The sequence below is a fragment of the Desulfosarcina ovata subsp. ovata genome (genome assembly GCF_009689005.1).
Lineage (GTDB): Bacteria > Desulfobacterota > Desulfobacteria > Desulfobacterales > Desulfosarcinaceae > Desulfosarcina > Desulfosarcina ovata.
Genome location: NZ_AP021879.1, coordinates 4440122 through 4497792, shown reverse-complemented (window position 1 = coordinate 4497792; position 57671 = coordinate 4440122). Strand labels below are relative to the sequence as shown.

Here is a 57671-nt window from a genome sequence, read left to right as displayed (position 1 = left end):
GAAATTGTGAACCCACTTTTTATACTGAGCAAATACAATCCGATGGCGGCCATCAGGGCGCCCAGCCAAGTGCCCGCGTTGGTCTGCTGCCCCCATAACAGCCCCATGATGGGGACGAGCACCACATAAAGACCGGTGATAAATCCGGCATTGCCAGCAGTGGTGTAAACGAGCCCCACCTGCTGCAGCGAAGCGCCCCCAAATAGGGCCAGGCCGGCAAGACTGCCATAGAACAACAGCTTGGGCTGGCTGCCGGGGAAGTGGCGTGCCGGTTGACGGGCAGACTGTCCGCGGTTGCGCCAGATGAAGGGCACCAACACCAACGCACCCAAAAGAAAACGGATGCCGTTGAAGGTAAACGGCCCCACGTGATCCATTCCCACCCGCTGGGCCACAAAGGCAAAGCCCCAGATGGTGGCCGTCAGCAGGCAAAGCAGGTCCGACTTCAAGTAACGGGGCATCTACTGGTTTCCAAATCCGTTGAGGCCACCGCAATCCGGACATTGCCAGGTGATTCCATTACAAGAAAGGCCCCACACGTTTTCATACATGCATTCCTGGCACATCATAAATCCACACCGGCAGGTCCAGCAAAAAGGAAATTCCTTTCCACAGCAATGACAGATTTTGGGTTGCTTGAGCCGGCGCTGCCGGCGGCTCATTGGAGCGACAGATTCATTCATGGCTGACCGTTAACTGGCTGACATCTTGTTGTTATAAGAACAAAGTGCTACCATGCGCCCATCACATGGAAACGATACTAACTAGTGTCCATCCAGAAATAGGAAAATTTGTTCGAGATCAAGGCGCACGAAAAATTTTACCACAGGCATATGGTTGATATTCCGAGGATAAAATTTTTCGCGCAACAAAGATATCGGGCAAATTGGCCATTTCTGGATAGGCACTAACTAATCCAGGAGTTCAATCGTGTCAACGCCAACCCACGCGACTTCGGCAGGTAAAATGCCGACTCTCTACCTGATCGACGGCAGCGCCTATATTTACCGCGCTTACCATGCGGTTCGGGGGCTGTCCAACAGCAACGGGCTGCCCACCAACGCAACATTCGGCTTTACCCGTATGCTGATCAAGCTGATGGCCGATCGCAACCCCAGCCATGTGGCCATGTTTTTCGATGCCAAAGGTCCGACCTTCCGTCACGAACGTTTTGCCGATTACAAGGCCAACCGGCCGCCCATGCCCGAAGATCTGGTTCAGCAATTGCCCTGGATCCGCAAAGTGACCGAAGCGTTCAACATTCCGGTGTTTGAGATGAGCGGTTACGAAGCCGACGACCTCATCGGTACACTGGCCCGCCATGGGGAAGCCAACGGTTTCCGTGTGATCATAGTCACCGGAGACAAGGACTTCATGCAGCTGGTGACGCCCCACTGCACCATCTGGGACCCCATGAAAGACAAGGTCATCGATACCGCGGCCATCGACCAAGCCTTCGAACTGGAGCCCCGGCAGATGATCGATGTCATGGGATTTTCCGGTGATACGGCGGATAACATCCCGGGCGTCCCGGGAATCGGTCAGAAAACAGCGGTCAAATTGATCCATACCTTCGGCAGCATGGAGGGGGTCTATGACGGCATCGACACGATTCGTGCGAAAAAACAGAAGCAGAACCTGATTCAGTTCAAGGATCAGGCCCTGCTCAGCCGTGAACTGGTCACCATCGATCAGAATGCCCCCATTGAATTCGATCCGCAGCGATTGAAAGCCCAGGATGCCGATGACGATGCCCTGACCCGGCTGTTTGCCGAACTGGAGTTCCGGCAACTCCAACAGGAATATGCCCACCAGGACCAATCCATCCAGCGGCACTATGCGGCCATCATGGACAGCACTGCGCTGGACCGTCTGATCCAGCGTCTGAAAACCTCCGGGCGCTTTGCCCTGGATACCGAAACCACCGCCCTGGACCCCATGCGGGCCCGTCTCGTCGGCCTCTCCTTCGCCGTGAAGCCCGGTGAGGCGTGGTACATCCCTGTGGGGCACAACTACCTGGGAGCCCCCGAGCAGCTCCCCTTGCAAACGGTCCTGGACCGCCTGCAGCCGGTTCTTGCCGATCCCGCCATTGAAAAAATCGGCCAGAACATCAAGTATGACTGGGCGGTGCTGCGACGCCACGGCGTGGAACTCGCCGGCGTGACCTTCGACACCATGGTGGCCTCATACCTGATCGAGCCGGCCAAACGCGCCCACGGATTGGATCAGATCGCCTTGGACTATCTGGGCCACAAAAACATCCGCTACGAAGAGGTCGCCGGAAAAGGCAAAAACGCGGTCACGTTCGACCAGGTGACGATCGACAAAGCGATCCCCTACGCCTGCGAGGATGCCGACATCACTCTCTCGGCCCATGAGATATTCCTTCCGCGACTGGAAGCGGACGGATTGAGCGACCTGATGAAAAATGTGGAGATGCCCCTGCTGCCGGTTCTTCTGGAGATGGAAATGACCGGTATCTGCGTGGACCGGGAGAAGCTTCACGACCTTTCCAAATCCTTTGCCGGCCAGCTTGAATTGTTAGAACGCGAAATTTATCTGCAGGCCGGCGAGACATTCAATATCAACTCCTCCCAGCAACTGGGCCATATTCTCTTCGAAAAGCTCAAACTGCCGGTCCAGAAGAAAACCAAGAAAAAAACCGGCTACTCCACCGACGTGGAGGTCCTCACCACCCTGGCGCGCAGCCATGAACTGCCGGCCCTGGTGCTGCGCCACCGCAGCCTGGCCAAGCTGAAATCAACCTATGCCGACGCCCTTCTGGATCTAATTCATCCGCAGACCGGCCGGATCCACACCTCTTTCAACCAGACCGTGGCCGCCACCGGGCGGCTGAGCAGCAGCGATCCCAATCTGCAGAACATCCCCATCCGCACCGCAGAGGGCCGCGAAATTCGCAAGGCGTTCGTGCCCCGTGAAGGCTGGCGGCTGCTCTCGGCGGACTACTCCCAGATCGAACTGCGCATCCTGGCCCACTGTTCCGGCGATCCGATCCTGATTCAGTCCTTCAAGGAAGACGAGGACATCCATACGCGAACGGCCACCGAAGTGTTCGAGATCTTTCCTCAGATGGTCACCGACGAGCTGCGCCGCCAGGCCAAGGCGATCAACTTCGGGATCATTTACGGGATGAGCGCCTTCGGTCTGGCCCGGGAGCTGGAAATCAGCAACAAAATGGCCCAGACCTATATCGATCACTATTTTTCCCGCTACCAGGGCGTCAAGGCATTCATCGATCAGACCATTCAAAAGGCTCACGAAACCCGCCGGACCAGCACGCTTTTGGGCCGAATCCGGCAACTGCCCGACATCGCCAGCAGCAATCGCAATGTGCGCCAGTTTGCCGAACGCACTGCCATCAACACCCCCATCCAGGGAACGGCCGCCGATTTGATCAAACTGGCCATGATCCGTGTGGACCGGGCCCTGCGGAAAGACCGCATGCAAACCGCCATGCTGCTCTCCGTCCATGACGAAATGATCTTCGAGGTACCGCCCGGGGAACTCGAAGCGGCCAAAGCCCTGGTACGCGAAGCGATGGAAAACGTCTGGGAACTGGCCGTGCCCCTGAAGGTCAACATCGCCGAGGGACGGAACTGGGCCGAAGCCCACTGAAAAAATGGAAGCCATGACCGAATCCGGCGAGTTTACCTTTTCCTACACCGCCTGATATGTCGCCAGAATGACTCGAACCGGGGAGGGATTATGCCTCCCCGCCGCTTTCGTCCGCAACATCCCCATCCACGGACTGCTTGACGGTTTCATCCACCGACCGGTAGATGGATTTAAAGGCTTCGGGGAATCCCGTGGGTGAAATCCGTCCCGTCTCAATGAATTTGACCACAATCTCCTTGGTGGCCCGCAGGATCTGCTCGTCCAGACTCGTCTTTCTCATCAGCACCCGCCTTATTGGTTATATTGGTATATATTCAGACCTGTTAACAGGAAGCATAGCCGAAGTCAACCGTGGCTTGCGGCGGCATTTAACACCGCTTGAAACCTTTTGAGACAACAGAACATTTGACACGCTTTGCCCCATCCATTAATAAGCATGCCAAACCAATCAACGGGAGCACGTAATGAAATCCTATGACCATACCCTTCGTTACACCGTGGACAAGCCAGAGGTGGTGACCACCGATATGCTTGATCCCATCGAATATGCCTACCAGAGCAAACGCGATATTGTGATTACCATTTCACAGCCAGAATTCACCTCGGTCTGCCCGATGACCGGTCTGCCCGATTTCGGCACGATCAACATCCGCTACACACCGGACCAGTTCATCGTTGAACTCAAATCCCTGAAATACTACCTGCTGCAGTTCCGCAATGTGGGCATGTTTTACGAACATGTTTCCAACCGGATTCTCGACGATCTGGTGACGGTGCTGAAACCCAAATTCATGGAGGTCACCGGCGATTTCACCTCCCGCGGGGGCCTGACCACCAACGTCTGCGCCCGTTATGAGGCCACTTCATGATCGGCGCCAGAGTAAAAATCCGGCTATTGGCGCTGCTGGCCATTGCGGCCCTGATTTCCGGTTGCGGTATTGCGGCCTCATACCGTCCGGCGGAAACCAAAAGCATCCGCGATTTTTCGGCACATGACCGCTATCACAAAAAGGTCGGTGTCATGGCCCTGACCAACAATACCTTCTTTACCAGCGGCCAGGCAACAACCCCCTTCATGGAAGCGTTTTTGACAAGCATGTCGGAAAACGCGCCCGATGCGCAGCTGACCATTCCGGGAAAAACCGATATTCCCCCGTTTTTGTTGAACCCACCCCGGATCAACAAGGGTGAGATGGATGCGTTCAAGCTGGCTGCCCTGGCGCGGCAGGAGGGATTCAACATGGTGGTCAGCCCGGTACTCATGGATATCCGGGTGCGCAAAGAGAACACGGGCTTCTGGTTCTTCAGGGATGTCGCCTACCATCTGCAGATCCAGACCGCTGCAGCCGTTTATGACAGCATCACCGGCGCACGCCTGACCTTGAACCTCCTTACCGATGAAGTCGATATCGATGACCAACAGGCCGAAGCGATAAAAAACGGGCAGGAGATGATGGTGGAAGACCTGGTCGAGGTCGTCGGGGAGATGGGGGAAGAACTGGGTGAGCAGATGGGCGAGGCGATCAATGCAACCATCTGGCTATCCGCCATCATTTCAACGGATGATGGGACCTGCCTCATCCCAGCCGGCAGCCAGGTGGGTATCCAACCGGGAGACCGTTTCAGCGTGCTTCAAGGCGGCGAAATCCTGACCGGGCTGGGAGACCAGCGCTATATCGTTCCCGGGCTAAAAATCGGGGAGATCCGCATCAGCCAGGTCGCCCCGCGGCAATCCTCCGCCACGGTCGACACCGATAACCTTCCCCCGGTGGGCAGCATCGTGGTTCCCGGAACCTAAGGATCCGGCAGCGCATCGATGGATCGTGCATACTGCCGGATCCGCTCCAGGGCCTCGGCTTCAGAGGCAACAAAACGAATACTGTTGCGAAACTGCGCAGCATTGCGCATCCCCTTGACAAACCAGCACAACCGGCTGCGCATCATGCGGCAGGCCAACGCCTCCCCCAGATAACGAACCGAATCCTTCAGATAGGTGACCATGATTTCGATACGCTGGCCATCCGTCACCACCGGCGGCACACGCCCCTCGGTAGCCGCCAGGATCTGACTGAAAATCACGGGATGGCCGATGGCGGCCCGGCCGACCATCACACCGTCGCAACCGGTCTCCGCGCGCATGCGCAGGGCATCCGCCGCCGTGTTCACGTCACCGTTGCCAATCACCGGAATGGACAACGCCTGTTTCACCGCGGTGATAATCCGCCAATCCGCCTTTCCGGCAAACCCCTGGGTGGCCGTGCGCGGGTGAACCGCCACCGCGTCGATACCGGCATCCTCGGCCAGCCGGGCGATCGCCAAGGCCTGCATGCCCGAAGCATCCCAGCCCGAGCGGATCTTAATCGTCAGCGGAATGGAAACCGCCTGGCGAACGGCATGGATGATCCGGCAGGCCAGCGCGGGATCCTTCATCAGGGCCGACCCCGAGTTGCTTTTCAGGATTTTCCTGACCGAACAGCCAAAATTGATATCGATAATGGCCGCTCCGGACTGCTCGACAATTTTCGCCGCATCAGCCATCATTTGCGGGTTGGCCCCGAAAATCTGCACCGAGAGGGGTTTTTCATCGGGGGTACTATCCAACATTTGCATGGTCTTTCCGGAGTTGTACACCAGCCCGTTGGAACTGATCATCTCCGAGCAGACCAATCCGCATCCGGCCTTCTTGGCCAACAGCCGCATGGGCAGGTTGGTGATGCCCGCCAAAGGCGCAAAAACGGTAAAATTGGGAATCTCGACGTTGGCGATCCTCATCTCGTCCCTCTCCGATCACACGCCGGATTGGCATAGCAGAACAGGCAGTTGTGGTAGCAGGGATGCAGGCGGTAGGAACCCACATCCACAGACTGGGTGCACCCGCAGCCCATCACCTTGCGCTGACCGGCATCGGACCGCAGGGAAACCCGGCCGCCATACAGGGCCATGATCCGCCGGCCGGAAATGCAGGCGCCGGCACGGACGGTGGACGTCTGGGGAAGACCATCCAGAATGGATTTTTCGCAACACAGGGTCAGTTGAACGTTCAGGGGCGCCAGAATCTTTTCCATTGACAGCAAAATGGTCTTTTTTTCGGCCACAGATGGCAATGAAAACGCCACCTTATTCCTTGCCCGTCGGGCAATCTTCGCATAGTGGTCCATGAAGCTGGTCGTACAGGTTGAAATGCCGCATCGCCCGGCGGCCCCGGCGATAACCGCAAAATCGGCCAGGTTGGTTCGGGCCTCTCCCGCAGGCGTGGAATAATGGCAGATGGGATCGAAACGCCATTGAACGGCCGTTGCACCGAATCGCCGGCACAGCTGATCAAGCTGGTCGATGCGCCGGTCCAGGGGCGGTACCGACGGTTCCAGCAGCGGATCCCGGGAATTGACCGTAAAGTTGAAAAGCAGGTGATACCCCATGGTCTGGAGGCGTTCGCCGTAGCCGCCGTCCAGAAAAGGGCCGAAATTTTTCGACCAGAACACGATGGTGTGCACGCGCTGCGGTGAGACGGCCACCTGCCGGACTTGCCGGTTGAAGGGATTCTCTACGTCGATATGCCCACGGGAGATCCCTTGCATGAACCAGGGCATGTAAAAAGCGGGGATGTCCGTTCGCCTGGAAACGGAGAGAACCTGTTTCAGTTCATTTGCCATAGTGGAACGGTTACCGTTTGAACTTATCCTTAAAAGAAATAACCGTGGCGCTACCATCCTCCTTTTCAACGGATGGTGTTTCCGGTTCCTGCTCGTCATGGCGGTCTTCTTCAGGGGAAATGTCCGGGCAGACCACCAACTCCAGACGCATGCGCTTGCCGTTCATGGTAAATTCGTCGCCCATAATGTAGCGATCCCGCAAAATCCAGGTCACCACCTGAAGCGGGATCTGGAGCATCAGCAGCTTGACATGGTACCAGTCGGGCTTGTTATCGGGCAGGATCGATTCGATCCGGGCAAAACTTAACGGCTGATCCTCAAAGTGGATCAGCACGACATCATTTTCGGTAGCCATACATCCATCCTTTTCCGTTTTCGGGTAAACTGTGGCCCCATGTATAGGAGTGCCGGCCGCCCCCTGTCAACACGGGAAGGCAGCTGCCGGCAAAACCATTGACCTGTAAAAGCATATGCCCTAAAATCGACTCCATTCACAGCCAACCGTCCCGCCAACCAAGGAGGCCTTCCGGTGACCCGATATCGCATCCACCCCATCGTCATGGGAACCAAACAGTTCGATAAAGGCATGATGACCTATCAGCACGATTACGGCAAACCCTACACCATTCCGATTTATTGCTGGTATCTGGAGGGCGGGGACCGGACCATCATTGTGGATACCGGCGAAATGCATCCGGTCCGGTCGGAGGATCGCGAGCAGGCCATCGGCGGACGGATCTATACCTTCGAGGAAGGGCTGGACCGGCACGGTCTGACACCCGAAGGCATCGACTTGGTAATTCATACCCATCTGCACAACGACCACTGCGAAAACGACTATAAGTGCACCAACGCCGAGTTCATTGTGCACGCCAAAGAGCTGGCGCGGATCCACGATCCCCATCCGCTGGACTTCAGGTATGTGGAAGATTATATCGAGGATGTGGAAGAAAACGGACAATTGCGAATCGTCGAGCAGGATACCACCATTGCCGACGGCATCCGCGTCATGCACACGCCGGCCCATACCGAGGGCGGCCTGACCGTCCTGGTGGAAACGGACGGCGGCACGGCGGCGATTACCGGATTTTGCGTCATCAACGAAAATTTCTTCCCGCCCAAATCGATTCTTGCCATGGAGATGGACGTGATTCCACCGGGAACCCATGTCAATGCCTACGCGGCCTATGACATCATGATCAAGGTCAAACAGATGGCCGACATTCTGCTGCCCTTGCACGAACCGGCCTTTGCCGACGGCAAACCGATTCCATGACTGAATTTTCATTCAGCAATGCACCCACACCGGAACCGAAACCATCCTCTGGTGAATCGTGAGAAAATAAATTTACACGGCAGGTGGTTAGCTATTCCTGCGCGAACACTCAAGCATGGTTTGGGCTTGACAACTCATTTTAGCGGGTGATAAATGAATGAGTATTCATTCAGTAAATACGCTTGCAGGAGGAAATATTATGATCAGAAAAATCAGGAAAGCGGCGGTCATCGGCAGCGGCGTGATGGGCGGTGGTATTGCCGCGCTTCTGGCCAGTGCCGGCATCCAGACGTTGCTGCTGGACATTGTCCCCTTTGATCTCAAGGAGGAGGAGAAAAGCGACCCGGTGGCGAGAAACCGGATCGCCAAGGCCGGGCTGGACACGGTGATCATGACCCGACCTGCATTACTCATGCAACCCAAGGATGTCGACCGGATCCGCATCGGCAACCTCGAGGACGACTTCGGTAAGCTGGCCGAGTGCGACTGGATCGTCGAAGTGGTCGTCGAAAACCTGAAGATCAAACAGGACCTGTTCAAACGCATCGAAGCGATCCGCAAACCCGGTGCCATCGTCTCGTCCAACACCTCCGGCATTCCCCTGAAGCGCATGAGCGAGGGTCTGGGAAGCGACTTCAAACAGCATTTTCTGGGCACTCATTTCTTCAACCCGGTTCGTTACATGAAGTTGCTGGAAATCATTCCCGGTGAAGCGACCCTGCCCGACGTACTTGCCTTCATGGCCGATTTCGGCGAACGCATCCTCGGCAAGGGGATCGTCCGGGCCAAGGATACGCCCAACTTTGTCGGCAACCGCATCGGAGTCCAGGGCATGGTCAAAGCCATGCAACTGATGATCGACATGGGGCTCACCATCCCCGAAGTGGATGCCCTGTTCGGACCGGCCATGGGGCGCCCGAAAACCGCCATGTTCAAAACTGCCGATCTGGTCGGTCTGGACACCCTGGCCCATGTGGCCAAAAACACCCATGATCTGATTCCTGATGACGAAGCCCGCGCCGATTTCATCGCCCCTGAATTCATCGCCAAGATGCTCGCTGCCAAAATGCTCGGTAAAAAAACCAAGGTCGGCTTTTACAAAACCGACCTGACCCCCGAGTGGAAAAAAATCCGCAAAGTGATCGATCCGGCAACCCTGGCGCATGCCGAATACGCAAAACCGGATTTCCCCTGTCTGGCCGCGGCCAAACAGGCCAAGGGCCTGGCCGAAAAGATGAAGGCGATCGTTTACGGAGAAGACAAAGGCGCCCGGTTCGCCTGGAAGGCCCTGGCCAGCAACCTGATCTACGCGGCCAACCGCATTCCCGAAATTGCCGACACCATCGTTGAAATCGACAATGCCATGCGCTGGGGCTTCAACTTTGAAATGGGGCCCTTCGAAACCTGGGATGCCATTGGTGTAAAGGCGTCCGTGGCCAAAATGGAAGCCGACGGATTCAGCGTTCCCGAAAAAATCAAGGCCATGCTGACCGCCGGCAATGATCGTTTCTACAAACGGGGAAACGGCACCCCCACCTATTACGACTTTTCCACCGGCGATTACCAACCGGTCAAGGTCAACGCCAACATCATCTCCCTGCCCGGTCTCAAGGCGGACAACCGAACTACCGTCAAAACCTGCCCGTCGGCGTCGCTGGTGGACCTTGGCGACAACATTTTCTGCCTGGAATTCCACACCAAAATGAACGCCATCAATGGCGAGATCGTCGATTTCATGGCCGATGCCATGGAATATGTGGATGCCAATGGGTCGGGGCTGGTGATCGGCAACCAGGCCGGCGGCATGCCCGGCGCATTCTGTGCCGGTGGCGACCTGGCCTACATGGCCGGTCTGGCCAAGACGGGCAAATACGCCGAGATCGAGGCCTTCCTCAAAAAAGCGCAGACGGGCATGCAGACGGTGCGCTACGCCTCCTTTCCCGTGGTGGCGGCCCCCTATGGCCTGACCCTGGGTGGCGGCTGCGAAGTCTGCATCGGCGCGGCCGACAAAATTGTGGCCCACAGTGAACTGTACATGGGCCTGGTGGAAATCGGCGTCGGTCTATTGCCCGGCGGCGGCGGCTGCCTGAACCTGTGGAAAAAGATGACCGCCGACATCCCCGAGGCAGTCACCGACGTGGACCTGACCAAATTCTTCGTTCCCACCTTCATGAATATCGCCATGGCCAAAGTCTCCATGTCCGCTGCCGAGGCCCGGGCCAACGGCTTTCTCGGGCCGTGCGACCGCATTGTTTTCAATCGCGACCACCTGATCGGTGAGGCCAAGAAGGAGGTCCTCAGGATGGTTGACGAAGGCTATGCGCCGCCGGTCAACCGTCCTCTCAAGGTAGTCGGCGCAGCGGCCCAGGGAATGATCGATTCCGAACTGTATAACATGCAATCGGCCAAGTTTATCAGCGAATACGATGCATTCCTGGCCAGGCGGATCGCCTGGGTGATCAGCGGCGGCGACGTGCGCGCCAACAGCCTGGTGGATGAATCGGTCATCCTCACCCTGGAGAGAGAAGCGTTCGTTGATTTCTGGAAGCAGGAAAAGACCGTGGCTCGCGTCGAGCACATGCTGACCACCGGCAAGCCGCTGAGGAACTAACGCACTTTCCCCATCCTTATCTCAAAGGAGGATTTCCCATGAGAGACGCCTATATCGTCACATCCGTCAGGACCCCCGGCTGCCGCCGGGCCAAGGGTGCCTTCAAAGATACCCGGCCGGATGACCTGCTGGCCTTTATCCTTATGGCGGCCATGGAAAAGAACGGCAAGATCGAGACGAAAGAGATCGACGACATCATGATCGGCTGCTCCTTTCCCGAAGCCGAGCAGGGGCTCAACATCGGCCGCATGGCTTCCCAGATTGCCGGATTCCCCGTCACGGTTTCCGGCGCCACGGTCAGCCGCTTCTGCTCATCCGGTCTGGAAGCCATTGCTCAGGCATCCTTGCGCGTGATGGCCGGATGGTCCGAGATCACCATTGGCGGCGGGGTCGAATCGATGACCTTTGTGCCCATACCCGGCTACATGCCCCGCCCGCATCCCGAGTATTCCCGGGAGCACGCCGACCTCTACGCCTCCATGGGCATCACGGCGGAAAACGTAGCCAACCGCTACCAGATCTCCCGCGCCGACCAGGACGCCTTTGCCTATGAATCCCAGATGAAATCCGCCAAAGCCCAAAAAGAAGGGCTGTTCAGCGAAATCGTGCCCACCCCGGCCAGCCGTTATGTACGACAGGACAATGGAACCTACAAGAAGGAAACCTTCATCCAGGCGACCGATGACGGCGTACGGGCCGGCACGACCCTGGAAGGGTTGGCCAAACTGCATCCGGTGTTTGCCCTGGGTGGCTCGGTCACGGCCGGCAACTCCTCCCAGACCACCGATGGCGCTGCGGTATCGATCATTGCCAGTGACACCGCCGTAAAAAAATACGGCCTCACGCCCATCGCAAAACTGAAGATGTACACCACCATCGGCTGCGAACCGGACGAAATGGGGGTCGGTCCGCGCTATGCGATTCCCAAGCTGCTCCACCTGGCCGGCCTGAAAACCAGCGATATCGGCCTGTGGGAGATCAACGAAGCCTTTGCCTCCCAGGCGCTTTACTGCATCCGGGAGCTGGGACTGGCCGACCGCATGGATTCGATCAACATCAACGGCGGCGCCATTGCCCTGGGCCACCCTCTGGGATGCACCGGCGCCAAACTGTGCGCCACCCTGCTGACCAATATGCAGCGCAAAGGCGTTCAATACGGTGTGGAATCCATGTGCATCGGCGGTGGCATGGGCGCTGCGGCGCTTTTCGAGTTGTGCGGATGAAAATGTAGCCCTCCATATAGATCGGCGCCAGGAATCATTTTTCTACAGGTTGCCATCGGATAAAAACAATCGCGGCTGTCCAAAAGGAGAGCCGCGATGGCTTTTTTGGGTTTGCATCTTGGGAATGCCTGTGCTACTGGCAGTCTATACAAGAAAAGAAAGGTCGTTCAGCAATGCTTCAGGCAGCAGCCCCTCGCACTTCTTATTACGGTTTTTATTTTTATTACTGCCGAGGTGCGCCTGTGGACTGCTGACCCCCCAAGACATTATCCGGAAAAAGCAACAGCCGCAGGCGAAACCGCCTGCGGCTGTTTTATTTTTTTAAACAACATCCATCCACAGGAAAGGAACAATATCATGGAAAAGACGTACGACATCCACGTAGAAAAATTCGTTCCGCTGATTTCCCCCTCCCAGTTGAAAGACCGCATTCCGCTCAGCCAGGCATCCCACGAAACCGTGGTGGCCGGCCGCCGGGCGATCGCCGATATCCTGGGGGGCAAGGATCCCCGGTTGCTGGTCGTCACCGGGCCCTGCTCGATCCACGATGAAAAAGCGGCCCTGGACTATGCCGCGCGCCTGAAAGCCCTCGGCGACCGGGTCAATGATACGATGCTCCTGGTCATGCGCACCTACTTTGAAAAACCGCGCACCACGGTGGGCTGGAAAGGGTTGATCAACGATCCGTGGCTCAACGGCAGTTACGATATCGGTACCGGTCTGGAGCGTGCACGCCGCCTGCTGGTCCAAATCACTGAAATGGGTGTTCCGACGGCCACCGAGATGCTGGACAGCATCGTCCCCCAGTACATTGCCGGGCTGGTCTGCTGGGCCGCCATTGGTGCACGAACAACCGAATCCCAAACGCACCGGGAGATGGCCAGTGGGCTCTCCATGCCGGTGGGGTTTAAAAACTGCACCGACGGCAGCCTCGCTACGGCCATCAATGCCATGATTGCCGCCCGATCATCCCAGTCTTTTCTGGGGATCGATCCCGATGGCCAAGCCTGTATCGTCAAGACCACCGGAAATCCCCACGCGCATATCGTGTTGCGCGGCGGCACCCGCCCCAACTACGATACGGTCAGCATCAATGAGGCGGTCTCCATGCTATCGGCCAAGGATCTGACCCGCTCGATCCTGGTCGACTGCTCCCATGACAATTCAAGAAAAAATCACGAATTGCAGGCATCGGTCTGGCAGGATGTGATCAACCAGCGTATCGACGGCAATAAAAGCATTATCGGTCTGATGCTGGAAAGCAATCTGAACGCGGGCAATCAGAAAAACACCGGCGATCTGGCGGCCATGGCGTATGGTGTTTCCATCACCGATGCCTGCATTGATTGGGAAACCACCGAGCAGTTGATCATCTCCGCCCATGAACAGCTCAGCCACGCCAACACAGCCGCCACGGATGGCGGATTCCATCGTTACAAGGTGGGATGAGCGAATCCGACATCGTGAGCGACAACGGGTCACTTACCGGCCGGGGGGGCAAGGGTTGCGAATTTCCGCGCAGCGATAATCGCCCGGCAGGCCGCAATGGTCTGGCGGAAGGATTCCGTTTCCGTCGTTCTGTCATCCGGAGCCAGCCGCATCAGCGTCTGTTCCAATTGATCGAGATAGATGCTGAGTTTGTCACTGTCGGCCTGGAGGCGATCGATGATGGCATTGACCTGATCGGCCTCGGGTTTCAGGAAATCGCGTTTACGCAAATGAACCTTGCGCGAATAATCGCCCCGGGCCATGCGTTCGAAGGTGTAGCCGAAATTTACCAGGGGACCGCAAAACCGGTTGGAAAGAACAAGCTGATGCACGGCGGCGGCCACCAGAATCAGAAACATGGCCATGGAGATGCGTTGCAGCAGGATCAGAAACAAACTACCGGAAACATGCTGCACCCAAAGATCCTCGGAGCGCAGCATGTCATAGTAAAGCGGCGATAAAAGACTCGCAACGAGAACGGTGGCAATAACGGCCATGAGGATCAAGTTGGTCGTAATCAGGGGGGCCAGAATATCCTTGCGGATCGGAAGATTCTTCCAGCTTCGGTTGTCGGTTTTCATTTTTGCTCTGGCCATGTGTCCTTCAACCTTCAAGGGGTGGTTATTTGAAATCTGGAGCGTAGCTCGGTTCAGGGTTGGTATGAAACCAATACAGGCCTTTCTGATGCTTCATCCAGATAATGCCGCCACTTTTTCCAGTGTGGTAGAAGTTGAGATGGTATTCGTTGGTTTCCAGATCAAGGAAGCGAATGTGCACCAATAGGCAGTCATCCGCTGGTCTGGTCTCCATGCCATCGATAGCGTATGAGCCGACGCCCTCCGGTCCCCTTCCAAAGGTGAGCGTCTGGTCGTCGAACTGGATGAAACGGTCTGCATATTTTGGATGGGCCGATGTCCAAATGCCTCTGAGATCGGACAGGCTGAGCTGTTGCGCTGGCGTTTCTTTATTTGGTAAAAAAAACAAATAATAGAAAGCAAGAACGCTGATCAGCAGCACAAGTCCGACCACCGGGGTTGACAAGTTCCTCTTGGTGGGACGCATGGGTGGCGGCATATAGCTTCCTTCTGAAAATGAAACCTCAGTCCGTTTCGATTACGCGGCCAAGCCAGATTTTTGCGACATCAACACCATGAACGCATCAACGACGTCAGGGTCGAACTGGCTCCCCGATTCAGACACGACAATCTCCATCACCTTGGAAATCGGCATCCCTTTGCGGTAGGGCCGATCCGAGGCAATGGCGTCGTAAACATCCGCCACGGCCAGAATGCGGGCCTCCAGAGTGACGGCCGTACCTGCCAGACCGTCCGGATAGCCCTTGCCGTCCCAACGCTCGTGGTGCTGGCGGACCATGGGGAGAATCTTTTTGAAAGCAGCAATGGGCGCGAGGATTTTCTCCCCGGTAACCGGGTGCGAACGAATCGTGGTGAACTCGGCATCGGTCAGTCGCCCCGGTTTGTCCAGAATCGCCGAGGAGACACCAATTTTGCCGATATCGTGCAGCAGCGCCGCCTGCTGTATGCAGTCGATCCGCTCCGCATCCAGCCCCATCTGGCGGGCAATACTCAAGGCGATGCGCATCACGCGTGCCGAATGACCTGCCGTCCACGAGGATTTGGCGTCCACCGCCCGTGCCAGGGCCTGCATGGAACCGAGGGTCAGACGGCGCAGGTCTTTGATCATATTGATATTCGACCAGGCCACGGCCAGATGATCGGCCATTTGCCGCATAAGCGGTAAAGCCGATTCGGATTCAGTATCACCGGACTTTTCCACCACATATAGCAACGCGTAAAGTCGATCTTTGATAAAGATCGGAAACAAACTCATCGGCACCTTCTCCCCAAACCGTTCGGTCGGCAGATATCTGCGCAAAACCATCGGGTCGGTGAAGGTCAACCATGGCAAATCACGATAGAAGTTGTCCAGCCGTCCGGCATCAATGGTAAAAGGATACGTGTTGATGGTGCCAAGCGTGCTTGAATTGCCCACATAGATCAGCGCATCCTCCGAGTCATCCACATTGACCCGACAGATGGCCAGCATGCTGAAATTGAACTCCTTAAGCATGCGTGTAATCGCCATGCCTGCAATCTCACCGAAATCTCGTGCCATCAGTGTGGCCTGGTCGATTTTTTCCTGAATGGACAAGAACCGGAACTGCTGCCCCAGCTGACTTGACATGTTGTTAAAACCATGGGCCAGTTCCTCGAACTCATCGTTGCTGTCGATCTCGACCCGATAGTCAAAGTTCCTGTGTGCAATGTGTCGCGCACCCGCCTTGAGCGCATCAATGGGTACGAGGGATCGACGCAGGTTGAACAGGCTCATTCCCACCACCAATAGCAGTGCAAGAGCCACCACCAGCAAAAAAATAAGCTTGAAGCGGGCAACCGGCGCCATGGCATAATCGGCCGGTTGCAGCACCATCAGGTACCAGTCATCCATACCGAACTGGGCTTGAAGAAAAATTAGGCTGCCGGCCAACCACCACTCCTTACCGTCCAGGGTTACCCGGGCATGTTTTTCATCCATGTGCGGCAGGCAAGCGGCTGCCCAGCCTGATGCATCGATTCCCGAATAGAGCGGCAGCTTGCTCCGGGTAACCACGGCAAACGCGGACACGGCTGGCAGGGTATTACCCTTCACCAACCCCCAGAGGTAATCTCCGCGCATCGTGCCCAGCAACAATCCCTTTCGCATTGAAGCGCTGTCGGCATATCGCACCAGGGTAATCTTGGTGGGATCGTTTTCGGCTATCACCAGAAGGGATTTGCCGCTTTGAAGATAGATGATCGCCTGGTCGTTGAGGTCGATGTCAGAAATGGGATCGCCCAGGATGGCTTCATAGCGGCCATCATGGTAACGCCGTCCGATGGCACTGAATTTTTCCGCCTGTCGGACACGCTCCTGAAGGCTGCGATGGTCGACCAGTTTCAGCTCATCTTCGCAAAGCACCAGGTGCTCGAAAATGGCATGCACATGGTTTCGGGTGGCCCGGTACAGCGCCTCATGCCCACTTTGCTCGAGTTGCCGGATGACTTGAAACATGGAAAGGGCCGCCAAGACGACTACCGGCACCAGTGCGCTGACAATGAACGTCGTAAAGATCCGGCGGGCGATTCTGCTCCTGAAAAGGTTGGTGCCAACATGCATGAAATTTACCTCAGAAGCCAATTCCTCAAAGATCGGCAACCTTGCCATAGTAAGATCCGTTGTAGGCCCGGACGACATCATCTTGACTGGCCTTGGCCGTAAACGCCGTCTGGCTGTTCCCATCCGCGCCGTTGCTGTAAAGATCATAATCCGAATTCACCGGCACGTTGCCGTGGTCCTTGCGCAACTGGCCGTTCCCGCTGAGGTCGGCGCCATCAATGCGCAAATACACATACGGATTGCCCCAGGGATCACGCAAGCCGTCCATCCCGATATCCGCCAAACTATCGGGATAGGCGTTGTTGTCGAGGCGATAAATGTCGATCGCCCTTTCAATATTTTGCATGTCCACGATGGCAACGGCAATCCTGGCGCGTTCCCGATAGCTTAAGAAGGACGGCGTGGCAATGGCCACCAGCACCCCCATGATAGCTACGACCACCATCACCTCGATCAAGGTGAAGCCCTGATGATTCATCCGGCAAACCGGAATCATTTGGCAGCTGCCAATCGCCACGGTCGTGGTCTCGTCCCTTTCTTGCGATCGCTCTTACGTATCCGTGGTAATATTGACGGCGATCGGATTCCAAATTAATCCATAATGCTTCAATGAGTTGTGAAAGTATCGGCCGATCGGAAAAAAAGTTTATGCGAAAGCGAGGCGAAGCGGAAGCATTCAAGGCAATTGATGCGGAAAAAATCGACAGGGATGGAACCACAGCATCCTTTTTTGGTCATCAGGCGATGCGTGCCAGACCAGGCAAAAAACGGGTATGGTCCAGTTCTTTTCCCCGGCGTAGACGTCTGGCGTGTTAACGAACGCCCATCATTCCAGCGGCGGAGAAACCTGTCGGGGGGTAAACAGCTGCTTGATTTTGGCGGCCAGCATTTTGATGCCGCGCCACAACTTGGGCAGCAGCCAGATCATCAGCAGGATGAAGAGGCAAAGGAAAACGATAAAGAGCCAGGGATGGTTGACCGCCGTCCAAATCCCGCCGATGACCATGATGTCTTCGAGGACCGAGGCAGTCCAGTTGCTGAACGGCTCCGGAGAGGTGTTGATGAGCAGCCGGGAGCCGGCTTTCAGGCCGTGGGTGCCGGCAGCCAGGGTCCCGCCCAAAAGCGCGGCAGCCAGGCTCACCGCCGGGTCCACCTCACCGACGGCACCGGCAGCCAGCAAAGCGCCGGCGGGTATCCGGATGAAGGTATGAATCGTGTCCCAGCCGGTGTCCACGCCAGGCGTCTTGTCAGCAACAAACTCAACCACGAACATCAGACAGGCCGCACCGATGACCAGCGGATTGGCCAGTACCTGCAAGTCCGGCGGCAGGGTGATGTTTCCGGTCACGCTTAAAATTCCCAGGGTGGCGATGGCCGCGTAAAGATTGATCCCGGCCGCCCAGGCGGCGCCCATAGTCAGGGCGATGATGTTTGTAATTTCGGTGACTTGTTCCATGGTTGCAGGCCTCCCCAAAAGCACCGGCCAGCCATCATCCCCAATCGCCAACAAAAGACGGATGGCGGGTGACCGTATCGGCGGGTCGCATTACCGCCGCTGTGGTTGCACGGATCGTAACACCTCGCTCAGATATCAACAACCAGCCGGTTGGCATCCGATCGATCCATTGTTTCACGCAACGCCGTCAGGCTCTCTGAAAGGGTCTGAACCGCCGGCAAATGATTCAGCGGCAGGTTGTTGTTTTCGCCCACCGCGTCCAGGGCGTCGAGCACACGGTTGAGCGTCAGGCCGCCAGTATCCCGGGCGGGTTGCAGCGCCGTATCCCCGTTTGTGCCCCTTTCGATCCGCGCCAGGATGTTTCCTTTTACCAAAAGTCCGGCCAGATTGTCCACCAGCGCTGCGGAAAGCCCCAGCGCATCGGCAATCTGTGCGGAAGTCTGGGCCGATTGCCCCTGATGAAACCGAATGGCCACATGACGGCAAATGGAAAGGCAGAGCAGACGGGTCTGCTGAATGCTGAGTTCCCGGCCGCCGGCGCTGTTATCCACGTGATCCGAATTTTGATACGCGTGGGAAATCTCCGCCCCCACAAGGACAATCAGCCAACTGATCTGCAGCCACATCAGAAACAGGGGCAGGGCCGCGAAACTGCCGTAGATGGCATTGTACTTGGCCACAAAAATCTGAAAATGGATGTAGGCCGCCTGGACCGCCTGGTATGCGGTTCCGGCAATCACACCGGCCAGCAGGGCACCGTCGAACCGCACCCGGGTATTGGGCATGATCATGTACACCAGGGTAAACAAAATCCAGATCAGGGTAAAGGGCAGCAGTTTGAGTCCCAGATAAATCACCGGCCCTACCATCTGTAACAGTTCGAAGCGGCCGGATATGGCTGACACCTGGGACGTAATATAGACCGTCACACTGCCGGACATGATGATCAACAATGGGCAGATCAGCATGATGGTCAGGTAATCACTCAGCTTGCGGATCAGATGGCGGGAACGAACCCCCCAGATGTGATTGAAGGAGTTTTCGATATTACTGAGCACCTTGACTACCGCCCAGAAAAGCACCACCACACCGATTCCGGCAATCATGCCGCCTTTGGTGTTGTCCAGCATATTCTGGGCAAAAGCGATCACCTGCTGGACCACCTCATGCTGGGCCGAAAAGTTCTCCAGAAGCTCCTGCTGGAGGCGCCGTTCGAATCCAAATCCCTTGGCAATACCGAACGCCATGGCCGCCACCGGAACTAGCGAGAGCAACGTGAAAAAGGTCAGCGCCGAGGCACGCAGGGTGCCGTGGTGGCGGGCAAAGCCCTGAACTGAAAGAATCAGCGTGCGCAGCAGCCGGATCAATAACCACTGAACCGGGCTGTGCTGGCCTCGGCGCAGGTACCAAAGGGTTTGCGTAAAGAAGGTGATCTGTTTTTTTGCCAGGGTCTTGATTTTATCCATATTCATTAGCGGGTCAGTTGCCGGTATTTGATCCGATGGGGCTGATCGGCGGCCGCACCGAGACGCTTTTTGCGGTCCGCCTCATAATCGGAGTAGTTCCCCTCGAACCAGACCGCCTGGCTGTCACCCTCGAAAGCCAGAATGTGGGTGGCGATGCGATCGAGGAACCAGCGGTCATGGCTGATCACCACGGCGCAGCCGCCGAAATTTTCCAGGGCATCCTCAAGGGCACGCATGGTGTTGACGTCCAGGTCATTGGTCGGCTCGTCCAGCAGCAGCACGTTGGCGCCGGATTTGAGCATGCGCGCCAGGTGCACCCGGTTGCGTTCGCCACCGGAGAGCACCCCCACCTTCTTCTGCTGGTCGGAACCGGAGAAGTTGAAACGGGCCACATACGCCCTGGAATTGACCTGTCGATCACCCAAATCGATGCTGTCCTGACCGTCGGAAATCATCTCCCAAATATTTTTTTCCGGGTCCAATACGTCGCGGCTCTGGTCCACATAGGCCAGCTGGACGGTTTCGCCGACCTTGATCGTCCCCTTGTCGGGCTGGTCCTGGCCGGTGATCATGCGGAACAGGGTGGTTTTGCCCGCGCCGTTGGGACCGATCACACCGACGATACCGCCCGGCGGAAGCGCAAAATCCATATCCTCCAATAGCAGTTTTTCGCCGAACCCCTTGGCCACCCCCTGGGCCTGGATGACCACATTGCCAAGCCGCGATCCGGGTGGGATGTAGATTTCCAGATCCTTGGCCAGCCGGTCACTTTCCTGACCAAGCAGCTGTTCGTAGGCGGTGATCCGCGCCTTGGATTTGGCCCGACGCCCCTTGGGCGCCATGCGGATCCACTCCAGTTCGCGCTGCAGGGTTTTCTGGCGCTCGCTGGCCGATTTCTCCTCACCCGCCAGGCGGTTCTGCTTCTGCTCCAGCCAGGAGCTGTAGTTGCCTTTCCAGGGAATGCCGTGGCCACGGTCCAGTTCCAGAATCCAGCCAGCCACGTTGTCGAGAAAATAGCGGTCGTGGGTGACGGCAATAACGGTACCGGCGTATTGCTGCAGGTGCTGCTCCAACCAGCTCACGGTTTCGGCGTCCAAATGGTTGGTGGGTTCGTCCAACAGCAGGATATCGGGCTTTTTAAGCAGCAGGCGGCACAAGGCCACCCGGCGCCGCTCACCGCCGGAAATCACGTTTACCGAGGTGTCCCCGGGCGGGCAGCGCAGGGCGTCCATGGCCATCTCCAGGCGGGCGTCCAGGTCCCAGGCATCCAGGGCGTCGAGTTTCTCCTGTACTTCCCCCTGACGCTGGATCAGCTTGTCCATCTCGTCATCGGACATGGGCTCGGCGAATTTCTCGTTGATCCGGTTGAACTCGTCCATCAGGTCGACCGTCTCCTGGACGCCTTCCTGAACGATTTCACGCACCGTTTTGGTATCGTCCACCAAGGGTTCCTGTTCCAGGTAGCCCACGGTATACCCCTTGGAAAGAATCGTTTCGCCGTTGAACTCCTTATCGACGCCGGCCATGATCTTCAGCAGGGTACTCTTACCCGAGCCGTTGAGGCCCAAAACGCCGATCTTGGCGCCGTAAAAGTAGCTCAGGGAGATATCCTTGATGATCGGCCGCTTGTTGTAGAACTTGCTCACGCGGATCATCGAATAGATGACTTTATTGGGATCAATACTCATCGATCAATGTTTCCTTTGTGGTTTGGGATGGTTTTTTTATGGGAATAAGGGTCGCGGGAAAATAATAAATGTCCCCAAATTGCCCCGATAGTAGCATGTTTTGGTTAAAGTTGAACGCGCATTTTACTGCCGGGCCCGAATCGAGTCCGGGAATCGGTCAGCTTTCCAGGGCCAGCCAATCCAGAAAGATCTGTCGCGATTGGGGCAATTCTACAGCAAAGAGGTTGAATTCACTGATCCGGGAAAGGTCCATCCGGCGGCCCTGGGGTGCCGTGGCGACAGCCTCGAGGGGGATGCGGATGCGGTTCCATCCGGAATGCATCTCGAAAGTCCGGTTGAAACGATCTGCGTAACGGCAGCCGGAGATATCATGCTGGTGATCGTTGATCTTGCAGACCAGTCGGATCGGCTGGGGGTCCGGGTTGTAGACACTGAAGGCGATCCATTGCCACCCGCGCCAGTCGCCGGGAAAATAGTTCAAGCTTGCACCGCTGTACCGGGCCGTGTTGAGATCGATGCAAAGGGAGGCGCGTCCACTGGCGGCAATGCTGTGATCAATGGAAAGGCGGGCGTTGCCTGACCAGCGTTCCAACTCAAAAGGCGCCTCGAAATCGGCCAGTACCGGAAACGCACGGGTCATGTCCCATTCATCCACCAACGCGCGGGCCACCGGTGCCAGGGCCAGCAGGAGCCAACCGAGAATCGCGACTTGGACCATGCGTCGCCAACCTAGATGCAATTGAAGCCGGCTGGGAAACAGGAAAAAAATCGCCAGAAGGCTGCCCAGGATGTCATGCTCCACATCCGCCCACCCCGGGTAGCGACCGACGGCGCCCTGGGCGATCTCCACGGCACCGCCGACACCTGTTGTCAGCAATACGACCACCACCACCTGCGTCACCACCCCCATGGTTGCCAGTCGCCGCCAGCCACGCAACAGGAGCAGGCTCCAAACGGCAAAAGCGGCGATGTGTCCCAGATCCCAGGCGCGCTTGAAGGAACGCATATGCACCAGGTCCGCTCCGCCGAAAAACATCAGAATCGCGCAGACGATGGCAAAAATAACCAGGAGCGGCTGCCGCAAATTGGCCACTGTGCCCATGGTTACCAGGTGACACTCATCATCGAACAGTTGAGACCGCTGCCGATGCCCATCAGGGCCACATGGTTGCCTGGCCTGACGCGGCCCGTTTCGGCGGCCTGGTTAAGGGTGATCGGCACGGCCGCCGGACCGATATTTCCAAGGGTCGGGAAATTGAGATGGTGTTTTTGAGGGGTAAGGCCCAATTTCTCGTTGAGCACGTCCATGTTGCGCTGGCTGACCTGGTGGGGGATGTAGGCGTCGATCTCGTCATCGCTCCAGTTGGCCAGCACCCGGCCGGCCAGGTCCCAGGTCTGTTTGGCCAGGTCCACGCCGAAAAGCATCACCTTGGAGGCGTCGGCGGTCATGTAGTCGCGTTGTCCCAGGCAGAGGCGGCTGTGCCGGGTGGCGGCCCGGGTGACAGCGCCGTTGATCCGGTGACCACTGGTGGAAAGCTCGCGCCGGCAGACAATCATGGCCACGGCTCCGGAACCCAGGGTCAGGGTGGCAAACTGATCCCGAAACGCTTCGGCGGTAGCGTTCGGCCTGCTCAAACGGTCAATGGTGGCCTCGACCACCTCACGGGAGTTTTCCCCATCCACGATCAGCCCGTAATCAACGAACCCCGAATCGATCATCATGCCCACACTGGCCATGGCGTTGACAAACCCCAGGCAGGCATTGCCGATGTCATAGCTGATACAGTGGTCGGCCAGCCCCAGGTTGCCGTGCACCAGACTGGCCACGGAGGGCTCGATATAATCCTTGGAGACGGATGTACTGATCAGACAGCCGATGGCGTCGCGGGGAATACCGGCTTTGGCCAGCACCTTTTCGGCGGCCTGGGTGGCCACGTCACTGGCCTGCTGACCGGCATCCCAGAAACGGCGTTCATGAATCCCGGTCAGGCCCTGAATCATTCCGGGCTTGATACCGATGCGCGCCATGGTGGCGGAAAGCTGCGATTCGATCTGGGCAGAGGTGACCACCGTCGTGGGGAGCACGCATTCCACGCCTTCGATGGCGACGTTGTTGAAAAACAGCGGTTGCATGACCTTCCTTTCCGAGCAGTGCATATCTGCGATCTCATACCACGGTTGCGGCATCCGGAAAACACCCAAAACCGGAACGAACATCTTTAATTTCGAATCAAAATGGAGTATCGAGGACTCTTCAGATGGCAGGCATCCCATATTAAAGCTGAATCGTTGCGGAAAGCAATTGGCCCCATGAACCGACTTGAAACACTCCCTTTCGTTCACCCGGTGACACCCCATATCTACCTGGCCTGCGGGCCGGGCAAAGGCCGCTTCCCCAATTGTCACGGGTACCTGCTGCTTGGCGACCGGACCATACTCATCGACAGCGGCATCGGCACCGACCGGATCCGGCAGATCGATCAAACCATGCGTATCGACGGCCTGATCATCAGCCACTCCCATCCCGATCATATTCTGGCCTGGCATGGGCTACGCGATCGTCAGTTGTGGCTGCCGGCCGAAACCCCGGAAACAGTGGAGGATCTGATTCTGTTGGGCCGACGCTTCGTGGAAGGGGAAGCGAATGCCCGTTACTGGACCGATGTGGTGCGAGATCGTCTGGGCATCCAGCCCCTGCGCCAACCCAACCACCGCTTTGATGATGGCGAGCGGCTGGATTTTGGTGCCATTCAACTCAGGGCCATTCACGCACCAGGCCACCTGGACGACCATTACTGCTTTCTGGAAACCACCTCCAAAACGCTTTTCACCACCGACGTCGATTTTACCGGCTTCGGCCCCTGGTATGGCAACCCGGAAAGCGACATCCGCCGTTTCCGGGAAAGCGTCATGATGCTGCGGAGCCTCGCCTATGACCGGGTCGGCACCTCCCACAAGCGCCCCATGGATCGCAATGCTGCCGATCGGGCATTTGCCCGCTACCTGGAGGCGTTCGAGCGGCAAAAGATGGCTGTCCGGGCCCTGTGTGCCACAGGCATGGACCTGGAAGCGATGATTCAGGCCTCGCCGTTTTATCACAACCGCATGGCCGATATAAAAATGCAGCGCATCTTCGAATCCCAGATGATCCGCAAAAATCTGGAATTGCTGCTCGATGAGGGAGGAATTGTTGAAAAACAGGGCCGCTTTTTTATTCTGGATGAATAGTTGCGATCGTTCTCAGGGCGCTTGTCATCCGTCGGCAGGCACCGGTTCGTCAAACCGGCAGGAGAGGACCAGCATATCCGCTTCCATTTTGCGGTCAACCCGGTACGGCAGCGCTTCGAAAAGATGGATCATGGCCTCGTTGTCGGGGTCGGTATAGGCGTAAAGACCGGCAATCCCCTTGTCCCGGGCGCCCTCGGCAAGCTTCTCCTGGATCCGCCGGCCCAATCCCTTGCCCTGCCATGTGCGGGAAACCGAATAGGCCACCTCGGCCATATTGACGACCGGGTCGACCAGGTACTCGCCGATGCCCACGACACGGCCGAAGCCGAATTCGCCCACGACGGCCACCACCGTCAGGTTGCTGATGTAATCCACCTGGGAGACGCCGCCCACTTCCTGGGCATCGAACCGGTCCTTGCGATGAAAAAAACGCGCCACCACGTCATCGGGATCCAGGCTGTAAAAATGTTCCTGGATGCGGCGCGCATCCACCGGTTTGGCCGGCCGGATGGTCACTGAGGCACCGTCGATTTCAAGGGTCTCTTCCAGGCGCAGGGGATAGACGCCGGTAATGACCCCTTTCTGAACCTGTTCAGGCCCCAGGATTCCCATGCGCTGGGCCTGGCTGAAAAGCTCGTCGCGATAATCGGGGTGCGCAATACTGATCATGGCCAGGGCACGCTCCTGGAAACTCTTGCCGAAAAGGTTCACCACCCCGTATTCCGTACACACGTAATGCACATCACTGCGCGGAGCCACCACGGCGGTGTCGTCGAGAAGCGGCACAATCCGGCTTTTCTTCCCCTGCATGGCAGTGGCCGGCAGCAAAAGAAGTGATTTCCCGCCCTCGCTCATGGCCGCCCCGCGAATAAAATCGAGCATGCCGGTGACCCCTGAAAAATGGTTGTAGGGCAGCGCATCGGCCGCCACCTGACCGGTGAGGTCAATGGCCATGGCCACGTTGATGGCCACCATCTTGTGGTGGCGAGCGATAATGGAGGGATCGTTCACATAATCCGACGGATGCAGTTCGATCACCGGGTTGTCGTTGATGAATTCGTACAGGTTCTCGGACCCCACGGCGCTGCTGGCCACCATCTTTCCCTCGTTATACCCTTTGCGGCGATTGGTGATCACCCCCCGGGAAAAAAGATGCATGATCGGGTCGGTCAGGTACTGGGTGTGCACCCCCAGATCGTTTTTGTCCTTCATGGCCGCCAGGGTGGCCTGGGGGGTGGTGCCGGGACCGATCTGGATCGTGGAGCCGTCATCGATAAGCCGGGCGATCAGTTTGGCAATGGTATCGGCCTCGCTTGAATCAGGGGTGGTTCCCAGGGCAATCAGGGGTTCCTCGTATTCCACAAACAGGTCCACATCGTTGACATGCAGAAAACTGCGTCCCAGGGCACGCGGCATGCGCGGGTTAACCTGGGCGATCACCAGATCGGCGGACAGGGCGGCGGCAAGGGTGATGTCTACGGAAACCCCCAGACTCAGGCATCCGAAATCGTCGGGCGGCGCGGTCTGAATCAGGGCCACATGGATGGGCAGCCGGCGGCTCTTGAACAGCCGGGGCACCGCCGACAGGTTCATGGGAGTAATAAACCGGGCATGGCGGGCGATGGCTTTGGGTTTGGCGGACCCGGAATAAAACTGCCGGATGTTGAGACTGGCCCCCTTGCTCTTGCTGGCAATCAGCGACAGGGGGGTGGTCTCCAGAGACATGAGACGAATGACTTCCAGATCGGCCAGGCTCGCGGAGGCATTGGACAAAACCCGGACCAGATGCTGCGGCTCGCCACAGGACGAACCGATGAAAACCCGCTGGCCGGGACGGATCCGATCAATGGCGTCCGCCGCTTTGCAGGTTTTTTTAACGTAGTCGTCTGCCCAGTAGGAAGGCATGCGCATGGGCCCCTTTTGGCGTGTGGGTGCGGTTGAAAGCGGCTACCCGCCATATTGGCTTTTCACCGCCTCCCGGTCAATGCTTCCATCTTTTTCCGGCAGCGACGCCACAAACTCCACAACCTGCGGCTTCTTATAACGGGCGATGCGCTGGCCGACAAATTCGATCAGTGCTTCGGCGGTAAGCGTCTGCCCCAGTTCGAGGACGCAGACGGCCTTGATGCCCTCCTTCCACTTGGGATCCGGAACGCCGATCACAACGGTCTGCTTCACCGCCGGATGGGCCAGAATCACCGCCTCCACCTCTGCCGGATAGACATTCTCACCGCCAGGCTTGATCAACTCTTTTTCCGGCTTGCGCCCGCTATACCACAAAAAACCATCCTCATCAAAACGTCCCAGGTCGCCGGTGTGGTGGCGTCCGTTGCGGAAGGTCTGCGCGTTATCGTCGTCCAGATTCCAATACCCCTTGAACACCATGGGGCCGGTAAGGGTAATTTCGCCCACCTGGCCGACGGCCACCGGTTGATCCGCATCGTCCACCAGTTCCACCATCCCCATCAGGATCGGCCGGCCGGCCGCCCCGGGCCGGTCGTCGTATCGCCCCAGGGTGGCCAGACAGGATGTCTCGGTCTGCCCGTACATGCTGTAGAAGGTGCCGCCGGTCACCTGCTGGTAGCGCTCGATGGTGTCGGCCGCATCGAGCCCCATGACCGCCCTAAGGGAGGAGATGTCGGCACCGGTGTTGGCCTGTTCATCCAGGATGGCGCCCAGAATCGGTGAGAAATCGAAAAACACCGAGGCGTGATGGGATTGGATCAGTTGGACGGCCTCGGCCGCATTGAAACGATTCATGTTGACATTCAGGGCGCCGGCATGAAAGGCGGCGACGGCCATGAAAAAACCGGCCACATGAAACAGGGGCAGAAGGTTCAGGTGGACATCGCCGGGCGTCAGGCCAAAACAGGTATTGAAGTGCAGGCTGGCGCACAGCAGATTGACATGACTCAAAAGCGCGCCGCGCGGCCGGCCGGCAACGGCGGCCGTGTGAATGATCACCAGGCCGGCATCGGCATCCACGGGTGCCCCGGAAAAGAGGTCATCACCGATCAGCCCGTCAAAGGGGTCCAATGGCCCGCTTCCCGCCAGATTGACAAAATGTCTGACCGAGGGCAGCTGATCCCGCACGGATGTGACGACCGGGGCAAATTCCTCATCGGCAAAAACCATCACCGGCGTGCCGTCGTTCAGGTTGAAGGCCACCTCACCGGCTGAAAGACGCCAGTTGACCGGCAGCACGATCGCCCCCAGGGCAGCGGTGGCGCCGATCAGCTGAAAAAAGGCCAGGCTGTTTTTGCCCACAACGCCAACCCGATCCCCGGCCCGGACACCGGCCCGTTGAAGCCCTGCGGCCAGTCGATCCACCTGCTGCCGGAACTGCCCGAAATTGACGGTGGTGCCGGTTTCCGCTTCGAACCAGGCCGGCTTGCCGGCATGGCAGACCGCATTGCGCTTGATCAGATCATACAGTGTAAAATCGTATCGCCCCATCGTCTTCTCCAGGGATACCTATCTATCAGTGTTTAAGATAATGTTTTTGGCAAGGCCAGAGGGAGGAAGCTGTATAAGTAATACCGCGACGACCGATAACGCCGCCCAAAAACATTATCTTGAATGCTATATCAGGGAAACGTTGCCTCGAACGTGGCAACCTTGACCATATCGCCGGCCTTGAAAACAGCCGCGCCGCTGCTGACCGTCACCGGGATTTCATAGTTCGGGATGCCGGTCCACCATTTCTCCAGCGCCGCCCAGGCATTGGTCCCTTTCTCCTTGAGCTTGAATCCGCCGGTCACCAAAAGGCTGAGCAGCGACTGCCGGACATCGAAATGCGCATGCACGAGCACCTGGTTGGTCGCTCCCGGCGGAATCCACTGGGTGGCATTGGTACTGACCGTATTGAGCTCGAAGTCTTCAAACAAAACGGAGAATTTCAAATTCTCCAACTGCACCGGAAACGGATTGGGGTTCTCGAGGTTGAAAGTAAAAGCCAGGTCCAGGGGCGCACCGACGTTATCCGGCTTCCCCTTGGTGGGCTCGACTTTATTGGAAAAATACCAGTATCCGAAAGCATGGGCCACTTCCATATTGTCCAGAGTGATCACCGGGGCTTTGAAGTTCTGTTCGGTTGGCTTGGCCGCCATTCCGGCGCACCCCGAGAACAGGGCCGCAACCAAAAAGACGCTCAGCAATATCCTCAGTCCATTCTTCTTATTCATGTTCTCCCCCTTTAATGTGTGAAAGTGAGAGGCTTTTAGAGCCTGTTTGAGAAGTCTGGATCAGGCCCGATAACAAGGCGGAAAGTGGCTCGAAAGCGGAGCATATATGTGATATGTGAGCATTTTGAGACACTTTCCAACGCCGTTAGCGGGCCTTAGACGGATTTATCAAACGGGCTCTTAGGCAAGCCATCTTTTTCTGCGCTTATAATGTTTGACATCGCGGAAACTTTTTCTTCTTCCGAAATCGGTCATGCCGAGATAAAAATCCTTGATATCCGGATTTTGACGCAGCTTTTCGGCCGAATCGTCCATGACGATGCGGCCGGTTTCCATAACGTAGGCATGGGGTGCCACGTTCAGGGCCAGCTTGGCGTTCTGTTCCACCAGCAGGATGGAAATCTTCTCATCACGGTTGAGTTGCTGAATAATATTGAAAATCTCATGAATCAGCAGGGGCGCCAGGCCCATGGACGGCTCATCCAGCAGAATCAACTTGGGGCTGGTCATCAACGCCCGGCCCACAACGGTCATCTGCTGTTCTCCGCCACTGATAAACCCCGCCGTTTCGTTACGTTTTTCCTTCAGGCGCGGAAAATAGTGATACACCATCTCCAGCCCCTCTTTGATGGAGCGGCCGTGCTTCTTCATGTGGGCGCCCACCTTGAGGTTCTGCTCGACGGTCAGGTGCTCGAAGACACGACGGCCTTCGATCACCTGCACGATCCCCATCTTGGCGATCTTTTCCGCACCCAACCGGTCGATGCGCTGGCCCATGAACTCAATGGAACCGTCGGTCACCGCGCCGTCCTCGTGTTTCAACAGCCCGGAGACCGCCTTCAGGGTGGTGCTTTTCCCGGCGCCGTTGGCGCCCAGCAGGGCCACGATACCCCCTTCGGGAACTTCGATGGAGACGCCTTTGATCACGAGGATCACCTCGTGATATTTGACCTCAATATTGTTGATCTTCAGGATCATCTTCTCTTCGGACAAAATGGCCCCCTCCTCAGGGAATGTGATTTACCAGCCCAGCCACTCGTTCTTCCACTTTTCCGGCCAGCGCGCCTTCAAGTCGACCGCATCGATCAGAACGAACTCGCCATTTTTGTATTCATAAATTTTGGCTTCGCTCTGGGAGCGATGATCCGTGGGGGTATAGGTCGCCGGGGCGATGCCCAGGCCGATTTCATACCCCCGCATGGTTTCAAAGCCTTTTTTGAGGATACCTTCGCCGCTCAGATCGCCGGCCTTGTCGGCCCGTTTCAGCGCCTCGGCCAGTCCCAGCGCATTGGCCCAGGCCTGGACCGTATGGATGGTCCGCTTCTCCTGGGGAATCCCCGGATTGTATTTCTTGGCGTACTCCATGACCTTGTCCATCAACGGTACATCCAGCCCGTAAAAGGCCCAGGGGGCACAGCCGATCGCCCCCTCGGCGGCCTTGCCGGCCAGTCTGGGCAGGTTCTCGTCAAACCCCCAGCACTTGATCAGGTTGTCGGCCCCCAGTCCCAGGGCGTAAGCATCGCGCAGGGTCGCGGCAACGGACATCACCGTATTGGTATGCAGGACCACATCCGGTTTGAACTCTTTCAGGGACAGAATCTGGCTCTTGGTATCGATGGCGAACAGGGAAACGTCCTGATCGGGACCGATCTCGAAACCGAGCATCTCCGCCTGGTCCTTGGCCGCCTTGATGGAAGAACTGCTGAACGGGGAAGCAAACATGTAGCACATGGCGATGCGCGGTTTGCGCTTGCCGTAGTCGGGTTTGGTGGGCCATTTCTTGTCAAACCAGGATGTGATCAATCCCCGGGACTGGGTCGAATAGTCGGTGGAAAAGAAGAGATTGTACGGCGTTTTCTCCGGCTTGCACAGGTGGCCGGAATAGGACGCCGACACATACGGGATCTTGTCCTTGGCCACTGTCGGTGCCAACGCCTCGGTGTCACCGGTTCCCCAGCCCAGGATCGCCGCGCATTTCAATCGTTTGAACAGATTGTATTTGGTGAGCGCCTCGGGAATCCGGTAGCCGTAATCAAACTGGTACAGCTTGATCTTTCTTCCGTTGATACCGCCCGTATCGTTGATGTAGTGAATCGCCTCGGCAATTCCCAGGGCATAGTCCTTGCCGACATCGGACGTCGCCCCGGTCATGTCGTTGAGCGCGCCGATCTTGATGTCGGCGGCGCCGGCAAAAGGTGAAAATACCAAACCCAGCACCATCAACGCCACCACGATAGAAACGTTGGCCCATCCTTTTTTAGCGTTCATCGTCTCCCCTTTCGTTAAATACGCAGTAGTAAAACGATTAATACGAAAACGGCCACAAATTAAAATAGTTCTTTCCCTGCCACCAGCGGTAGGCCAGCCCATTGGGCTCGAAGATCATGAACACACAGATGGACAGGCCGAAGGCGGCTTCCTTGATGAAAAGAAAATCCATGAGCAGTTTCGGGAAGGTGTCGGCCAGGGGCATCACCGCCAGTTGCAACCCCTCCATGATCACTACCATGAAGATAGAGCCAAAAATTGCCCCATGAACGGACCCGACCCCGCCGATGAGAATGACGCCCACCAGCCAGAGGGACCAGAACCAGGGAAAATGCTCGGGGCTGACGGCTGCCAGGTTGCTGATCCAGAAGGCGCCGGCGATGCCGCCGATCGCACCGGCCACGAAAAAGGCCAACAGCTTGTATTTAACCACATTGATGCCCATCACCGCGGCGGAGATGTCGTTGTCGCGGATTGCCACCCAGGCCCGGCCGGCCTTGGAACGTAGCAGGTTGACCACGGCAATCACACAGACGATCACCAGGGCGAGCATCATAAAATAGACTTTCAGATCGCTGTCGATCACCCAGGGGCCGACCTTAATGGTGCCCGGTGGCAGCGAAAAGGCCTGTCCCCGGCCGCCGATCTGGCTGACATATTGGGTGATGATAAAATCGACGGTGATGAACTGGGCCGCCATGGTGGTCAGAATCAGGTAGAAGCCCTTGACCCGGGCTGACGGCAGACCGAACAGCACACTCCAGATGCCGGCAACCAATGCCGCGATGAAGATGCTGACCGGATAGGCAAGGCCCCATTGCATCATCCATTGGGGCCAGGGGAACTCCAGGATCAGCAGCGTGCTGGTATAGGCGCCCACCGCCAGGAAGGCCGCATGCCCAAGGGTGATCTGGCCGCAGAAACCGATCAGCAGCTGGACACCCAGCGCCCCCAGAATGGTGTACCCGATCTGGTTGCACACGCTGAGCCCGTAGGAGTCCGCAAGGAAAGGAATAACGGCAAACAGAATGAAGGCCAGCAGAACCATTTTGCCGCGAATGAATCTTGTCTGCCACCATGCATGGTCCTGGGCGTAGGTTTCATGGTAAACGCCGCAGGGAAGCCAGGTTGTCGACATAACTACTTCCTTTCTATATCTAAATCGATAGGATACATTTGCTTAACACGTTAAACTTAACACTGACCCATTGGGCATTTCTGGACGGCCACGAAGAGTCTGTTTGGAGGCCTTGGATCAGGCCTGATAGTGGTGGGTTCTACACCCGTTCAATCCGCTCCCATCCCCACAAGCCATAGGGCTTGAAAAGCAGGAAGATCGCCATAAAGGCAAAAGGCGCGATCTCCTTGACGGCCCCCGGGAAATAGCGGTCCAGATAGGCGCCGCACAGATTCTGCAGAATGCCAATGATAATCCCGCCGACAATAGCGCCGGGAACCGAATTGAGCCCGCCCAGCACCACGGCGGGCAGAACAAGCAGACCGAGATAGCCGACGGAAATGTTCAGGCCGTTGATGTTGCCCAGCAAGGTGCCGCCGACACCGGCCGCCATGAAGGCGATGGCCCAGGCCGCCGCGTATACGAAACGGGCGCTGACCCCGACCGACAAGGCGGCCATCTCGTCGTCGGCCGTGGCCTGCATGGCCAGACCCCAGCGGGTGTATTTGAAAAAACAGACAAAAACGATCAGCAGAATGATGGCGGCGATAAAACTCCACAGATAGACCTGGCCGATGATCAGGGGACCGATATGAATGGGCTCGATGGAAAATACCGGTGGGCTGAACACCCGGGTGTCGGTTCCCCAGATGAATTCAACCGTACCCTTGAAGAAGAAAGAGAGTCCCACGGTCACCATGATCACCGTCAGCACCGGCTCGCCGATCAGCTTGTCCAGGAAAATCCGTTCGGTCAGAATACCGAGGACAAATCCGATCACCAGGGAAAAGGCCAGGGCCAGGAGAAAGGGTACGCCCATGGAGTAGAAACTGAGCGACACGTAGGCACCGATCAGCGTCATTTCTCCCATGGCCAGGTTCAACACGCCGGAGCATTTGTAGATCAGGACCCACCCCAGGGCGACCAGCGCGTAGATTCCGCCCACCATGACACCGGTTGTGATCGTCATTAAAAACAGTTCCATTGGAGGCGCTCCTTTTTCAATCTTCCAGGTGAACAATATGCATATCGGTTTTGATGTGGGCCTCACGCCCGTCCTCGTATTTGATGGTGGTGTCGATGTGGACACTGTCGGCAGCCGTGTAGAGCGCATTCACGATCTCCCGGTAGCGCTTTTCCACAAATGCACGGCGCAGCTTGCGGGTTCGGGTCAACTCGTCGTCATCCGCATCGAACTCCTTGTACAGGTTGGTGAATTTGGCCACTTTGGCGGCCTCCGGAAGATCCTTGTTGGCCTGGCGGATCTGCTTCTCCACCAGCTGATACACTTCCGGTTTCTGGGACAGCTCCTGATAGCTGGTGTAGTTGAGCTTCTTCTCATCGGCCCATTTACCGACCACGTTGTAGTCGATGCACAGCACTGCCGTGATGTACTCTTTTTTATCGCCGATCACCCAGCTATCGCGGATGTAGGGGCTGAACTTCAGACGTGTCTCCAGGTATTGCGGCGAGAAGGGTTTTCCGTCCCTTAAGGTAAACACATCCTTGGTGCGGTCGAACACCACCAGATGGCCGTCGTCGTCCAGAAACCCCTTGTCGTCGGAGTGAAGCCAGCCGTCCACCAGGGCCTGTTCGGTGGCTTCGGGGTTCTTGTAGTACCCGAGAAATACGGAGGAACTGCGGGTGATGATTTCACCCTCCCCGGTAATCTTGATCTCGGTACCGGGAATGGGGTGGCCCACGGTATCGAATTTGATGTCGCCGTCGCGGTGAACCACTGAAATCCCGGCCACCTCGGTCTGGCCGTAGATCTGTTTGAGGTTGACCCCCAGGGCATGAAAAAAGCGGAAATGGTCCGGCCCCATGGCGGCACCGCCGGTATAGGCATGCCGCACCCGGGTAAGGCCGAGATGATCCTTGAGTTTCTTCTGAACGGTGACGTAGGCGAGCCACTCGAGGATTTTCCAGTAAAACGGCACCGGCTGTTTTTTGAATTTCATATCGGCCACGGTGTAGCCGATCTTGGAGGCGAGGTTGAAAAACTGGCGCTTGGTCCAGCTGGCATCCAGATGTTTGACCTGAACGGAACGGGTCATCTGCTCGTACATGCGCGGCGGCGCGAACATCACGTGCGGGCCGATCTCGCGGATATTCTCCTGGGCGGTGTCCGGTTCCTCGGGAAAATTGATCGTGTACCCGATCTGAAGCCCGCACGAGATGGACATCATCTGCTCGCCGATCCAGGCAAAAGGCAGGTAGGAGACATAATCGTCGGTGTCGTAACACGGATCCACGGCCATGAGGTGCTGGCCCATGGTAAGCATGTTGTTGTGGGAAAGCAGCGCGCCTTTGGGCAGCGAGGTGGTTCCCGAGGTATAGAAAAGCAGGGCCACGTTGTCGCCATGGCCGCGGTTGATCATCTCCTCGAAAAGGTCCGGCTGTTCCTTTTCCATTTCACGGCCCAGGGCCATAACCGCCTTGAAACTGGTCAGGTAATCCTGGTGGTAGTTGCGCATGCCTTTGGGATCGTCCCAGATGACCGTTTTCAGTTTGGGGCATTCACCGATAATGGAAATGGCCTTGTCGACCTCCTCCTGGCCCTCTCCAAATAGAAATTTGGTATCCGAATGATCGAGGATGTATTTGACCTCATCGATCAGGCAGTCCTGAAAGAGCCACACCGCCACCCCGCCGGCGCACAGGGTGGCCATTTCGGCCCACAGCCCCTCGGGCCGGTTGTCGCCGATCATGGCGACCTTGTCGCCCGGTTCCAGGCCCAGACGAAGCAGTCCCAGGCTGAGGTATTTGACGTTCTCGAAATAGTCCTGCCAGGTGATCGGTCGCCAGAGGCCAAACTGCTTTTCGCGCATAGCCACCCGGCCTTTCCCGTAACGCCGGGCCTGCTCGAAAAACAGCTTCTGGATGGTCAGTTCCCTGGAAATCTCAACCTTGCCGCTCGCCGAATTATGCGCGTGTTGCATACAGATCCTCTTCACCCAGGTAGGCTTTGATCACTTCCGGATTGTTTTGAACGTCTTCAGGGGTGCCGTCCATAATCATGTTGCCGAAATTCAGAACGAACACCCGGCTCGACAGATCCATGACCACGCCCATATCGTGTTCGACCAAAAGGCAGGTCACCCGCCACCGTTTTTCTTCGTTCACATCGAGGATAAACCGGGCCATGTCCTCGACCTCCTCAAGATTGAGGCCGGCCAGGGGTTCATCCAGAATGAGCAGTTCCGGCTCCAGGGCCAGGGCACGCCCCAACTCAACGCGCTTCTGCAACCCGTAGGGCAGCATGCCCACGGGCTTATGGCGGATCTGCTCGATCTCCAACAGATCGATGATCTCCTCTTCAATGAAGGTGCGGTGTTCGATCTCCTCTTTTTTCGTTTTTCCCAGATAAAAAGCACCGCTCAAAATACCGGATTTGTAGTGGACATGGCGGCCCAGCCGGATATTGTCCAGCACCGTCATTCCGCCGAAAACCTCGACCTTCTGGAAAGTCCGGGCGAGACCCAATTTTGCCCGTTCATGGGGCCTGAGGCCATTGATGGGCGCGCCTTTAAAACGAATGGTGCCCTTCTGGGGGCGATAAAGGCCGTTGATGATGTTCATCATCACCGTCTTGCCGGCCCCGTTGGGACCGATGACGGAGTGGATCTCCCCTTTTCGGATTGCCAGGTTGATTCCGGAGAGGGCCGCCACTTTTCCAAAATGCATGTGGATGTCCTCCAACTCAAGGAGTGCATCCCCTGCTTTGATCTCATCTGCAGTTCCCAACCGTTCGCCTCCATGAGAAAATGCCTGAGCGATAGTGAATATCAGCGCTGATCCCCTGATGGGCGGACACATCCCCCCTGCCCTCACCATCAATATCTTATTAATGAGTCCATTATTAACTGAATTTTGTTTATTTTACAATCAAACCTTTTTTTCTGTATCTTCTATTGACTAAACACCCGTTGGCAAGGATGTGTCAAGTTGATAAATTAGTAGGTTAGTAGTGGGCTATAACCACTATTCTTCAAAAGAGAGAAGGTGGGTCCGCAGATTGATTTTCTTGTTGCGCAGGCCCAGTTTGGAGCGAAAACAAAAAAAGCTTGACAAGATGGCGGTGAATTATGTTTATTAGAGCCCACTAATAAAGTTATAAATTTAAAAAATACATAGGCTGCAAATGATATCCCCATTAAAAAATACAATTATCGACAAACCGTTGACCTCGGTGATGGAAGACTATTTGGAGGCGATTTTCGATCTGGACAAGGAAAAAAAAGTTGTCCGCGTCAAGGATATTGCCAAACGGATGGACGTCAAGATGCCCACGGTGTCCAGTATGCTCAAGACATTGAGTGACAGGGGGCTGGTGCATTATGAGAAGTATGAATACATTGAGCTGACCAAAAACGGGGCCTCTATCGGTAAGGAGATGCGGCGCCGGCACGGGGTCCTGCAGCAGTTTCTGACAGAAGTTCTGAAAGTCGAATCCAGTGCAGCCGACGAGGAAGCCTGCCAGATGGAACATGCCCTCAGTGCCGGAACCCTGGACCGCCTGACCGATTTCATGGAATTCATTCAGTCCTGTCCGCGGGCCGGTGAAAGCTGGCTGAGCCACTTTGATGAGTATCGCAAGCACGGATGTGTGGCTGAAAAATGCCGTAACCAGGCCACTGCATTTTCAGATGAATTCAAGGCGCAACTGGACTGCATGGATGATTCGGAAACATAGTCCGGGGGGACAGCAACAACCTATCCACTGACCACCTTTTCAAATAAAACAAGCACAGGGATGTCTTACGGATTTCATAACGCTTGCGGCGGTGTGGAAAAGTGAAGGCGTAACTCGATGGAATAATCGGGATACGCCTTTTTTATTTGGATCCCGGTTTTGATTGGGGACCTTGATCATCCCTGGCGCCTTCACTGGGTACTGAAGCCAGCCCTATGGGGCGGCCGAAAAATGATCAAGGCCGAATTGGAAAACAAACCCAAAAGGAGGTTCAATGATGACCCCGCACCCACCGTACTGCCGACATGATCAAAGCGGAGACAACACGACGATTGCTCTTGAAACCAATCCCCTGACCCGCCTTAAACCCTGGCAGGTCAACCATTTCTTCAAATGTCCGCTGGTCGGCATGTGCCTGACCCAGGACGAACAAAGGCAGTTGCTAAAAAAAACCAGGGTGTTGGACAAAGGCGATTCCGCTTACGACATGCACGAAAAAATGGTCGCCAGTCTGGAGAGCGAAAATCGTCTCTCCCGGCGCATCGACGCATTGCTCGAACGTAAATTTGGCAGATCCATGCAGGATTTCCTCTCGTCCGGTGCCGATGCCGTTATGGCGCATTTCAAAATCGCCTTGGAGTCGGGGGAAATCGCCGGCGGCTTATGGAATGCGGCAACCCACCCGGCACTCTCCGCCCAAAACCACCGGGAGGTTTTTGGCAACGTTCATATGGCCATGCACTGGACCGCTGAAGAGCGCCTGCAACTGACCCGCCGTCTGGGCGGACAGAAGCGGGAACTCGTTCAGCTGCATGAGCAACGCAAGCGTGATGCCGGTGTTCGGCGGTCCTTGAAAAAAACGATCGAAACGTTACAGCAGGAAAAAGCGGCCTTACAGGGAAGGTTGAGAACTGCGGAAACGGAAAACGAGAACTTGCGTCACCAACTTGCCGGATCGGATCATTTTTCGAAAATCGCAGCCCTGGAACAGGAGAACCAATCCAAGCAAGCGGAAAATGAACAATTTCGGCAACAGCTGGCCGAAGCCCGGGAAACCCTGGGGACCCTCATGGCCCGGAACCGTAAATTGTCCGACCAGATGGCCCGGCAGCGTGAACTGAACCGGCATTTCAGGCAAGAAAGCCGGGTAGTCATCGGCGAATTGGCGGCAATGAACCGCTGCGATGCCAGTTGTCCCGCCTTTGATCTGTGCCGCAAGCGGGTGTTGATTGTTGGTGGCATCACCCGCATGGAATCGGCTTATCGCAAGCTGATCGAGGGATACGGCGGCTCCTTTGACTACCATGACGGGTACGTGAAAAGAGGCGCCAAGGGGCTTGAATTATGCTTCAAGCGCGCCGATGTGGTTCTCTGCCCGGTCAACTGCAACAGTCATGCGGCCTGCAAGATTGTCAAGAATCTGGGCAAGAAACACAATAAGCCCGTGCACATGCTAGCCAGTTCCAGCCTCAGTGCGGTCTCCCAGGTCATCCAGGAAGATCGGTGCGTCGGGAGACCACCAAATTAGGGTGCGGGCCTGTCTGCACGATCGAATTTGCTCATTCCGCATTACAGAAAAGGATATCAAGCATGTACTCCAATGGTGAAGGTCTCGGAACACCTGCCCGTCAATCAACGAAGGATAAAACCAGGGGAAATTGGGCCGATGGAGAAAACAAATTCGCCAGCAGCAAACGCTACAGGGTCAGAATGCAGTTGGATTTTTTAACCCACTGAAATGTAAGCAAATATATCGTTGTATTCATTCATAATTGTATCGCTGTTCGATGATTATGGCGGCACTAAAAAATGTAACCATTTGATATTATTAAACCCGAGGATTGACATGGGAGGGCTAAATTGATACGATTGTTTGAATAATTTACATTCAAACAAATAATTGTATCATGAGGCCATATGCTCTCACCTGAAGAATCCAAGACAGTACTTTGGAACTTTTTCAATAAGAAGTATATCGCAGATATTGGCCAGTTATATCATTTACTTCAAACGACGTCGCGAATGAGTGTTTTTCGAAGACTCAAACGCATGGGATATTTAACGAGTTTTACGGATGCCGGTCGTTATTATACGCTTCAGGATGTACCGATTTTTGATGAGTGGGGATTGTGGTTTCATAAGGGGATTGGTTTTTCACAATATGGCACGCTGAAAAACACCATCATCAAAATCGTCCATTCTTCAGATGCCGGCATGATGCCCAAAGAAATGCTGAATTTGTTGAAAATAAGAATTCCCAACACGTTGCATAATGCACTGCATGGGCTGGTTAAAAACAATCAGATCGGTCGCCGTCGGCTGGAACGTTTCTTTCTATATACAGATGCAAATCCTGAAAAAGCACAACTGCAGTTAAATACGCGCCGTTTTCTTTTGCAAAAGACAGCACCGGTTGTTGAACCACCATCAGCAGAATTAACCATCGCCGTGCTGATTGAAGCGTTTAAAACCGTAAAGATCAGGGTGTCTCCAACGTTGGTTGCTGAGCGCCTGGACGTACGAGGGATGTCGGTTACAGTCGAGCAAGTCAAACAGATTTTTACTCGACACGGGATCCCGACAGAAAAAAAAACGGCAAGCCTCCCTTAAACGTCCTGAGCGATTTGAGAGATGAGGCGCGTCGTTTGAATGACCGTTGTTGTAAACAGGCTTTCGGACTGACCGATGTTGTTGTTTCGGCCAAAGAGGAGCGTGGACGCTGTGAAATCTGTCATGGCCCAATGAAAGTTCAGAAAACATACCGCCATGAAGGCAGGACCCTTCGACATGGAGTATTCGAAGTATGTGAAACAGTGTATGTTTGTGCCGGCCGATGCCATCATCCCGTCGGCACCTTGGTGACCCAAAGATCTTTATCCGTGTCGCAAACTATTATGCCAAACTGCAATGCCGGCTATGATTTGATGGTTTTTGTCGGACGCCAGCGGTTGCTTGAACATCGGCAGCGAGAAGAGATCATGGCAGCGCTCAATGACGACTATGGCATTCGTATCTCAGCTGGTGAAGTCAGTGACTTGGCCATGCGGTTTTCACAATATTTTCTACGGCTTCATTATGCAAAAGCCGACCGCATAAGAAAAATATTGGAAAATGACGGTGGATGGCCGATGCACATCGATGCAAGCGGAGAAAACGGCCGAGGCACGCTTTTTGTTGTGATGGCCGGTTGGCGAAAATGGGTGCTTGGCGCATGGAAGATAGCCACTGAGAAAGCTGAACTTATTTTGCCATGTCTGCGCGACACCGTTGAAAGATTCGGCCCGCCTTGTGCGGGGATGCGAGATTTAGGGCGAGCGGTCACACCGGCGCTGAACGATTTGGTTTCCGAATTGGGATTGGAGATCCCTGTTTTGGCCTGCCATCAGCATTTTCTGGCGGATATCGGCAAAGATCTTTTAAATTCTGACCATTGTGCCCTTCGCGACCTTTTTCGCAGAACCAAGGTTCAGGCCGACATTAAGCGCCTGATTCGCGAGTTCGGCGGAAAGATTGGTTTACAGATCGATGATGCTCGGCAAACGGTTATTGCATGGCAAGAGATGGAAGACCATACATATCAATTGCCGCCGGGAAAAAATGGGATAGCGGTTGTCCGTGCGCTAAGCCAATGGGTGATCGACTATCATGCCGACGCCTCCGGGCTGGATTTTCCATTTGACCGACCCTATTTCGATTTTTTTAACCGCTGCATGATCGGATCAAAAGCGATTGATGCGTTTCTTCGTATCCCATCCGATGATCGAAAAGTAACGGGTGCACTCAAACGGCTTGGCCGGATTTTGACCAAAGTTGCATGTGAAGTTCCTTTTCGTCACATCATCAAGCGTCTTCAACGCCGTGCTGAGCTATTCGATGAATTGCGGGATCAACTGCGGACCGCGAAAAAACTGCCCGAAAATGAAACAGTGGCAGACATTGATTTGATGCGGAAACGATTTTACGATTGGACGGCATCGCTCAAAGAACGTCGTCCCAAAAGAGGCCCGGCCCAAGATATGCGTGATGCCATTGATATCATCTTGAAACATATCGATGTTCATGGCGAACACCTTTGGGGCCACGTTATTACGTTACCGGAGAACGCCCCTTCTCGAATGCGACTTGTGAGTCGTACAAACGAAATTATAGAAAATTTTTTCGGCACCATAAAACATGGCGAACGACGCAGGAGTGGGCGGAAAAACCTCACACATGATTTTGAACGATTACCGGCTGAGGCAGCGCTGGTGTACAATCTGAACCAACCCGATTATGTCAGTGCCGTTTGCGGATCCATTGATCGTCTTCCTCTTGCTTTTGCACAACTCGATAAAGAAGAAGCGCGGAGAAAAGAAAAAGGGTTACCGTCCCAAAAGATGTCAAATCTGGATAAAATACTTCAACTTTCCACTTCATCTTTATCTTCCGCTGATCGCCATGTTGTAAGAACGGAAAATATGAATCAACGCATCATCAAGGCAGCCAGAAGCCGCGCTCCGCGCGTCGCGTGTTGAAAATAATGGAAAATCCAACCGCAAAATGACGCTTAAGAGCAAACGGTTTGTGCGCTGCATCTGCCCGAGATGCCGGAAAACCTTCACCATCTATATGGTGTGGACCGGACGCGGCATGCCGCGCAAGTACTGTGTCGATTGCAGGGCCATTATCAATACCTACGACAAATCGGCAGTTCTCGAATCCTGTGATTCCGTTTTGGTTCCGGCCCAAAAAAGGGGCCGCAACAGCTTTGAGGAGTATTGAATAAACCATAAACGTTAAAACAATGTTGTTGCACGGCGATGGAAGCACCCGTCATGACGATGGCATCGGGCGCTGCTGCAATCAAAAAGATCTTGACATCCAAGCGCCGATGTGAAATTGAGATGTCTCGTCAAGATAGAATATACTAATTACATAAGAGCTACCTTGCACCATTCGCGTATTCATATCGCCGTAAAGGATTAGGAAAGGAGGATAGAATAGTGGCTGCGGACAAAAATGCCCTTGCACGTGCCCTGAATTCCAGCATCAAGGATTTGCAGCAGGGGATCGACCGGCACTGTGTTCTCATCAGTTCGATTATGGCCAACCAGGTCGAGATACAGGATCTGAAGCCTTTTCTTGACGGTTGCCCGTCGAAGGCACGTGAATTGGCATTGAAAAAAGCGATCAAAGACGCCGTTGACACATTGGAGGATACAAGAAAGGCATTCAAGTCCAAGCAATTGGAGATGCTTCGCAAGCGACTGACACAGGTCCTCGTCAACGTGGAGTAAGGAGGAAATCCACATGAGCATGAATTTTCAAATCACATGCAAACGGGAAAACGGTAATCTGCACGTGGCGCCGGTGGGCGATTTCGACGGCAGTTCGGCCTGGGAGCTGATTCATCTTCTCGACCAGCAATACGACGGCCAAGGGCAGGTTCATATTGATACGGGGCGCCTGCGAAACCTATGCCCCTTTGGCTGCAATACGTTTCAATGCAAATTTTACCTGAGCCGCGTGCCTGCCCACCGACTCCTGTTCAAGGGTGAGAACGGCCATGCACTTGCGCCCGAGGGCAGTCTGGTGGTCGCGGCCCGCCAGCGCCACCCCTGCCAGTGCAATGGCGATTGTGCCCAATGCCGCTGCAACGCCCGGGTCATCCCGGAGAAACAAAATCCACAGAAAGTCCTTGACAATAATCCCCCGTCGTGTGAATTGCTTGAACGCATTGATTAGTTACTTCTAATGAATTGAGATAGACCTTTCGATCTTCGGACTTCTGATCGCGAAGAGAGTGAAGGCGCAAGGCACCGTATCGCACGGCTGTCGGATGCGCCTTTTTTTGCTGGCAGCGCCGACGACGGTCCATGGCGCGTGCATGCGTTCGTCGAAACCGGTCGCGAAAGTCAGCATCCTCGAAAGCGACAGCCGGTGAAACCGTTATGACTGGAGCGTCGAGATGCAAAGGAACTCCACCGGTATCGGTTTTGATGGTTTTCCGGTGAAGTATTTCCCAATCGCATCGGTGATCAGTGGCCGCCGAGTTGGGCACCCATCCGACAAGTACACGGTTTCTACTTGACGGCCTGGCGGCTTTGAATCTGGTGAACAAGGAAGATGGGTGTTACCGTAACCGGCCGAAAACCCAGGTGGCCCTTGACCGCCAGAGCCCGGCCTATGTGGGCCGGATGTTTAGGGCGAGTAAAAAATGGAAATTCCTATACTATTCAAATATGCTCGTCTCGCCAGGGATATGCATCATTAGGCGATTGGCGGAAAAGAAGATACCAGGATGCGCATGATTTTCATTCGTATTCAAGGCGGGCCTTTTTACGCATAGTGGGGCTATGTGTGGAAAAGCCCAACGTAGAAGACGGATGAAAAGACAAGCAGGCGGGTATATGCTTTGACAGAAATCGCCTTCTGTTCACGCAATCATATGCCGCGGGTCAACGAAAAACTGAAAACGGCCTTTTTGGGGCTCCGTTGAACCATTAAAATCCCGCCGGCAATCAATATCAGGGCCACGACGATATTGGGGGTAATCGGTTCCTGCAGAATCAGGGCACTGAAAACCACACCCGCAATGGGCATGATAAAAACAAAACTATGCAGCGTCGACGCTCCGTATCGCTGGAGCATGGTGCTCCAGGCCACAAAACCGAAGGCGGCGCTGATCAGGCTCTGATACGCATATGCGCCGAGCACGGTGGCGTTCAGATCGAAAACCATCATTTCGCCGGACAATACTCCGGCGCAAAGAAAAACCGGAACGGAAACCATCATGGGATAGAGCACCAGATGAAACGGAGCATACGCACTGATGATCCGTTTGGTGTAGACCACATTGCACGACCAGACGATCACGGCCGCCAGCACAATGGGATCACCACTGTGAAAGGCGCCATAGGCACCGGTATGGCCCAGAAACATGAATGCCACGCCGCAGAACCCCATACCGATTCCCGCCATCTTCTGCCAGGTGATCTTCTCATCGGGAATGAATCGGTGAGACAGAAACAGGACAAAAAAGGGCAGCAGGTTGGAAATCAGAATGCCCCGCGAGGCGAATGTCCGGTCGAGCCCCAGGTAAAACAGGCAAAGCTGGAGGGTAAAACCCGATGAAACGATAATCAGCTGAAAACTCTGTCCCGGCCGGATGCGAAAAGAGCGGCCGGTGGCCAAAGCCCAAAGGGCGATGGCGATGGCCGCCAGTGCAAAACGGAGACCGGCCGTCGTCAGCGGCCCCATGCCCGTCAGGGTCAGCTTGATGGCCACGGCGTTGCCACCGAAAATTACGGTGAGAAGAACAATGAAGCTCCCGGACAAGAATGTCATATCGCACCGCAGAAAAAGGTTAAGGCCGGATTCCGTATAGCGGGCTCGCACCCCTATCCATGTTCGGCGGCCAGCATGAATGTCAGAAAGGCAGCCACATTTTTGGCCGCATAGTGAACGCCGGTCCGTTCGGAAAAATCGGGATCACCGTTGAACACGGGCCCGCCGGCAACAATGCGGGTTTTGGCCGGCAGGTGCCTGGCAATGCGATTCAAATCGTCTTCGGTATCGTACTGGAGGATGGTCATGCCCAGATAATCCGGCTGGTGGCGGCTGCAGGCATCGATGACGGCCTCGGGCGACTGCATCAGTCCCAGGGGAAACAATTGCATCCCGATAAGCGCAGCATATTTTTCGATGATGGCCAGCCCCTGGCCCAGGCCATCGTCCAGGGTGGCGGTAACCATGGTCGGCGGGTGAGGCCAGAGGCCATTAACGGCCAGCTGATGACGCAACCGGTCCAGTTCTTCCGCGGCCTGATCGAGGCCCTGCCTTGACGGCAAACCGTCCGTCAGCCACCCCCGGGCAACCCGGCCAACCGCTTCACGAAATTGTCTCCTTGCGTCCTGCATCGTCGCATCCCTTTGTCTTCTGCGGCCTGACCGCCCATGCCGGAACGGAAACCCTCGCCTGGCGTCCCCCCGCGGTTCACGTCCTGTCCGTCGGAATATCAACCCGGATATCATCGGTTGGGTGTCGAGTCAAACAAGGAGATACGAATGGTCGACATCGTCTTGGTTGTATCGGGCGTCGGGCTGGTGGTTTTTCTGGTCCTTTTTGTCCTTTGCTTCATCACATTGGAATCGATCGCGTTCTTCGTCCATCTGATGGTCCGTCTTTTTCGTCGTCTGATTTCCGGTCTCCGCAAGCCCCATCAGCAGCAGATGGCGCCATTCTTCCGATTTGCCCTTACCCGGTAGCTGTGCTATTTTTTATGACTTGACATTTGGCGGCAGGCACAATAAAGAAAGACCGGTTGGTTTTAAAACGGGAGCACAGCATGTCCACCAAAGGGGAATTGACCCGTCGCAACATCATTGAAAAAGCCCTTCAGCTCTTTTCGGTCAAAGGCTATTACAACACCTCCGTGAGCGATATCCTGCAGGCCACCGGACTGACCAAAGGTGGCCTTTACTGCCACTTCAGAAGCAAGGAGGAGGTCTGGAGGGCGGTTTACAACGATGCCGTTGAGGCCTGGCGATCCGAGGTCTTTACGGATGTTCGCGCCATCGCCGATCCGTTGGAACGTATTGAGAAAACCATCCAGAATGTGTTGCTGGATTATCTGGGCAAGGAAATTTTCGACGGAGGCTGTTTTTTCGTCAACATGCTGGTAGAACTCTCCGGCCAGTCCGACACCATGTGCCGGCATATCCTGAAAGGATTTGTGCGCTTTTCCAAACGCTTGCAGGCTTGGCTGGCCGAGGCCGAGGCTGCGGGCCTGCTCAAACCCGACCTGGATTATCGTGCCATCGCCGATTTCATCATCATCACGTTAAATGGTGCCGCCACCGTGTACATGTCCACCCGTGAAGGCAATATTCTGAACCAGGCCAATCATCAACTGCGTTTTTACATCAGGCAACTGCGCAAATAGCCCGTGAGTTGTGAGTTGTGAGTTGTGAGTTGTGAGTTGTGAGTTGTGAGTTGTGAGTTGTGAGTTGTGAAAAAATACCAACCGGTCCTTATTGATCCAAGGAGAAAAATCAACATGCCCACTGAAACCATTCTGGCCCGGCGTACCCGCAACATGGGCGCCAGCGCCATCCGTGAAATCCTCAAGGTGGTCTCCCGTCCGGGAATGATCTCCCTGGCCGGCGGCATTCCCGCGCCGGAGAGTTTTCCCATGGACATGATGCAGGAAATCACCGAGCGAACCATCGCCCAATATGGTCCGGCGGCCTTCCAGTATGACCTGACCGAGGGATTCCCGCCCCTGCGCGAGGCCCTGACCCACTATCTGGCGGGCAAAGGGCTTTCTGCAACACCGAACGAGGTCTTGGTGGCCAGCGGCTCCCAGGGGGTACTGGACGGACTGGGCAAGATTCTCATCAGCCCCGGTGATCATGTTGCCCTGGAGGCCCCCACCTACCTGGGCGCCCTGCAGGCCTTCGCCCCTTACGAACCCCGCTATCTCGAAATCGCGACCGATGACCAGGGGATGCTGCCCGATGCCCTGGAAACCGCCCTGGCCCGCCAGCCGGTGAAGTTCATCTACATGGTGCCCAATTTCCAGAATCCCACCGGTCGCACCCTGCCTGCCGAGCGGCGCCAGGCCATCGCCGACATCATCCGGCGCTACGACACCCTGCTGGTGGAAGACGATCCTTACGGCGATCTGCGGTATCACGGCGTCCCCGTCGCTCCCATCAAGGCGCTGGCACCGGACCATGTGGTTTACCTCTCGACCCTTTCCAAGGTGTTTGCGCCGGGCCTGCGCATGGGGTTCTGCCTGGCGCCGGAGCCGGTCGGCCGCTGGCTGGTACTGGCCAAGCAAGGCGTGGACCTGCACACCAGCACCTTCAATCAGGCCCTGGCCACCGAGTACCTGACCGGCGGTCACCTGCAACGCCACCTGCCCCGCATCATCGCCTTGTATCGTCCTCGACAACAGGCGCTACTGGGCGCCATGAAACGTTATTTTCCCGGGGATTTTAACTGGACCGTGCCGGAAGGCGGCATGTTCGTGTGGGTGCGGGGACCGGCGGGAATGGATATGCAGGCGGTCAACCGACAGGCCGTGGCCCGCAACACGGCGTTCGTACCCGGCACCTTCTTTTACGCCCGGCCGGGGAGTGGCCGGGAGACATTGCGCCTCAACTACACCATGGCCGATGAACCCGCCCTCGACCGTGCCGCCGCCATCCTGGGGGAGGTTTTCAGTATGGCCCGCTTAGAGATGGAAGCGCCTCGACGGGTCGGATAAAATAAGCCCGCCCTTAGAACGGCACATCTTCCGGCCCCTCGTACTGGTCGACCGTGTCGAAAAGATGCTGGACCACGGCCCCCTTGGCACCGGAGGGAAACATCGTGGTCAGTTCCTGAAGCGCGTCATAGCCATGGTCATAGGTGTTCATGTGAAAATCCTGGGCCAGCAGCGAAAAGCGCTCCATGTCCGTCTCTTGGATACAGGCCTCGGCATAAAACCGGATCAGTTCGCCCAACATGCTGTCGAACTCACTGAAATAGGCCAGGTCGTCCAACAGATCCAGGTCCGTGGGGTTGATGGACAGCCCTTTGAGCAGGATCGCTTTCAGCTGGGGATTGGCCTGCTTGAAATACTTGCGGATCAGCGGCAGGTTGGGCGTTGGCGTATAGCGTTCTTCCAGGTAAGCGTCAAGGATATGTCGGGACACCGGGCCACCGGTATCCAGAAAATGGATCAGCTGAAGCTGATTTTCCGTTTCCGGAACCGCCTTACGCTCCTCCTTGGCCTCCTCTTCGTACTCCAGGTCGTACTCGTCATCCTGCCAGACGAACTCGACCTCCTCCAACCGTTCCCGGTAATCCCGGGGGTGATTGCGGATAATTTCGCTGACCTGGGCGAAGCGGTCTTCCGGGCCATCCAATTCATAAAAGGGGTCGTCACAAACCACATCGATCTCCGGATCCCCATCCGGCTCGGCCGATCCGGTAATGCAGCTGAAGCAACCGTAACCGGCCACGCCCGAACCGGCTACCCAAAGGGGCTTTCCGCAGGCACACCGAACCCCCTGGCGCCAGGCGGCAAGCGCGTCCTCGACACCGGCACGAACGCTTTCGGCATCGGCACCCTTATTGTTACGCAGATATTGTTTCACGAACTGATTGAGTGAAACAGGCACGAAACCGATCATTGATACTCCATTGCAAATGGTCTTGGCGATGATTCATCCACACGGCGGCGGGAATTCCCGCAACCCACCGCGTCCTTCTTACAAATGTTTTTGGCACAACTGCTTTTTCACGTCAAGTCCCAGCCGGCATGTCTGTACCAGGAAAAACCAGCCCAAGCGGTCAAATGGTCAGATTGCCTATCAGATCGATGCGTTTCAGACAATTGACAACATTGGTGCGGTGTTTATATTTCGTCTGCAAAATATAGACCAAATGCCACTATTACCCGTTTGAAACGCAAGGAGGAAATGATTATGCGGTTTGACCGGTTTACCATAAAATCCCAGGAACTGATCCAGAGTGCCCAGAGCCTGGCATCCACCCACGGCAACCAGCAGATCGAACCGGAACACCTGTTAGCCGCCATGCTCGAAGATAAGGAGGGGGTGGCCCGCGCGGTATTCAAGAAGCTGGGCGCCTCGGACCAGCGCATTGCCGGCGACGCGGCCGCGGCCATCGACCGGTTGCCCAAGGTCAGCGGCACCGGCGATGTTTACCTTTCGGCCACCGGCCGGTCGGTTCTGGAAGCGGCCTTTGCCGAAGCCGGTAAAATGAAGGACGAATACACCAGCATCGAGCACATCCTGCTGGCCCTGTGCGACAAAAAGGCCGGCGACGCGTCACGGATCCTGTCCGATTCGGGAGTCAACCGGGACGCGGTCCTGAAAGTGCTCATGGAGATCCGCGGCAACCAGCGCATCACCGATCCCAACCCCGAGGAGAAATACGAGGCCCTGAAGAAATTCAGCCGGGATCTGACCGATATGGCAAGAAGCGGCAAGCTGGACCCGGTGATCGGCAGGGACGACGAAATCCGTCGTATCGTGCAGGTGCTCTCCCGGCGGACCAAGAACAACCCGGTGCTCATCGGTGAGCCGGGCGTGGGCAAGACGGCCATTGTCGAAGGCCTGGCCCAGCGCATTGTGGCCGGTGACGTCTCCGAAAGCCTGAAAAACCGGCGCCTGGTGGCCCTGGACATGGGCGCCCTGATTGCCGGGGCAAAGTATCGCGGCGAGTTCGAAGATCGTCTCAAGGCGGTTCTCAAGGAGGTGGAGAAGGCCGAAGGCGAAGTGATCCTGTTCATCGACGAGCTGCACACCCTGGTCGGTGCCGGGGCCAGCGAGGGCTCCATGGACGCATCCAACATGCTCAAGCCGGCCCTGGCCCGGGGGACCCTGCGCTGCGTGGGCGCCACCACCCTGAACGAATATCGCAAATACATTGAAAAGGACGCGGCCCTGGAACGTCGTTTCCAGCCGGTACTGGTTCGTGAACCGACCGTGGAGGACACGGTCTCTATCCTGCGTGGCCTGAAGGAGAAATACGAGGTGCACCACGGCGTGCGCATCAAGGATTCGGCCATCGTGGCGGCGGCATCGCTGTCCCACCGCTATATCGCCGACCGTTTCCTGCCGGACAAGGCCATCGATCTGATCGACGAGTGCGCCTCCAAGCTGCGCATCGAGATCGATTCCATGCCGGTGGAAATCGACGAAATCCAGCGCAAGATCCTCCAGGCCGAGATCGAGCGCGAAGCCCTGAAGAAAGAGTCCGACCCGGCCTCGCGGGAACGGCTGGCCAAACTGGAAGACAGCCTGGAGGCCATGCGCGCCCAGATTGCCGGGATGAAGACCCACTGGGAGGAGGAAAAGACCCAGATTCAAAAAATCCGCAAAATTAAGGAAGAACAGGAGCAGTTGGGCATCGAGGAGCAGCGCGCCGAGCGGGAGGGCAACCTGGCCCGGGTGGCCGAGCTGCGCTACGGTCGGTCCAATGAATTGAAAACCCAACTGGAGCAGGCCAAAAAGGACCTTGGAGAACTTCAGACCGACAAGAAAATGCTCAAGGAAGAGGTCGACGCCGAGGATATCGCCGAGGTGATCTCCCGCTGGACCGGCATTCCGGTCAGCCGCATGCTCGAGGGCGAACGCCAGAAACTGGTCAAAATGGAACAGCGCCTGGGCGAGCGCGTCATCGGCCAGCAACAGGCCATTGAAGCCGTATCCAATGCCGTACGGCGGGCCCGCTCGGGCCTGCAGGACCCTGATCGACCCATCGGCTCCTTTATCTTCATGGGTCCCACCGGTGTCGGCAAGACCGAGCTGGCCAAAGCCCTGGCCGAGTTCATCTTCGATTCCGAGCAGGCCATCGTGCGCATCGACATGAGCGAATTCATGGAGAAGCACTCGGTCTCCCGTCTCATCGGCGCCCCTCCGGGATATGTGGGTTACGACGAGGGCGGCTACCTCACCGAAGCGGTGCGAAGGCGGCCCTACTCGGTGGTTCTCTTCGACGAGATTGAAAAAGCCCACCCCGAGGTGTTCAACGTGCTATTGCAGATCCTCGACGACGGACGCATGACCGACGGTCACGGCAAGACGGTGGATTTCAAGAACACCATCATTATCATGACCTCCAATATCGGCAGCCAGTTTATCCAGGAGCTGGGCGGACACAACCGTGAGGAGATGGAACGCAGGGTCACCGAGGCCCTGCGCGCCGGTTTCAAGCCGGAATTTCTCAACCGCATCGACGAGACGATCATCTTCCTCAACCTGGAGCCGGAGCAGATCGGTAAGATCGTCGACATCCAGATGCAGCACCTGGCCAAGCGGTTGGCCGATCAGAACATCGATCTGATTCTGTCCGAATCGGCCCGCGACCTCATTGCCCGCCAGGGATACGATCCCATTTACGGCGCCCGGCCGCTGAAACGGGTGATCCAGCGCCAGATCGAAAACCCCCTGGCCATGGAGATCCTGGAAGGCAAGATCGCCGAGGGGGCCCGGATCAGCGCCGAAGCGGAAGGGGAACGGGTGGTATTCCGGCAGGCGTGAACGGACCGGCATCCGTTTAAACGGAAATAACCGGCCCATCTGAAGGGGCACCCCCCATGGGGTTGCCCCTTTTTTCACACCATCTGCATCAACCACGGCGTAATATGGGCCTCAACCAGCCCGGCAACCAGCAACCCGCCGACCACGGAGAGGGCAATTGTTTTGATCGGCAAGGTGCGGCGATGGGTTGCCATCTGCTGGAAAACCATCCGGATCTGGTTGTTGCGTGCCCTGGCGGCCATCTGAAGGTGGGCCGAATACGCCACGGCACCGGCCAGGGAAAAGGCCGGAATTTCAATCAGGCCGTGGGGCAGCAGCGCAAGGAAGGCCGTCCTGAAGGATCCGAAAATATAGGTGGCCGTTGAGACCTGCAGGCCGCTTTCAACCCCGAGCAACAGGATCCCCAAAAGGGGAACCATCACCCAGACGTATAACCGGCGCAGGGACTCGGCCTCGATCTGCGCACATCCCGGCAAATAGCAGAGCAGTTTCATCCGTGTTTTTCCGCAGAACACTTTCCGCAGCCAGCGCGGGGACGCTTGCCGATGGTCCGGATCGAACAGCGCGGCCGTATAGATGAAGGACATCGTGACCATGGCGCCAAGGGAATTCCAGGCAAACAGCAGGACACCCATATCGATGCCGTGTTCGGTTCCCCGATCAAAAGCGGGAAGCGCATAGGAGAGCCGCTTGGTGGAAGCCTCGAAGATTCGTTCGGGCGGGATGTTTCCCACGTTGACCAGCAGGGAGCCCGTTGCCAGGCCGATCAGTGCCGCCAGCAGATAGGCTGCGATCAGTCTTTTCCACGCCGTATACAGATAGGATTGGGCCGTTTTCATGAAACGGTTATTGGCGGTTTGGAGCGGGGCTTTAGCTGCCTTGCCGGACCATCACGACTTTCTGCGGGATTTGCGTACACGGTAGATGCGTTCGGTGAAACCGCCTTGCCTTTCGAAGGCTTTTGATTAGGCGGCAATCTGACGGTCAAGCAGGCTGCAGGCTACGGCAATGAGCGCCAGCGCGGCGTTGGCGGCAATTTCGGGGTAGGTGTAAGTGCGCGGGTGCGGCTGAACCGATCCACATAGCGCTCGCAAAACCGCACCGTCAGGTCATAGGCCAGTTGTGCGATCTGGAAGCTCTTCAGCCTGCGATAACCACCGTGCTTGGGAATCAATGGTTCACGATCAACCATAGCCACCGCTCGCCCGGTCCATTTTGTCCACTGGGTCCATGCCGTCCATAACTTCCCTATCGGGAATTCAGGCTTACACCTGAAAAGGCATTTCCACCTCCCAAGTATTTTCAGGCAGCATCAAGCCAGTTTTCATCCTTTAACCGGGTCCATGCCTTCTTGATATGGCGGGGTTTCATCCTGTATTTTGGGTGTAATTCAAACGGAGTTGTTCACCTGCGGCCTGCATGAAATACATGAGCTTTTGAATTTCCAACAGACTGTGGCGATAGCCGTGGATGCTATATATCTTCAGTAGGTTGACGATTAGGGCATGCCTCTTGGTCATTTTCGGTTTGGATCGAGCCATTGTGCTCTTTTCAACCGTCATATAACCTCTTATACCATCGCCAGTTCAAGCTTTGCCTTGCGTTTTTCCCAATCCGGCATCACCCGTTCCAGCAACCGGTAGAAATCCGAACCGTGGTCATGATGCAGCGTGTGGCAGAGTTCATGGGTAATCACGTAGTCGATACACGCCTTGGGTGCGCGGATCAGATTTGTATTTAAGGTCAGAAGACCTTTTTTTGACAAACTACCCCATCGTTTTTTCATGCGGCGTATGCTCAGCCGCGGTTTGACAACCCCCTGGTGGGCAAATTTTATCCAGCAGCGTTCTATACTTTCCCTGAATTTCACTTCTGCCTGGTTCACATACCAAGCATCCATCAGCTTTTTGATATGTTCTGGCGACCGGTCGGATTTAACGCTGATATTAAAAAATCCGCGATTCAACTTAACGCCATTATGCACTGCATCGTGGATTTTAAGTCGATACCGCTTACCCAGATAAAAATGGGTTTCTCCACCCACATAATTTCTTTTGGGGGTCCGGGGTTCAAACTGCTGAAAGAAATTGAGTTGCCGAACTATCCAGGCCGCCCGTTTCAGCACCTTATTCTCAACTTTTTTGTAAGGCGTTCCCGAAGGTGCCTTGACAACCACGGTCTGGTCAGGATGAACGGCGATCTCCATGGTTTTGCGATTTACGAACAGCAGCTTGAATTGAATTTCCGTCCGGCCAAACAGGACCGTTCCATGCGCTTTCATTCTACCCGCCTGGCTTGAGCTACTTGCATGGTCCGCTCGATCAGCTCGTCAATCTGGGATAGGTCCAAAGCCATGCCATGCCTGCCTTTTATTTCGTCATAGAGAAAATCCTCGATGGCATCGATGACTTTGTTCTGGGCATCCGTATCTTCCCAGAAAAGCACCTTCCAATTACGCTGTAATATGTCATCGACAGCCATGGCCGTCTCCATACCAAGTTGTTCACATGTCTCGGGTGTCAACCCCTGCTGATCGAAAAAAGACTTGATCACCCCGTAATAAGCTGCCGCATTTTCCTTGTCCACAAGCCGCTCGGGAAGATCATCATGTTGCCGATTTACGACTTTGTGGCGAATTTCGATCACTTTTTCCAGATAGGCCATATCGGACAACCGTTTTGCCCGGAAATCATCGATAGCCTGCTGAATCAGCTTGGAAAACTTGCCGTAAAAGGCCGGGTCCTCCTCCATCTTTTCGGTGATGACCCGTTTGGTGGCGTGGGCGATTGCATCGGCCTTGGCAGCCGTTGTTTTCTCACCATATACACTTTGGGATTCTTTGACCTGACCGAACATCTGGTCATCGAAAATGTTGACCGGCTCGTTGAGCTGAACCACTTCATTAGCCTGGATATGTGTATCCAACAGCTTTTTTATCTTGGGTTCATAATCGCGGTAGTCGATGGCTTCAGCATAGCGCAGCTTTACGGCGGCCTTGAGGTTCTGAAACCGGGTCAGGTCGGTTTTATACCGTCGTAGCGTTTTTTCATCGGTCTGCATCCCAAAGGATTCGGTAGACAAGGCAATAGCAAGGGTTTTGCTGTATTCGGCCAAACGTTGATAGAAGCTTTCCCGCAGTTCATCATCGGCCAACAGCACTTCATAGGCCTCTTCGTCGTAGCTGTTTTTGACGGTTTTGAACACATCCCAAAGGTCGGAATAACGCTGGGGCAATTGCCGTACCTGCTCGATCACCGATGCCAAGGTCCCAGCCAGATCCTGTTCATCAAACCCCTCGAAAGCGCTGTACATGGTCAGGGCTTTGTCCAACTCACCCAAAAGCCCCACATGATCGATCACGTAGCCAAACTCCTTTGCCTCATATAACCGGTTCACCCTGGCAATGGCTTGCAACAAGGTATGTTCTCGCAGTTCCTTGCACAGGTAAATAACTGTATTTCTCGGTGCATCGAAGCCGGTCAGCAGTTTGCTCACCACGATCAGCACTTCGGGATCCGGGCCGTGTTTGAAGCGATTGATAATCTGCTTCACGTATTCGGCTTCGCCCCCGTAGCGTTTCATCATTTTCTGCCAGAACTTGACCACTTCGTCCGTTGGTTCGTCATCGGTCTCTTCATAACTTTCGCGGGTATCCGGCGGCGAAATCACCACATCCGATGTAACATGGCCGATCTCTTCCAGATACGCATGGTATTTCAACGCCGAGACCTTGTTGGGGGCTACCAGCTGGGCCTTGAAACCGGTCCCCTGCCAGGTCGCACGGAAATGCTCGCTGATGTCAAAGGCGCGCATGTAAATCACCTGTTCCGCCTTGTTCAGCATTTCGGCCCGGGCATACTTGCGTTTCAAATCGGCCTTTTGCTTGGGACTTAATCCCTGGGTGTGCCGTTCGAACCAAAGGTCGATGGCCGCCTTGTTCTGAGACATCTCCACATGCCGGCCTTCATAGAGCAGGGGCACCACGGCATTATCCGCTACGGCCTGTTTGATGGAGTAGTGGGGTTCAATCAGTCCGCCAAATTTGCGAAAATTGTTTTTCTCTTTTTTCAACAGAGGCGTGCCGGTGAACCCCAGGTAGCAGGCATTGGGGAACATCTGGCGCATGCGGGCCGAAAAGGATCCAAAGTTGGTGCGATGGCTCTCATCGATGAGCATAAAAATATCGGGCGAGTCATCCTGATATTTCTTGACGTTCAAGGCCTTGTCGAATTTATGGATCAGGGTGGTAACGATGGCGGCCTTGTGCTCGGCCACCAGTTCGAGCAGGTTGCGTCCCGAAGTGGCCCGATTGGGATCCAGACCACAGGCAGCAAAGGTGTTGCCCAGCTGCTTGTCCAGATCGTCGCGATCGGTGACCAAGACGATACGCGGGTTGCAGATTTCCGAATCCAGGGCCAGGTTGCGAGCCAGCATCACCATGGTCAGGGATTTGCCCGATCCCTGGGTATGCCAGATGATGCCGCCCCTGCGCCGCTCCTGGCCATTGGGCTGCCGGATCCGTGTCATGGTGGATTGAACAACGAAATATTGCTGATAGCGGGCGATTTTCTTGATGCCGTTTTCGAACACCGTAAAGCGATACGCCAACTCCAGCAGCCGCTCGGGGCGACAGAGGCTGTAAAGCGCCTTGTCCTGTTCGGTTGCCAAGCGATCGCCTTCCGCTGCCTGGGATTCGAAAAACGTGCGGGCTGCCTTGAAATCCCCGGAGAACAACTGGTTATTCTGCTCTTCCTCAAGCGGGGCATGGATGGCCTGAACAACCGCCTTCTCCTTATCCCGCAACTCCTTCCAGACGCCCCAGAATTTTGCCGCCGAGCCGGTCGTGGCAAAACGGGCCTCATTTTTATTGATGCCCATGACCAACTGCACATAGACGAACAGCTTGGGAATGTAATCCTCGCCTTGATTGCGGATGGAGTGACTGACAGCTTGCTCAATGGACACCTTGGGGGACTTGCATTCGATCACCGCCATGGGAATGCCGTTGACAAAAAGTATGATATCCGGCCGGGCTGTTTCGGTGCTGCGCGTACGCTCAACCGGAAATTCGGCAGTCACATGGAAAACATTACGATCAGGATTGCGCCAGTCAATATAACGCAGGTTGAAACTTTTGGAATCGCCTTCAATGGTCTGCTCCAAGGCCGTTCCCAGGGTGAGCAAATCGTAAATCACCTCGTTGGTGCGCAGCAGGCCATCATACTTGACGCTCTTGAGTTTCTGGATGGCGCTCTGGATGTTTTCCTCGCTGAAGAGGAACTCGCGCCCCTTGTACTGGATGCGGTTGATCTGCCGGAGCTGTTCACCAAGGATGCTTTCCAGAAGGACATTGCCGCGTTTTCCCTGGCGCTGGGCAAGGACCTGGGAGGGCGTCAGGTAGCAAAAACCCAAGTTGATGAGAAGTTGCAGGGCAGGAATCTGGGAGAGATACTTTTCATTGAATCGGAACGATCTCATACCATCCATGGTTTCCCCTCCGTATGGGCAACTCCCTGAGGTTGCCCTTTCTGCGGTTTCTTTTTAAAGGCCTGCCGATCCGAAAACATCACATTTAAACGATCCAATTCCCATTGCGCGGGGTTGTTGCGAACGTACTCCCGAATAGCGTTCAATTCCAATTCATCCCGCACGATATGTTCCCAATAATTGCGTTGCCACAATTTACCGGGGAATGGTTTCCAGTCGTTTTGTTTGACACCGTCTGAATACCGTTTGGTTGTCATGGTTTTGAACCGATGCACCACGTCGGGCAATGTCATCGTAGGGGCACCCCCCTGTGGTTGCCCTTTTATAGAGGGTTGCACCGATGATGGGCAGGCACGAGAGCCTGCCTTTACGATGACGATAATCCCATGAATATGGTTGGGCATGATTACAAATTCATCGGTGCCGATTCCCGGGTAATGGTGGGGTATCTCATCCCATACCGATCGGATCATTTTGCCCGCATCGTTCAGCACCATTTGTTTGGCCATCATTTCCCCAAACAGACATTCCCGATTTTGTGCGCAGATGGTGACGAAATAGGCGCCAGCGCGTGAATAATCGTACCCGCGCAAACGAATGGACCGTCGGTGATGAATTTTGGAATCATGGGTCATGATTGGCACCCGTAGGGGCAACCCCCTGTGGTTGCCCTGATCCATGCGGTGGCGACGGCCCCGGTTTTTGTCTTGCCCTCCAGATGGTGACCAATACCAGGGCAGGCACGGGAATAATCACGAACGCAAAAACGAAGGGAACAGCCGTGATGAATTTTCAAATCATCGGTCATGGTTGGCACCCCGTAGGGGCAACCCCCTGCGGTGGCCCTGATCCATGCGGTTGCGCCGGTTCCAGAGCCTGTCTTGCCCTCCAGATGGTGACCAATACCAGGGCAGGCAC

Annotated in this window: 50 protein-coding genes (1 of these 50 cut by a window edge); 19 read left to right on the top strand and 31 right to left on the bottom strand. The window is 55.8% G+C overall.

Annotation, left to right across the window (positions count from 1 at the left end):
• A protein-coding gene (locus GN112_RS19860) for a DMT family transporter (RefSeq protein ID WP_197743360.1) crosses the window boundary here: on the bottom strand, positions 1-461 show its 5' portion. 448 nt of this gene lie to the left of the window's left edge; only the first 461 of its 909 coding nucleotides appear in the window; the start codon lies at positions 459-461; its stop codon lies beyond the left edge, outside the window.
• 469 nt (positions 462-930) lie between these two features.
• Between GN112_RS19860 and polA the strand changes: the two genes are divergently transcribed.
• Entirely contained in the window at positions 931-3636 is a 2706-nt protein-coding gene (gene polA / locus GN112_RS19855) for a DNA polymerase I (protein ID WP_331457535.1), read from the top strand.
• A gap of 88 nt (positions 3637-3724) precedes the next feature.
• Here the strand turns inward: polA and GN112_RS19850 are convergent, their stop codons facing one another.
• The gene (locus tag GN112_RS19850; RefSeq protein ID WP_155311809.1) at positions 3725-3916 is read right to left on the bottom strand and encodes a hypothetical protein; all 192 of its coding nucleotides are present in this window, start codon (positions 3914-3916) and stop codon (positions 3725-3727) included.
• 184 nt (positions 3917-4100) lie between these two features.
• Here GN112_RS19850 and queF point away from each other — a divergent pair, with 184 nt between their 5' ends.
• Together queF and GN112_RS19840 are read left to right on the top strand one after the other, a co-directional pair.
• Positions 4101-4505, top strand: coding sequence for a preQ(1) synthase (gene queF, locus GN112_RS19845; RefSeq protein ID WP_155311808.1), 405 nt, complete (start codon positions 4101-4103; stop codon positions 4503-4505).
• On the top strand, positions 4502-5434 hold the full coding sequence (locus tag GN112_RS19840) for a FlgT C-terminal domain-containing protein (RefSeq protein ID WP_155311807.1): 933 nt from the start codon (positions 4502-4504) through the stop codon (positions 5432-5434). Before queF ends, GN112_RS19840 begins: the two co-directional genes overlap by 4 nt.
• On the opposite strand, the gene dusB is transcribed toward GN112_RS19840, so the two are convergent.
• Genes dusB through GN112_RS19825 form a run of 3 tightly spaced genes read right to left on the bottom strand, consistent with a single transcriptional unit; the run spans position 5431 to position 7644 of the window.
• Positions 5431-6408 carry a tRNA dihydrouridine synthase DusB gene (dusB, locus tag GN112_RS19835; protein WP_155311806.1) on the bottom strand — a complete coding sequence of 326 codons (978 nt, stop codon included), beginning with the start codon at positions 6406-6408 and terminating at the stop codon, positions 5431-5433. The two genes, GN112_RS19840 and dusB, sit on opposite strands and share 4 nt — an antisense overlap.
• Positions 6405-7289, bottom strand: a complete 885-nt coding sequence (locus GN112_RS19830) for a DUF1848 family protein (RefSeq protein WP_162459032.1) — start codon at positions 7287-7289, stop codon at positions 6405-6407. Before GN112_RS19830 ends, dusB begins: the two co-directional genes overlap by 4 nt.
• 10 nt (positions 7290-7299) lie before the next feature.
• The gene (locus GN112_RS19825) at positions 7300-7644 is read right to left on the bottom strand and encodes a hypothetical protein (protein WP_155311804.1); all 345 of its coding nucleotides are present in this window, start codon (positions 7642-7644) and stop codon (positions 7300-7302) included.
• Positions 7645-7818: 174 nt separating this feature from the next.
• Between GN112_RS19825 and GN112_RS19820 the strand changes: the two genes are divergently transcribed.
• The 4 genes from GN112_RS19820 to GN112_RS19805 all read left to right on the top strand — a co-directional run bounded on the left by GN112_RS19820 (position 7819) and on the right by GN112_RS19805 (position 13848).
• Complete coding sequence (locus GN112_RS19820; protein WP_174247666.1) at positions 7819-8565, top strand: N-acyl homoserine lactonase family protein; 747 nt, start codon at positions 7819-7821, stop codon at positions 8563-8565.
• A gap of 199 nt (positions 8566-8764) precedes the next feature.
• Positions 8765-11176: a 3-hydroxyacyl-CoA dehydrogenase/enoyl-CoA hydratase family protein gene (locus GN112_RS19815; protein WP_155311803.1), complete on the top strand. Its 2412-nt coding sequence runs from the start codon at positions 8765-8767 to the stop codon at positions 11174-11176.
• A gap of 38 nt (positions 11177-11214) precedes the next feature.
• Positions 11215-12399 (top strand): thiolase family protein, encoded by a 1185-nt coding sequence (locus tag GN112_RS19810; RefSeq protein WP_155311802.1) that lies wholly within the window; start codon positions 11215-11217, stop codon positions 12397-12399.
• Positions 12400-12756: 357 nt separating this feature from the next.
• Positions 12757-13848: a 3-deoxy-7-phosphoheptulonate synthase gene (locus tag GN112_RS19805; protein ID WP_155311801.1), complete on the top strand. Its 1092-nt coding sequence runs from the start codon at positions 12757-12759 to the stop codon at positions 13846-13848.
• A 29-nt stretch (positions 13849-13877) separates the two neighbouring features.
• Here GN112_RS19805 and GN112_RS19800 read toward each other — a convergent pair whose 3' ends face one another.
• From GN112_RS19800 to GN112_RS19760, 9 genes are all read right to left on the bottom strand, one after another.
• Complete coding sequence (locus tag GN112_RS19800; RefSeq protein ID WP_155311800.1) at positions 13878-14483, bottom strand: sensor histidine kinase family protein; 606 nt, start codon at positions 14481-14483, stop codon at positions 13878-13880.
• A 25-nt stretch (positions 14484-14508) separates the two neighbouring features.
• Entirely contained in the window at positions 14509-14961 is a 453-nt protein-coding gene (locus tag GN112_RS19795; protein WP_155311799.1) for a hypothetical protein, read from the bottom strand.
• A 39-nt stretch (positions 14962-15000) separates the two neighbouring features.
• A complete protein-coding gene (locus GN112_RS19790; protein ID WP_162459031.1) occupies positions 15001-17064 on the bottom strand; it encodes an HD domain-containing phosphohydrolase in 2064 nt (687 codons plus the stop codon).
• A 25-nt stretch (positions 17065-17089) separates the two neighbouring features.
• Positions 17090-17581, bottom strand: coding sequence for a type II secretion system protein GspG (locus GN112_RS19785; protein ID WP_155311797.1), 492 nt, complete (start codon positions 17579-17581; stop codon positions 17090-17092).
• Positions 17582-17890: 309 nt separating this feature from the next.
• Positions 17891-18520, bottom strand: coding sequence for a DUF4126 domain-containing protein (locus GN112_RS19780; protein WP_155311796.1), 630 nt, complete (start codon positions 18518-18520; stop codon positions 17891-17893).
• Between the two features lie 128 nt (positions 18521-18648).
• The gene (locus GN112_RS19775; RefSeq protein WP_155311795.1) at positions 18649-19992 is read right to left on the bottom strand and encodes a YihY/virulence factor BrkB family protein; all 1344 of its coding nucleotides are present in this window, start codon (positions 19990-19992) and stop codon (positions 18649-18651) included.
• Positions 19992-21674: an energy-dependent translational throttle protein EttA gene (gene ettA, locus GN112_RS19770; protein ID WP_155311794.1), complete on the bottom strand. Its 1683-nt coding sequence runs from the start codon at positions 21672-21674 to the stop codon at positions 19992-19994. Before ettA ends, GN112_RS19775 begins: the two co-directional genes overlap by 1 nt.
• Positions 21675-21831: 157 nt before the next feature.
• On the bottom strand, positions 21832-22776 hold the full coding sequence (locus GN112_RS19765; protein WP_155311793.1) for a hypothetical protein: 945 nt from the start codon (positions 22774-22776) through the stop codon (positions 21832-21834).
• Positions 22777-22778: 2 nt separating this feature from the next.
• A complete protein-coding gene (locus tag GN112_RS19760; protein WP_197743359.1) occupies positions 22779-23807 on the bottom strand; it encodes a 3-oxoacyl-ACP synthase III in 1029 nt (342 codons plus the stop codon).
• 177 nt (positions 23808-23984) lie between these two features.
• Between GN112_RS19760 and GN112_RS19755 the strand changes: the two genes are divergently transcribed.
• Positions 23985-24902 (top strand): MBL fold metallo-hydrolase, encoded by a 918-nt coding sequence (locus GN112_RS19755; RefSeq protein ID WP_162459030.1) that lies wholly within the window; start codon positions 23985-23987, stop codon positions 24900-24902.
• Between the two features lie 24 nt (positions 24903-24926).
• On the opposite strand, the gene GN112_RS19750 is transcribed toward GN112_RS19755, so the two are convergent.
• From GN112_RS19750 to GN112_RS19710, 9 genes are all read right to left on the bottom strand, one after another.
• Complete coding sequence (locus tag GN112_RS19750; RefSeq protein WP_331457534.1) at positions 24927-26807, bottom strand: GNAT family N-acetyltransferase; 1881 nt, start codon at positions 26805-26807, stop codon at positions 24927-24929.
• A 42-nt stretch (positions 26808-26849) separates the two neighbouring features.
• Positions 26850-28358: an AMP-binding protein gene (locus tag GN112_RS19745; RefSeq protein WP_155311790.1), complete on the bottom strand. Its 1509-nt coding sequence runs from the start codon at positions 28356-28358 to the stop codon at positions 26850-26852.
• A 131-nt stretch (positions 28359-28489) separates the two neighbouring features.
• Positions 28490-29086: an LEA/WHy family protein gene (locus tag GN112_RS19740; protein ID WP_155311789.1), complete on the bottom strand. Its 597-nt coding sequence runs from the start codon at positions 29084-29086 to the stop codon at positions 28490-28492.
• A gap of 180 nt (positions 29087-29266) precedes the next feature.
• A complete protein-coding gene (locus GN112_RS19735; protein WP_231717076.1) occupies positions 29267-30079 on the bottom strand; it encodes an ABC transporter ATP-binding protein in 813 nt (270 codons plus the stop codon).
• Between the two features lie 27 nt (positions 30080-30106).
• Positions 30107-31354, bottom strand: a complete 1248-nt coding sequence (locus GN112_RS19730) for an ABC transporter substrate-binding protein (protein WP_231717075.1) — start codon at positions 31352-31354, stop codon at positions 30107-30109.
• A gap of 37 nt (positions 31355-31391) precedes the next feature.
• The gene (locus GN112_RS19725; RefSeq protein ID WP_155311788.1) at positions 31392-32492 is read right to left on the bottom strand and encodes a branched-chain amino acid ABC transporter permease; all 1101 of its coding nucleotides are present in this window, start codon (positions 32490-32492) and stop codon (positions 31392-31394) included.
• A 139-nt stretch (positions 32493-32631) separates the two neighbouring features.
• Positions 32632-33516 carry a branched-chain amino acid ABC transporter permease gene (locus GN112_RS19720; RefSeq protein WP_155311787.1) on the bottom strand — a complete coding sequence of 295 codons (885 nt, stop codon included), beginning with the start codon at positions 33514-33516 and terminating at the stop codon, positions 32632-32634.
• 16 nt (positions 33517-33532) lie between these two features.
• The gene (locus tag GN112_RS19715; RefSeq protein WP_155311786.1) at positions 33533-35473 is read right to left on the bottom strand and encodes an AMP-binding protein; all 1941 of its coding nucleotides are present in this window, start codon (positions 35471-35473) and stop codon (positions 33533-33535) included.
• Positions 35457-36278, bottom strand: coding sequence for an ABC transporter ATP-binding protein (locus GN112_RS19710; RefSeq protein WP_231717074.1), 822 nt, complete (start codon positions 36276-36278; stop codon positions 35457-35459). The genes GN112_RS19715 and GN112_RS19710 overlap by 17 nt, the downstream gene beginning before the upstream one ends.
• A 397-nt stretch (positions 36279-36675) precedes the next feature.
• On the opposite strand from GN112_RS19710, the gene GN112_RS19705 reads away from it, so the two are divergent.
• From GN112_RS19705 to GN112_RS19675, 7 genes are all read left to right on the top strand, one after another.
• A complete protein-coding gene (locus GN112_RS19705; RefSeq protein ID WP_155311784.1) occupies positions 36676-37227 on the top strand; it encodes a metal-dependent transcriptional regulator in 552 nt (183 codons plus the stop codon).
• A gap of 274 nt (positions 37228-37501) precedes the next feature.
• Entirely contained in the window at positions 37502-38755 is a 1254-nt protein-coding gene (locus GN112_RS19700) for a DUF2325 domain-containing protein (protein ID WP_155311783.1), read from the top strand.
• Between the two features lie 389 nt (positions 38756-39144).
• Complete coding sequence (locus tag GN112_RS19695) at positions 39145-39837, top strand: hypothetical protein (RefSeq protein WP_155310761.1); 693 nt, start codon at positions 39145-39147, stop codon at positions 39835-39837.
• A gap of 35 nt (positions 39838-39872) precedes the next feature.
• Positions 39873-41741, top strand: coding sequence for a hypothetical protein (locus GN112_RS19690; RefSeq protein ID WP_155309028.1), 1869 nt, complete (start codon positions 39873-39875; stop codon positions 41739-41741).
• Between the two features lie 25 nt (positions 41742-41766).
• Complete coding sequence (locus GN112_RS19685) at positions 41767-41988, top strand: hypothetical protein (protein WP_155311782.1); 222 nt, start codon at positions 41767-41769, stop codon at positions 41986-41988.
• Between the two features lie 221 nt (positions 41989-42209).
• Positions 42210-42503 carry a hypothetical protein gene (locus GN112_RS19680; RefSeq protein ID WP_155311781.1) on the top strand — a complete coding sequence of 98 codons (294 nt, stop codon included), beginning with the start codon at positions 42210-42212 and terminating at the stop codon, positions 42501-42503.
• Between the two features lie 13 nt (positions 42504-42516).
• On the top strand, positions 42517-42951 hold the full coding sequence (locus tag GN112_RS19675; RefSeq protein WP_155311780.1) for a hypothetical protein: 435 nt from the start codon (positions 42517-42519) through the stop codon (positions 42949-42951).
• Positions 42952-43650: 699 nt separating this feature from the next.
• On the opposite strand, the gene GN112_RS19670 is transcribed toward GN112_RS19675, so the two are convergent.
• Both GN112_RS19670 and GN112_RS19665 read right to left on the bottom strand, forming a co-directional pair.
• Positions 43651-44553, bottom strand: a complete 903-nt coding sequence (locus GN112_RS19670; RefSeq protein ID WP_155311779.1) for a DMT family transporter — start codon at positions 44551-44553, stop codon at positions 43651-43653.
• Between the two features lie 53 nt (positions 44554-44606).
• Positions 44607-45125: a hypothetical protein gene (locus GN112_RS19665; RefSeq protein ID WP_155311778.1), complete on the bottom strand. Its 519-nt coding sequence runs from the start codon at positions 45123-45125 to the stop codon at positions 44607-44609.
• A gap of 147 nt (positions 45126-45272) precedes the next feature.
• Between GN112_RS19665 and GN112_RS19660 the strand changes: the two genes are divergently transcribed.
• From GN112_RS19660 to GN112_RS19650, 3 genes are all read left to right on the top strand, one after another.
• Positions 45273-45473: a hypothetical protein gene (locus tag GN112_RS19660; RefSeq protein ID WP_155311777.1), complete on the top strand. Its 201-nt coding sequence runs from the start codon at positions 45273-45275 to the stop codon at positions 45471-45473.
• 80 nt (positions 45474-45553) lie between these two features.
• Complete coding sequence (locus tag GN112_RS19655; protein WP_155311776.1) at positions 45554-46150, top strand: TetR/AcrR family transcriptional regulator; 597 nt, start codon at positions 45554-45556, stop codon at positions 46148-46150.
• Between the two features lie 114 nt (positions 46151-46264).
• On the top strand, positions 46265-47479 hold the full coding sequence (locus tag GN112_RS19650; protein ID WP_155311775.1) for an aminotransferase-like domain-containing protein: 1215 nt from the start codon (positions 46265-46267) through the stop codon (positions 47477-47479).
• A gap of 13 nt (positions 47480-47492) precedes the next feature.
• Here the strand turns inward: GN112_RS19650 and GN112_RS19645 are convergent, their stop codons facing one another.
• Positions 47493-48389, bottom strand: coding sequence for a hypothetical protein (locus tag GN112_RS19645; RefSeq protein WP_155311774.1), 897 nt, complete (start codon positions 48387-48389; stop codon positions 47493-47495).
• Positions 48390-48683: 294 nt separating this feature from the next.
• Here GN112_RS19645 and clpB point away from each other — a divergent pair, with 294 nt between their 5' ends.
• Complete coding sequence (clpB, locus tag GN112_RS19640; protein ID WP_155311773.1) at positions 48684-51266, top strand: ATP-dependent chaperone ClpB; 2583 nt, start codon at positions 48684-48686, stop codon at positions 51264-51266.
• A gap of 74 nt (positions 51267-51340) precedes the next feature.
• On the opposite strand, the gene GN112_RS19635 is transcribed toward clpB, so the two are convergent.
• The 5 genes from GN112_RS19635 to GN112_RS19615 all read right to left on the bottom strand — a co-directional run bounded on the left by GN112_RS19635 (position 51341) and on the right by GN112_RS19615 (position 57265).
• Positions 51341-52105, bottom strand: coding sequence for a stage II sporulation protein M (locus tag GN112_RS19635; RefSeq protein ID WP_155311772.1), 765 nt, complete (start codon positions 52103-52105; stop codon positions 51341-51343).
• A 126-nt stretch (positions 52106-52231) separates the two neighbouring features.
• On the bottom strand, positions 52232-52360 hold the full coding sequence (locus GN112_RS34900; protein ID WP_269434937.1) for a hypothetical protein: 129 nt from the start codon (positions 52358-52360) through the stop codon (positions 52232-52234).
• 476 nt (positions 52361-52836) lie between these two features.
• Positions 52837-53547 (bottom strand): M48 family metallopeptidase, encoded by a 711-nt coding sequence (locus GN112_RS19625; protein ID WP_155311771.1) that lies wholly within the window; start codon positions 53545-53547, stop codon positions 52837-52839.
• Positions 53544-56753, bottom strand: coding sequence for a type I restriction endonuclease subunit R (locus GN112_RS19620; protein ID WP_155311770.1), 3210 nt, complete (start codon positions 56751-56753; stop codon positions 53544-53546). Before GN112_RS19620 ends, GN112_RS19625 begins: the two co-directional genes overlap by 4 nt.
• A complete protein-coding gene (locus GN112_RS19615; protein WP_197743358.1) occupies positions 56741-57265 on the bottom strand; it encodes a transposase in 525 nt (174 codons plus the stop codon). The genes GN112_RS19620 and GN112_RS19615 overlap by 13 nt, the downstream gene beginning before the upstream one ends.
• Between the last annotated feature and the right edge of the window lie 406 nt (positions 57266-57671).

Excerpts from the sequence above, each read along its gene's own strand:
- GN112_RS19850 (WP_155311809.1), bottom strand. The coding sequence starts at position 3,916 with ATGAGAAAGACGAGTCTGGACGAGCAGATCCTGCGGGCCACCAAGGAG.
- queF (WP_155311808.1), top strand. The coding sequence starts at position 4,101 with ATGAAATCCTATGACCATACCCTTCGTTACACCGTGGACAAGCCAGAG.
- GN112_RS19840 (WP_155311807.1), top strand. The coding sequence starts at position 4,502 with ATGATCGGCGCCAGAGTAAAAATCCGGCTATTGGCGCTGCTGGCCATT.
- dusB (WP_155311806.1), bottom strand. The coding sequence starts at position 6,408 with ATGAGGATCGCCAACGTCGAGATTCCCAATTTTACCGTTTTTGCGCCT.
- GN112_RS19830 (WP_162459032.1), bottom strand. The coding sequence starts at position 7,289 with ATGGCAAATGAACTGAAACAGGTTCTCTCCGTTTCCAGGCGAACGGAC.
- GN112_RS19825 (WP_155311804.1), bottom strand. The coding sequence starts at position 7,644 with ATGGCTACCGAAAATGATGTCGTGCTGATCCACTTTGAGGATCAGCCG.
- GN112_RS19815 (WP_155311803.1), top strand. The coding sequence starts at position 8,765 with ATGATCAGAAAAATCAGGAAAGCGGCGGTCATCGGCAGCGGCGTGATG.
- GN112_RS19810 (WP_155311802.1), top strand. The coding sequence starts at position 11,215 with ATGAGAGACGCCTATATCGTCACATCCGTCAGGACCCCCGGCTGCCGC.
- GN112_RS19805 (WP_155311801.1), top strand. The coding sequence starts at position 12,757 with ATGGAAAAGACGTACGACATCCACGTAGAAAAATTCGTTCCGCTGATT.
- GN112_RS19800 (WP_155311800.1), bottom strand. The coding sequence starts at position 14,483 with ATGGCCAGAGCAAAAATGAAAACCGACAACCGAAGCTGGAAGAATCTT.
- GN112_RS19795 (WP_155311799.1), bottom strand. The coding sequence starts at position 14,961 with ATGCCGCCACCCATGCGTCCCACCAAGAGGAACTTGTCAACCCCGGTG.
- GN112_RS19790 (WP_162459031.1), bottom strand. The coding sequence starts at position 17,064 with ATGCATGTTGGCACCAACCTTTTCAGGAGCAGAATCGCCCGCCGGATC.
- GN112_RS19780 (WP_155311796.1), bottom strand. The coding sequence starts at position 18,520 with ATGGAACAAGTCACCGAAATTACAAACATCATCGCCCTGACTATGGGC.
- GN112_RS19775 (WP_155311795.1), bottom strand. The coding sequence starts at position 19,992 with ATGAATATGGATAAAATCAAGACCCTGGCAAAAAAACAGATCACCTTC.
- ettA (WP_155311794.1), bottom strand. The coding sequence starts at position 21,674 with ATGAGTATTGATCCCAATAAAGTCATCTATTCGATGATCCGCGTGAGC.
- GN112_RS19765 (WP_155311793.1), bottom strand. The coding sequence starts at position 22,776 with ATGGGCACAGTGGCCAATTTGCGGCAGCCGCTCCTGGTTATTTTTGCC.
- GN112_RS19760 (WP_197743359.1), bottom strand. The coding sequence starts at position 23,807 with ATGCAACCGCTGTTTTTCAACAACGTCGCCATCGAAGGCGTGGAATGC.
- GN112_RS19755 (WP_162459030.1), top strand. The coding sequence starts at position 23,985 with ATGAACCGACTTGAAACACTCCCTTTCGTTCACCCGGTGACACCCCAT.
- GN112_RS19750 (WP_331457534.1), bottom strand. The coding sequence starts at position 26,807 with ATGCCTTCCTACTGGGCAGACGACTACGTTAAAAAAACCTGCAAAGCG.
- GN112_RS19745 (WP_155311790.1), bottom strand. The coding sequence starts at position 28,358 with ATGGGGCGATACGATTTTACACTGTATGATCTGATCAAGCGCAATGCG.
- GN112_RS19740 (WP_155311789.1), bottom strand. The coding sequence starts at position 29,086 with ATGAATAAGAAGAATGGACTGAGGATATTGCTGAGCGTCTTTTTGGTT.
- GN112_RS19730 (WP_231717075.1), bottom strand. The coding sequence starts at position 31,354 with ATGAACGCTAAAAAAGGATGGGCCAACGTTTCTATCGTGGTGGCGTTG.
- GN112_RS19725 (WP_155311788.1), bottom strand. The coding sequence starts at position 32,492 with ATGTCGACAACCTGGCTTCCCTGCGGCGTTTACCATGAAACCTACGCC.
- GN112_RS19720 (WP_155311787.1), bottom strand. The coding sequence starts at position 33,516 with ATGGAACTGTTTTTAATGACGATCACAACCGGTGTCATGGTGGGCGGA.
- GN112_RS19715 (WP_155311786.1), bottom strand. The coding sequence starts at position 35,473 with ATGCAACACGCGCATAATTCGGCGAGCGGCAAGGTTGAGATTTCCAGG.
- GN112_RS19705 (WP_155311784.1), top strand. The coding sequence starts at position 36,676 with ATGATATCCCCATTAAAAAATACAATTATCGACAAACCGTTGACCTCG.
- GN112_RS19700 (WP_155311783.1), top strand. The coding sequence starts at position 37,502 with ATGATGACCCCGCACCCACCGTACTGCCGACATGATCAAAGCGGAGAC.
- GN112_RS19695 (WP_155310761.1), top strand. The coding sequence starts at position 39,145 with ATGCTCTCACCTGAAGAATCCAAGACAGTACTTTGGAACTTTTTCAAT.
- GN112_RS19685 (WP_155311782.1), top strand. The coding sequence starts at position 41,767 with ATGACGCTTAAGAGCAAACGGTTTGTGCGCTGCATCTGCCCGAGATGC.
- GN112_RS19675 (WP_155311780.1), top strand. The coding sequence starts at position 42,517 with ATGAGCATGAATTTTCAAATCACATGCAAACGGGAAAACGGTAATCTG.
- GN112_RS19670 (WP_155311779.1), bottom strand. The coding sequence starts at position 44,553 with ATGACATTCTTGTCCGGGAGCTTCATTGTTCTTCTCACCGTAATTTTC.
- GN112_RS19665 (WP_155311778.1), bottom strand. The coding sequence starts at position 45,125 with ATGCAGGACGCAAGGAGACAATTTCGTGAAGCGGTTGGCCGGGTTGCC.
- GN112_RS19660 (WP_155311777.1), top strand. The coding sequence starts at position 45,273 with ATGGTCGACATCGTCTTGGTTGTATCGGGCGTCGGGCTGGTGGTTTTT.
- GN112_RS19655 (WP_155311776.1), top strand. The coding sequence starts at position 45,554 with ATGTCCACCAAAGGGGAATTGACCCGTCGCAACATCATTGAAAAAGCC.
- GN112_RS19650 (WP_155311775.1), top strand. The coding sequence starts at position 46,265 with ATGCCCACTGAAACCATTCTGGCCCGGCGTACCCGCAACATGGGCGCC.
- GN112_RS19645 (WP_155311774.1), bottom strand. The coding sequence starts at position 48,389 with ATGATCGGTTTCGTGCCTGTTTCACTCAATCAGTTCGTGAAACAATAT.
- clpB (WP_155311773.1), top strand. The coding sequence starts at position 48,684 with ATGCGGTTTGACCGGTTTACCATAAAATCCCAGGAACTGATCCAGAGT.
- GN112_RS19635 (WP_155311772.1), bottom strand. The coding sequence starts at position 52,105 with ATGAAAACGGCCCAATCCTATCTGTATACGGCGTGGAAAAGACTGATC.
- GN112_RS19625 (WP_155311771.1), bottom strand. The coding sequence starts at position 53,547 with ATGAAAGCGCATGGAACGGTCCTGTTTGGCCGGACGGAAATTCAATTC.
- GN112_RS19620 (WP_155311770.1), bottom strand. The coding sequence starts at position 56,753 with ATGGATGGTATGAGATCGTTCCGATTCAATGAAAAGTATCTCTCCCAG.
- GN112_RS19615 (WP_197743358.1), bottom strand. The coding sequence starts at position 57,265 with ATGATGGCCAAACAAATGGTGCTGAACGATGCGGGCAAAATGATCCGA.